General features: G+C 51.8%; 44 protein-coding genes and 1 riboswitch (2 of these 45 running past the window's edge). Of the genes, 23 read left to right on the forward strand and 21 right to left on the reverse strand.

Features of this window, described 5'->3' with window-relative positions; translation table 11 throughout:
- From ACYVJM_RS15515 to ACYVJM_RS15535, 5 genes are all read right to left on the reverse strand, one after another.
- Positions 1 to 1,174 carry the beginning of a SusC/RagA family TonB-linked outer membrane protein gene (locus ACYVJM_RS15515; protein WP_461149142.1) on the reverse strand. The gene continues 1,970 nt to the left of window position 1, outside the view, so the window shows 1,174 of its 3,144 coding nt (coding positions 1-1,174); the start codon lies at positions 1,172 to 1,174; its stop codon lies off the left edge, out of view.
- A 701-nt stretch (positions 1,175 to 1,875) separates the two neighbouring features.
- Positions 1,876 to 2,388, reverse strand: a complete 513-nt coding sequence (locus ACYVJM_RS15520) for a hypothetical protein (RefSeq protein ID WP_461149143.1) — start codon at positions 2,386 to 2,388, stop codon at positions 1,876 to 1,878.
- Positions 2,389 to 2,408: 20 nt separating this feature from the next.
- Positions 2,409 to 3,878, reverse strand: coding sequence for a SusD/RagB family nutrient-binding outer membrane lipoprotein (locus ACYVJM_RS15525; protein ID WP_461149144.1), 1,470 nt, complete (start codon positions 3,876 to 3,878; stop codon positions 2,409 to 2,411).
- Positions 3,879 to 3,891: 13 nt separating this feature from the next.
- A complete protein-coding gene (locus ACYVJM_RS15530; RefSeq protein WP_461149145.1) occupies positions 3,892 to 7,086 on the reverse strand; it encodes a SusC/RagA family TonB-linked outer membrane protein in 3,195 nt (1,064 codons plus the stop codon).
- A 204-nt stretch (positions 7,087 to 7,290) separates the two neighbouring features.
- On the reverse strand, positions 7,291 to 10,422 hold the full coding sequence (locus ACYVJM_RS15535) for a PAS domain-containing protein (protein WP_461149146.1): 3,132 nt from the start codon (positions 10,420 to 10,422) through the stop codon (positions 7,291 to 7,293).
- Positions 10,423 to 11,011: 589 nt separating this feature from the next.
- Between ACYVJM_RS15535 and ACYVJM_RS15540 the strand changes: the two genes are divergently transcribed.
- Positions 11,012 to 12,364: an amidohydrolase gene (locus ACYVJM_RS15540; protein WP_461149147.1), complete on the forward strand. Its 1,353-nt coding sequence runs from the start codon at positions 11,012 to 11,014 to the stop codon at positions 12,362 to 12,364.
- Between the two features lie 47 nt (positions 12,365 to 12,411).
- Here ACYVJM_RS15540 and ACYVJM_RS15545 read toward each other — a convergent pair whose 3' ends face one another.
- From ACYVJM_RS15545 to ACYVJM_RS15555, 3 genes are all read right to left on the reverse strand, one after another.
- Positions 12,412 to 13,203, reverse strand: a complete 792-nt coding sequence (locus ACYVJM_RS15545; RefSeq protein WP_461149148.1) for an SDR family oxidoreductase — start codon at positions 13,201 to 13,203, stop codon at positions 12,412 to 12,414.
- Between the two features lie 6 nt (positions 13,204 to 13,209).
- Positions 13,210 to 14,121 (reverse strand): S66 peptidase family protein, encoded by a 912-nt coding sequence (locus tag ACYVJM_RS15550; protein ID WP_461149149.1) that lies wholly within the window; start codon positions 14,119 to 14,121, stop codon positions 13,210 to 13,212.
- Between the two features lie 65 nt (positions 14,122 to 14,186).
- Positions 14,187 to 15,179, reverse strand: a complete 993-nt coding sequence (locus ACYVJM_RS15555) for an ion channel (protein WP_461149150.1) — start codon at positions 15,177 to 15,179, stop codon at positions 14,187 to 14,189.
- Between the two features lie 111 nt (positions 15,180 to 15,290).
- Between ACYVJM_RS15555 and ACYVJM_RS15560 the strand changes: the two genes are divergently transcribed.
- The 5 genes from ACYVJM_RS15560 (at position 15,291) to ACYVJM_RS15580 (ending at position 20,796) form a co-directional block, all read left to right on the forward strand.
- Positions 15,291 to 16,892 carry a Na+/H+ antiporter gene (locus ACYVJM_RS15560; RefSeq protein WP_461149151.1) on the forward strand — a complete coding sequence of 534 codons (1,602 nt, stop codon included), beginning with the start codon at positions 15,291 to 15,293 and terminating at the stop codon, positions 16,890 to 16,892.
- Between the two features lie 186 nt (positions 16,893 to 17,078).
- Positions 17,079 to 18,092, forward strand: coding sequence for a glycosyltransferase family 2 protein (locus ACYVJM_RS15565; RefSeq protein ID WP_461149152.1), 1,014 nt, complete (start codon positions 17,079 to 17,081; stop codon positions 18,090 to 18,092).
- Complete coding sequence (locus tag ACYVJM_RS15570) at positions 18,029 to 18,832, forward strand: polysaccharide deacetylase family protein (protein WP_461149153.1); 804 nt, start codon at positions 18,029 to 18,031, stop codon at positions 18,830 to 18,832. Before ACYVJM_RS15565 ends, ACYVJM_RS15570 begins: the two co-directional genes overlap by 64 nt.
- Positions 18,833 to 18,961: 129 nt before the next feature.
- Positions 18,962 to 20,035 carry a glycosyltransferase family 87 protein gene (locus ACYVJM_RS15575; protein ID WP_461149154.1) on the forward strand — a complete coding sequence of 358 codons (1,074 nt, stop codon included), beginning with the start codon at positions 18,962 to 18,964 and terminating at the stop codon, positions 20,033 to 20,035.
- A 59-nt stretch (positions 20,036 to 20,094) separates the two neighbouring features.
- On the forward strand, positions 20,095 to 20,796 hold the full coding sequence (locus ACYVJM_RS15580) for a class I SAM-dependent methyltransferase (RefSeq protein WP_461149155.1): 702 nt from the start codon (positions 20,095 to 20,097) through the stop codon (positions 20,794 to 20,796).
- 37 nt (positions 20,797 to 20,833) lie between these two features.
- Here the strand turns inward: ACYVJM_RS15580 and ACYVJM_RS15585 are convergent, their stop codons facing one another.
- Positions 20,834 to 21,160 (reverse strand): DciA family protein, encoded by a 327-nt coding sequence (locus ACYVJM_RS15585; protein WP_012924833.1) that lies wholly within the window; start codon positions 21,158 to 21,160, stop codon positions 20,834 to 20,836.
- Positions 21,161 to 21,347: 187 nt separating this feature from the next.
- A riboswitch (SAM riboswitch) is annotated at positions 21,348 to 21,451 on the forward strand.
- A gap of 219 nt (positions 21,452 to 21,670) precedes the next feature.
- On the opposite strand from ACYVJM_RS15585, the gene ACYVJM_RS15590 reads away from it, so the two are divergent.
- The 5 genes from ACYVJM_RS15590 (at position 21,671) to ACYVJM_RS15610 (ending at position 26,958) form a co-directional block, all read left to right on the forward strand.
- The gene (locus tag ACYVJM_RS15590) at positions 21,671 to 22,984 is read left to right on the forward strand and encodes an O-acetylhomoserine aminocarboxypropyltransferase/cysteine synthase family protein (protein WP_461149156.1); all 1,314 of its coding nucleotides are present in this window, start codon (positions 21,671 to 21,673) and stop codon (positions 22,982 to 22,984) included.
- 76 nt (positions 22,985 to 23,060) lie between these two features.
- The gene (gene metX, locus ACYVJM_RS15595) at positions 23,061 to 24,140 is read left to right on the forward strand and encodes a homoserine O-acetyltransferase MetX (protein ID WP_461149157.1); all 1,080 of its coding nucleotides are present in this window, start codon (positions 23,061 to 23,063) and stop codon (positions 24,138 to 24,140) included.
- A gap of 6 nt (positions 24,141 to 24,146) precedes the next feature.
- The gene (locus ACYVJM_RS15600; protein WP_461149158.1) at positions 24,147 to 24,740 is read left to right on the forward strand and encodes an SGNH/GDSL hydrolase family protein; all 594 of its coding nucleotides are present in this window, start codon (positions 24,147 to 24,149) and stop codon (positions 24,738 to 24,740) included.
- A 74-nt stretch (positions 24,741 to 24,814) separates the two neighbouring features.
- Positions 24,815 to 25,543, forward strand: coding sequence for an esterase family protein (locus ACYVJM_RS15605; RefSeq protein WP_461149159.1), 729 nt, complete (start codon positions 24,815 to 24,817; stop codon positions 25,541 to 25,543).
- A gap of 101 nt (positions 25,544 to 25,644) precedes the next feature.
- Positions 25,645 to 26,958 carry a hypothetical protein gene (locus tag ACYVJM_RS15610; RefSeq protein ID WP_461149160.1) on the forward strand — a complete coding sequence of 438 codons (1,314 nt, stop codon included), beginning with the start codon at positions 25,645 to 25,647 and terminating at the stop codon, positions 26,956 to 26,958.
- A 14-nt stretch (positions 26,959 to 26,972) separates the two neighbouring features.
- On the opposite strand, the gene ACYVJM_RS15615 is transcribed toward ACYVJM_RS15610, so the two are convergent.
- The 7 genes from ACYVJM_RS15615 to ACYVJM_RS15645 form a co-directional block, all read right to left on the reverse strand.
- Positions 26,973 to 28,427, reverse strand: a complete 1,455-nt coding sequence (locus ACYVJM_RS15615) for an META domain-containing protein (RefSeq protein WP_461149161.1) — start codon at positions 28,425 to 28,427, stop codon at positions 26,973 to 26,975.
- Positions 28,428 to 28,502: 75 nt separating this feature from the next.
- Complete coding sequence (locus ACYVJM_RS15620; protein WP_461149162.1) at positions 28,503 to 29,168, reverse strand: hypothetical protein; 666 nt, start codon at positions 29,166 to 29,168, stop codon at positions 28,503 to 28,505.
- Between the two features lie 75 nt (positions 29,169 to 29,243).
- The gene (locus ACYVJM_RS15625) at positions 29,244 to 30,428 is read right to left on the reverse strand and encodes a glycoside hydrolase family protein (protein ID WP_461149163.1); all 1,185 of its coding nucleotides are present in this window, start codon (positions 30,426 to 30,428) and stop codon (positions 29,244 to 29,246) included.
- Positions 30,429 to 30,623: 195 nt separating this feature from the next.
- Entirely contained in the window at positions 30,624 to 31,445 is an 822-nt protein-coding gene (locus ACYVJM_RS15630; RefSeq protein ID WP_461149164.1) for a 5'-methylthioadenosine/adenosylhomocysteine nucleosidase, read from the reverse strand.
- Between the two features lie 74 nt (positions 31,446 to 31,519).
- Positions 31,520 to 32,833, reverse strand: coding sequence for an NCS2 family permease (locus ACYVJM_RS15635; protein ID WP_461149165.1), 1,314 nt, complete (start codon positions 32,831 to 32,833; stop codon positions 31,520 to 31,522).
- Between the two features lie 63 nt (positions 32,834 to 32,896).
- Positions 32,897 to 33,628: a 6-phosphogluconolactonase gene (locus ACYVJM_RS15640; protein ID WP_461149166.1), complete on the reverse strand. Its 732-nt coding sequence runs from the start codon at positions 33,626 to 33,628 to the stop codon at positions 32,897 to 32,899.
- A gap of 99 nt (positions 33,629 to 33,727) precedes the next feature.
- Positions 33,728 to 35,113, reverse strand: coding sequence for an alkaline phosphatase D family protein (locus ACYVJM_RS15645; protein ID WP_461149167.1), 1,386 nt, complete (start codon positions 35,111 to 35,113; stop codon positions 33,728 to 33,730).
- A gap of 72 nt (positions 35,114 to 35,185) precedes the next feature.
- Between ACYVJM_RS15645 and lysA the strand changes: the two genes are divergently transcribed.
- Together lysA and ACYVJM_RS15655 are read left to right on the forward strand one after the other, a co-directional pair.
- Positions 35,186 to 36,460: a diaminopimelate decarboxylase gene (gene lysA, locus ACYVJM_RS15650; protein WP_461149168.1), complete on the forward strand. Its 1,275-nt coding sequence runs from the start codon at positions 35,186 to 35,188 to the stop codon at positions 36,458 to 36,460.
- A gap of 70 nt (positions 36,461 to 36,530) precedes the next feature.
- Entirely contained in the window at positions 36,531 to 37,244 is a 714-nt protein-coding gene (locus tag ACYVJM_RS15655; protein WP_461149169.1) for a YebC/PmpR family DNA-binding transcriptional regulator, read from the forward strand.
- Between the two features lie 104 nt (positions 37,245 to 37,348).
- Here ACYVJM_RS15655 and ACYVJM_RS15660 read toward each other — a convergent pair whose 3' ends face one another.
- The 3 genes from ACYVJM_RS15660 to ACYVJM_RS15670 all read right to left on the reverse strand — a co-directional run bounded on the left by ACYVJM_RS15660 (position 37,349) and on the right by ACYVJM_RS15670 (position 44,898).
- Positions 37,349 to 40,240, reverse strand: a complete 2,892-nt coding sequence (locus tag ACYVJM_RS15660) for a T9SS type B sorting domain-containing protein (protein WP_461149170.1) — start codon at positions 40,238 to 40,240, stop codon at positions 37,349 to 37,351.
- Positions 40,241 to 40,386: 146 nt separating this feature from the next.
- Complete coding sequence (locus ACYVJM_RS15665) at positions 40,387 to 43,281, reverse strand: T9SS type B sorting domain-containing protein (RefSeq protein WP_461149171.1); 2,895 nt, start codon at positions 43,279 to 43,281, stop codon at positions 40,387 to 40,389.
- 111 nt (positions 43,282 to 43,392) lie between these two features.
- A complete protein-coding gene (locus tag ACYVJM_RS15670; RefSeq protein WP_461149172.1) occupies positions 43,393 to 44,898 on the reverse strand; it encodes a circularly permuted type 2 ATP-grasp protein in 1,506 nt (501 codons plus the stop codon).
- 347 nt (positions 44,899 to 45,245) lie between these two features.
- Here ACYVJM_RS15670 and ACYVJM_RS15675 point away from each other — a divergent pair, with 347 nt between their 5' ends.
- Together ACYVJM_RS15675 and ACYVJM_RS15680 are read left to right on the forward strand one after the other, a co-directional pair.
- Positions 45,246 to 45,920 (forward strand): PepSY-like domain-containing protein, encoded by a 675-nt coding sequence (locus tag ACYVJM_RS15675; protein ID WP_461149173.1) that lies wholly within the window; start codon positions 45,246 to 45,248, stop codon positions 45,918 to 45,920.
- Between the two features lie 137 nt (positions 45,921 to 46,057).
- Positions 46,058 to 46,669 carry an outer membrane beta-barrel protein gene (locus ACYVJM_RS15680; RefSeq protein WP_461149174.1) on the forward strand — a complete coding sequence of 204 codons (612 nt, stop codon included), beginning with the start codon at positions 46,058 to 46,060 and terminating at the stop codon, positions 46,667 to 46,669.
- Between the two features lie 65 nt (positions 46,670 to 46,734).
- Here the strand turns inward: ACYVJM_RS15680 and ACYVJM_RS15685 are convergent, their stop codons facing one another.
- Both ACYVJM_RS15685 and ACYVJM_RS15690 read right to left on the reverse strand, forming a co-directional pair.
- A complete protein-coding gene (locus tag ACYVJM_RS15685) occupies positions 46,735 to 47,721 on the reverse strand; it encodes an aldo/keto reductase (RefSeq protein ID WP_461149175.1) in 987 nt (328 codons plus the stop codon).
- Positions 47,722 to 47,851: 130 nt separating this feature from the next.
- Positions 47,852 to 48,919 (reverse strand): Ldh family oxidoreductase, encoded by a 1,068-nt coding sequence (locus ACYVJM_RS15690; protein WP_461149176.1) that lies wholly within the window; start codon positions 48,917 to 48,919, stop codon positions 47,852 to 47,854.
- A gap of 105 nt (positions 48,920 to 49,024) precedes the next feature.
- On the opposite strand from ACYVJM_RS15690, the gene ACYVJM_RS15695 reads away from it, so the two are divergent.
- From ACYVJM_RS15695 to lepB, 8 genes are all read left to right on the forward strand, one after another.
- Positions 49,025 to 49,606 carry a hypothetical protein gene (locus tag ACYVJM_RS15695; RefSeq protein ID WP_461149177.1) on the forward strand — a complete coding sequence of 194 codons (582 nt, stop codon included), beginning with the start codon at positions 49,025 to 49,027 and terminating at the stop codon, positions 49,604 to 49,606.
- A 164-nt stretch (positions 49,607 to 49,770) separates the two neighbouring features.
- The gene (locus tag ACYVJM_RS15700) at positions 49,771 to 51,771 is read left to right on the forward strand and encodes an alpha-amylase family protein (protein ID WP_461149178.1); all 2,001 of its coding nucleotides are present in this window, start codon (positions 49,771 to 49,773) and stop codon (positions 51,769 to 51,771) included.
- Between the two features lie 87 nt (positions 51,772 to 51,858).
- Positions 51,859 to 52,881: an SPASM domain-containing protein gene (locus ACYVJM_RS15705; RefSeq protein WP_461149179.1), complete on the forward strand. Its 1,023-nt coding sequence runs from the start codon at positions 51,859 to 51,861 to the stop codon at positions 52,879 to 52,881.
- A gap of 157 nt (positions 52,882 to 53,038) precedes the next feature.
- Positions 53,039 to 53,821: a ParA family protein gene (locus ACYVJM_RS15710; RefSeq protein ID WP_041615784.1), complete on the forward strand. Its 783-nt coding sequence runs from the start codon at positions 53,039 to 53,041 to the stop codon at positions 53,819 to 53,821.
- Positions 53,822 to 53,923: 102 nt separating this feature from the next.
- Positions 53,924 to 54,838: a ParB/RepB/Spo0J family partition protein gene (locus tag ACYVJM_RS15715; RefSeq protein WP_097123977.1), complete on the forward strand. Its 915-nt coding sequence runs from the start codon at positions 53,924 to 53,926 to the stop codon at positions 54,836 to 54,838.
- Positions 54,839 to 54,852: 14 nt separating this feature from the next.
- On the forward strand, positions 54,853 to 55,782 hold the full coding sequence (locus tag ACYVJM_RS15720) for a DUF5683 domain-containing protein (protein ID WP_461149180.1): 930 nt from the start codon (positions 54,853 to 54,855) through the stop codon (positions 55,780 to 55,782).
- Positions 55,783 to 55,843: 61 nt separating this feature from the next.
- Positions 55,844 to 56,578 carry a 4-hydroxy-tetrahydrodipicolinate reductase gene (dapB, locus tag ACYVJM_RS15725; RefSeq protein ID WP_461149181.1) on the forward strand — a complete coding sequence of 245 codons (735 nt, stop codon included), beginning with the start codon at positions 55,844 to 55,846 and terminating at the stop codon, positions 56,576 to 56,578.
- A gap of 133 nt (positions 56,579 to 56,711) precedes the next feature.
- Positions 56,712 to 57,671, forward strand: partial view of a signal peptidase I gene (lepB, locus tag ACYVJM_RS15730; protein ID WP_461149182.1) — the 5' portion only. It continues 213 nt past the right edge of the window; 960 of the gene's 1,173 nt are visible here — the first part of the coding sequence; it begins with the start codon at positions 56,712 to 56,714; its stop codon lies off the right edge, out of view.

Here is a 57,671-nt window from a genome sequence, read left to right on the forward strand (position 1 = left end):
TCTGGACATACGTGCCTGTACCGCTTACCTTCAGGCCGTTTTTTAGTTTCGACTCACCGCCCAACTGAACGTTTGTCCGGTTGAACTTCGTGTTCTGAACGATACCATTCTGGAGGGTATTACCAATGGCAATGATGTAGTTGCGGGTAGCATCGCCCGAGGCAATGTTAACCGAGTTTTGCAGAATACTACCCTGGCGGTAGAAGTCGCGGACGTTGTTCGGGTACGCCTGGTAGGGCACTACCTGATTCTGTGTGTTGGTAACCGATGTGGGTCCACCTACAAACGGTGGCCCCCAGGAGTTGTTCGACGTGGGCGTGAACAAGTTGTTGGCACCCTGACCGTAGTCGTTCTGAAATTTCGGAATGCCATACACGTTCTGTACGTTATACGACGAATTGACGGTCACTTCCGTTTTGTTATTCTGGTTACGGCCCGACTTCGTGGTGATGACAATAGCACCCGCCGATGCCCGTGAACCGTACAGAACGGCAGCCGCCGGTCCTTTCAGTACGTTTACCGACTCAATGCTTTCCGGGTTGATGTCGGCAAGGCGGTTAGAAGGCTGCGTACCAAACAGCGTGTTTTGTGTAAGGTTTACGTCGTTGCTGAAGATGATTCCATCCACAACGATCAGGGGCTGATTACTACCATTGAAGGACGTAATACCCCGAATGTTGATGTTTGTTGATGCCCCTGGTACGCCACTTGAACCGGAGATGTTTACGCCTGCAACTTTACCCTGTAAGGCGTTGAGCAGATTAGGTTCTGAGCGCTGCGCCAGAATATTGCCACCTACTTCCTGCGTTGCATAGCCCAATGACCGCTTGTCTCGCTCGATACCCTGAGCCGTTACAACGATCTCATCAAGGCTTTGCGAACCCGCTACCAGCGTAACGTTGATGGTCGTTTTGTTGCCAACCGCAATTTCCTGACCGGTATAGCCAATAAAGCTGAACACGAGTCGCGCATTGGCTGGCACGCTGATTCGGTAGTTTCCGTCGGCGTCGGTAATGGCACCACGGGTCGTTCCTTTTACCTGTACGCTCACACCGGGTAGGGTGGAGCCGTCGTCTGATGAAGTGACGCGGCCACTCACGGCAATATCCTGCGCCAGTACCGGCAAACAGAATAGCAGAGAAAGCAGCCAGCTTCCCAATAAAATTTTCTGCATAAGAAAGAATAAGTTAAAACATACGGTCTAACCCCAAAAATGGGGATACAAAGTTAACCTATAGAACCTGAAATTTTTATATCACAATGAAAGGTTTTTTGTAATATTCTAATGGTGCAAATAGTCTAGTAATTGATAGAGTAAAAAAACAGGCTTTCCCTTAGGTAGCTCACCAAATCTTACTTTAAAGTGCCCGGGTTTACTTCGTTTAGTTAGGTTGCACAGAAATGAGAAGGGTCAATATTAATGTCAGGTCCGTAAATCTGTTCAGTAGATCTTTCTTCTCTGAAGTGTATTATTTAAGTGTATAAAAGCCTGGTAGATAGTGATTTAAACTAACTCTGACTAGTGGTTTGTGGTCAGGATCTATTGGCTATTTTATTATTTAAGTAATCAGTTTTTGCGTATAATTACTTGGTATGATGCTACGTTAAATATCAAATGCTACTTATAAAAAGGAGCAAATATGCCTAATATAATTTCCTATAACTGCCTAAAATTAATGGTTAATATTGAATTTATTATTCAGGGTTAGTATTTATGTAGTTGTTAATAATTGTATAATTTCAGGAATTACTTAATCGGTTTATGGCGGTGTAAGTAGTCTTTTGGCCGCATGTTGTCTGGCGTGCTAAAGAGAATTTATACTAAAAAAGCACCGGCCATGTAGCCGGTGCTTTTCAGGAAAAATTAATCAAGTATCAGGCACGAACCCGAACCCGGTATTCCATGGGAACGACCGTTGTGTTATCGTCCAGCGTAACCAGGAAGAAAAACTGCATATCACTATACGTTACAATACCACCTGTGGTCGTACTGGGCATGGCTGCCAGCTTTCGGAAGGCCAGATAGTTTGCAATGGTTGTTGTAAACGTAGCCGTTTTGCCGCTCACCGAAATCTTCGATGCCAGTGTATTCGCAGCTGTTTTAAACGAACTCTGGTTTAAGCTGGCGTTGATGGTCGAGGCACCTACCTGAGTTATTTCCTTAAACGACCGGGGACTGGCGTCGGGAAGTGTCATTGTAATGCTAATGTTGCCCCCGCCTGCAATGGATGTTTCACCAATCGGTATACGCTCGAAGTATTTGTAATTGGTAAATGTGATCGCATTGTCGGTTGCCTGGGCATCGCGGATTGAAACGATGTCATCTTTCGTACAGGCCGCTGTAACTAGCAATAGGAGAAAGCTGGCTATATAACTTAGTTTTTTCATGGTCTTTGTCGTAAAATGAGTTAATCAATATCCCACCATAACCGCTCATCCATCCGCGGACCAGGATTTGGCACGTTCGGATTGCGTTGCTGTTCGTTCGACGTGTACGGCAAACGGACCGGAATAACCCCCGGATTGTCGCCCTGTGCGTTGAGGGGTAAAGCGAGCTTTGGATAGCCGGTACGACGGATGTCATTCCAGGATTCGATGCCCATGCCAATGTTGGCGATCCACTTCTGGGTCAGAATCTGACGGAGTCGATTTTGGGTATCGCCGGATAGCGTCACAATTTGTGGGTTCTTTGTGAAGTAGTCATTAACATCGGCTGTTGCCACGCCTGCTTTCAGCATGGAGGCTCTGATCCCTTCCTGATATAAAGCTTGTGCATCACCGGCTACGCCCAGCGTAACGACCGCTTCGGCAAGAAGAAACGCCCGGTTAAAGTTGGTGATAACACGGGTGGGTGCCTCGCCACTCGTACCAATGAGGTAAACACCATAGCGCGATCGGTTGGCCACAACGCTGGGGGCGGCTGTGGTAGCCCCGTTATTGAATCCTACGTATCGGTTGGTGTTGGCTGCCAGCGTAAAGAAACGGCTGATGCGCGGATCATTATAGGCCGTTAGCGTATCCAGAAACCGCTGACTGGCCATCAGGTCGCCCGTCCGGTTAACGTAGTTGAATGAGTAGAGGGCATTCTGCTTCCCGTTATCCGTTCCAAATGCTACCTGAAAGTCCAGTGCGTTGTCATTGATCAATCCGGCGGGCGAAGCCAGGATTTCTGTAATGATCTGTTTGGCCTGAGCAGGTGCTTTGCGGCTCATTTGTACGGCAAGGCGCAGCATAAGTGTATTGCCAAGCCGCTTCCATCTCGACAGGTTGCCCTGGTAGGCTACATCGTCGGCACCGGGCAAAACCCCCGTGTTGGGTTTGTCCAGATCAGCCATACCTTCTTTAACGAGGTCGAACAGGCTTTGGATCTTTTTCTCCGAACTGCCGAGGTAAATATCCTGCTGGGCATCTACCCGGGGTGTCAGATTGGTTAAGCCCTGCAGCGCTTCGGAATAAGGTACATCACCCCAAACATCCGTAGCAATACTAAATCCGTACGCTTTCAGAATTTTAGCCATGCCGGCATAAGCGGGAGTCGTTTGCTGGGTTTGCTCAATGAGCCGCTGGGCGTTGGTGAGCATACCGGCGTAAATTTCTCCGTTCCACTGGTTATCGGAGGCACCGCGCAGGTTGAACACATCATAGGCGGCTACCTGGTTGGCAACCCCGGCCATGTGCTGCGTGAGTACCTCATTAATGCGGTTCAGATCGTTGGTAGAGGTGAGAGCCGCATCGTATTCAACCGTTGTCAGCAGTACCGAAGCAGGCACTACCGTTGGGTTGTTAGGCGTTGTATTGATATCGAAGAAGCTTTCGCGACAGCTGGCCATTACCGTTAGCAGCGACATCGCGATAAGCGCTTTATGAGTTGTTTTCATGAAGTGACAATGATTAGAAAGTAAATCTCAGATTCACGCCGTAGTTACGGGTATTGGGTGCGCTTTGTAATTCCAGACCACGAATGTTGCCTGCTCCCTGTGTATTTACTTCAGGGTCGATGGGCGAGCCGGGAGCGAAATACCACAAGTTACGGCCAACGACCGAGACAGATATTCCGCCAAACGGGGTCTTGCTGATCAGCGATGCGGGCAGGTCGTATCCCAACGTTGCTTCGCGCAGGCTGTAGCGCGTGGCACTGAACACGTTCAGGTCACTCTGCAAACCAAAAGCACGCCAGTAACTTTGTGCATCCACCTGGATGTTGTTCGGTATATACGACTTAGTGCCGTCGGCGTTGCTGATCTCAAATACACCCGGAATGATACGAGGGGCCTGCCGATTGACGCCCGTTACATCCAGCGTACCATTTGATTTATACGAGCCAGACGAGAACTCCACCAATTGTCCGCCCTGCTGGGTATCAAACAGGAAGCCCAGTGCAAGACCTTTGTACTTGAAAGTATTCTGAATGCTGCCGATCCAGAGTGGGGTCGGGTTGGAAATATTCTGGTTAGACACTTCCGGATTCCACAAGCCTGTGTTAGGGTTGATGATCCATTGACCGTCGGGATTTGTCGGTTTTTTGTTGCCCAGAATTACACCGTAAGGCTGGCCTTTTACGATGGAGGGAATGGAGCCGGTGAAAGCGCTTCCCGGAATGGAGAAGCTTTCGACACCCGGTGCAATGTCGACAACTTCGTTTACGTTGCGGGTGTAGTTTACGGTTACATCCCAGCGGAAATTTTTAACCCGAATCGGGGTTACCGTCAATAAGGCTTCGATACCCTTATTGGTCATTTTACCCACGTTCGTAGTCCGCGTTGTGTAGCCGGTCGAGGCTGCCATACCTACGTTTACGATCATGTCTGTACTGACCGAGTTATAGTAGGTAAGATCAATGCTAAAACGGTTATCAAACAGCCCGAGGTTCAATCCGCCTTCGTAGGAGGTCGTAAATTCAGGTTTCAGGTTATCGCCGGGTCCAATCCGGTTGCTGATCGAGAACGCGTTCTGACCGTTGATCGGGAAGGTGATGTTCGATACGTTGTTACCCCGGCTCGTGGTCACGTAAACCGACTGTAGCTGATAGGGGTCTGCATCTTTACCCACCGTGGCGGCACTACCCCGCACTTTGAGGTAGGAGAGGGTTGATGATTTGATTGGAAAGATATCCGAAAGAATCACGTTTGCCGATACGGCCGGATAAAAATAGGTATTGTTGCTGAGCGGTAAAGTCGACGATTTGTCGAAACGGCCCGTCAACTCCAGGAAGGCATAATTCCGGAACGAGAAGCTAGCCTGTCCGTAATACCCGGCCAGTCGACGCAGTGTGTTGCTTTCTCCCGTATTGTTTGAGAAAACCGTGGCATTGCTCAGGTTGTAGAAGTTGGGCAACGTCAGGTTTTGGCCGTTGGCTGTCACGTTCTGTGATTTGCGCTGGTTGACGTTGAACCCTAACCGGCCTTCAAGGTTAAGTCCCGGCAGGATATCGTTTTTCTGTCCTGTCAGAATCAGGTCGCTGTTCAGCTCCTGCCAGTAATAGATATCTTCGCCAACGCCACCCACCAGCAAACGGGCCGCACTAGGTGCAAAAATCTGCTTACGGCGGTCCGTATACGTATCGATACCAGCCCGGTAGAATAAATTGATGCCTTTAACCAGATCAACACCAATATTAATGTTGCCAATCAGACGATCGACGTTACTGGTTGTCCGGTTGTTTTCCAGTCCCCAGATTGGGTTTTCGTTCGAACCGGGTGTGCCTGCAAATACACTACGCCCATTAGCATCCTGAAAAGGAAGGTTTGGCAGGTCATAGCTGCGGGGTACGGCTACCAACTGTCCGAAGGCACTGCCGCCGTTACCTGTCAGGGAGTTGCTCTGGCCTGTATTGCTGTAATTGATCGATGCGCCAACGTGAAATTTGTTCGACAGTACTGTGTTGCCCCCAAAACTTACGTTGGTCCGGTTAAATTTCGAGTTCCGCACAATACCTTCCTGAGCGGTATTGGCTACCGAAAAGTTATAGTTACTGGTGCCGCTTGCTCCCCCAATGTTAACGGAGTTCGATAGAATCCGGCCCTGGTTGAAGAAGTTCCTGATGTTATCCGGATAAGCCCGGTAATTCGCATAGGCTTTGTAAGCCGGTAAGACGCCCCCCGGAAACAGCGCCGTCGAATCCAACTGACTTGGTGTCGTGGCGTTCCGGGTGAAAAAACCATTCTCCAGCCACGCTGGAGAACCATACGCAGGTCCCCATGAGGCTACACTATTGCTTTGGAAAATATTATTCAATCCCTGGCCGTAGTCGTTCTGAAAGTTCGGTAAGCCATATACGTTCTGAACGGTAAGCCCGGAGTTAACCGTAATTTCCGTTTTCTTCTTGGCATTCTTACCCGACTTTGTCGTAATCACGATAACGCCCGAAGCGGCTCGTGAACCATACAGTGCAGCCGCAGCAGGCCCCTTCAGCACGTTCAGCGACTCAATGTTTTCCGGGGCAATGTCCAGTGCCCGGTTTGAGGATTGTGGACCACCCAGTGTCCCATTCGGACCAAGGTTGGTTCGGTCTACACTGTTACTGATGGGAATACCATCGACTACGAAAAGTGGCTGATTGTTTCCGGTAAATGACTGAATACCCCGGATGTTGATGTTGGTTGAGGCACCGGCTTCCCCACTGGCTCCCGTTATCTGAACCCCCGATACTTTCCCCTGTAAGGCATTTAACACGTTAGGCTCACCCCGCTGCGAAATACGGTCGCCATTTACCTGCTGGGTGGCGTAGGACAAGGATCGCGTATCACGTTCAATGCCCAATGCTGTTACAACGACTTCACCAAGGTTGGTGGCATCGGCCTGCAAGACAACATTCAAGGCTGTCCGGTTGCCAACAGGGAGCTCCTGACTTTTATAGCCGATATAACTGAAAACTAATCGGCCATTTGCCGGTACGGTTACCCGGTAATTGCCCTGGGCATCCGTTGTTGCCCCGCGGCTAAGCCCTTTTACCTGCACACTCACACCGGGGAGTGTGGTGCCATCGTCTGATGAAGTGACACGGCCGCTTACTACTACCTCCTGCGCCATTGCAGTAAAATAAGATAATAGCAAGAGAAGCCAACTTCCTGATAGAAGTTTTCTCATGATAGTTTTGTAGATGAATTAGTTATAAGTAAACATTACTAGGTGCTAAAAGGAATTTATTATTTATAAAGTTCAAGAGTTTATGTGTAAATACATATTAACGTTAATTTATATGTATATACACATAAAATTGACTATTTCTACTATTATGCCCTATTTAAGTAATTATGTATATGTATTATATAGGAAGGTGATAGTGAGCCACTAGGCAGCTCGCTGTTGATAAAGCCGGAGCGTGATTGTAAACGTAGTACCAACGCCCTCTGTACTATCTACTTCAAGGAGGCCCTGTTGTAAGTTGATGTATTCCTGACAAATTGCTAAACCAAGACCGGTTCCTTTTACGTGACTCACATTGCCGGCTCTGAAAAACTTTCGGAACAGATGGGGCAAATCTTTTTTAGGGATGCCCAGGCCCTGGTCGCAGACAGTTATCGTAACGACCTGCTGAGCAAAACGGACGCCCAGCCTGGGGTTTTTAGCCGAAAACTTAAAGGCGTTGGATAGCAGATTCATGAACACATGCGTCATCAGCTTTCGATCGATGCGCACGGGTACCACATGGCCGGTTACCTCAAACTCTACAGATCGCTTGTCTTCACGACTGGCAAAATTTAACGAAATTACTTCCTCGATCAGCGCGACTATATCCGTTGACTCTAGCTGCGCCTTAACGTTGCCTTCTTCAATTTTACTAATGGTCAGTGTATCAGCAATCAATTCATCTAAAGCCATCACCTGCTTCGAAATCGTATCCGAATGCTTATTGATCAGCGGGGTAACCGAATACGGTTGGTGTTGATTGGCGTAATACCTGACTAATTCAATACTGGAGATAATAGACGCCAGCGGGGTCCGAAACTCATGCGAAGCTGTAGCAATGAACTGTGATTTCAAGGCATTTAAGGTCCGTTCCTTTCTTAGTGTTTCTTCCAGAATCTGCTCTTTTTCCATAGCCATTGTGATATCGGTAGCAACGCCGATACGGCGGGTAGGGATGCCTTCCTCGTTGTTTATGGTAAACCGGCGGGCACTAAGCCAGCGAATACTGCCATTGCGGTGGTAAACCCTGAATTGGAGGATATTATCTGTATTGGGTTCGTTAAAGGCCGCAAATAGAGCAGCCCGATCCTCTTCCACAACCATTTTTGTGAATGAAAGCGTGTCTGCATACAGTTCTTCTGCAGACACACCACTTAGTTTTTCATAGGCTGGGTTAACGTACAAAAATCTGAATTCCCTGATATCTGTTATCCAGAAAATCTGATCTACATTTTCGGCAATTTGCCGGAATCGCTGCTCACTTTCCTGGAGCGCCTGCTCGGCCTTTTTTCGTTCTGTGATGTCGGTCAGGGTACCGGTAGTGCCGGTTACTTCGTTCTGCTCATTGACGGTTATCTGCACAAACACGTCTACCCAGCGATAGCCGCCCTTTTTATGAATGCAACGAACTACATGCCTGCTGTTGGGTTGTTGCCGGGTAATGAGCGGCTCAAAGAGGGCATAAGTTCGGGCCTTATCTTCGGGCAGTAGATAATCAAGGAATATATTTCCTATCGATTCCTCTCTGCTAAAACCGGTAATCTCCTGCCAGGCCGGGTTCAGATAAGTCCAGATTCCCTCCGTATCCGTCTGAAAGACGACCTCCTTCATGGTATTAACTAACGTCCGATACCGACGTTCGCTTTCCTGAAGGGCATACTGCGATTGCCGCTGCGTTGTTCGATCCACAACTACCCCAACCATGCGCTGAACAGAATCGCAGTCATTATGAAGACGAAGACCGTCTACCACCAGAAAATGAATTGCCTTTGTGATGGGTAGAATAATACGGAATTCGAGATTAAACCGTTTCTTACCCCGTTTAACCTCCTCGATACACGCTTGCACATGGGCTAGATCGTCGGGGTGTATGAAGAGTATTGCTTCATTGATCCGTCGGAAACAAGGTTGATCAGGCAGATTGAAGTATGTATAAAAATCAGCTCCCAGTTCAAGCTCATCGGTAAGCAAGTTCCACTCCCATATGCCCAGTTTCCCCGCTTTTATGGCTAATTCGTTCCGTTGTTGGGCATGCAGCAGGGCCTCTTCAATTTTCTTGAGATAGGTAATGTCTGTGGTAATATCCACAAAGCCTATTAACGCATTCCGTTCGTCATAAAGGCCGCTTACCGTCGAGAGAACCGGAATTCGCTTACCGTCTTTCGTCAGGAGAAGATTTTCCCTTCGTAAGAAATTGTGCTTGCGTACGTAAGCAGTCACTAAACGTTCACCTGTCAGCGAAGGATCATCTACACCGGACTTGAGCTGATTAAGCTGAATCTGGTGGGAAACAGGTTCACGCAGAGCGCCCGGCGTGACGTTGCCGATTAGTTCATCGGCCCGATAACCGGTCAGGGTCTCCAGAGCTGGATTGACCAGTTGAATGATGCCACGCGTATCTGTTGCCGCTATGGCCTGACCGGCATAGGTCAGGATGGCCCGCTGGAGTGCCGACAACTGCTGAACCTGGGCTGTACGTTCCGCTACCCGTTGCTCCAGTTGCAGATTGGTTTGCCGAAGTTCTTCTTCAATATCTTTAAGGTGGGTAACATCCTGGATACTCAACAGAACATCTGTGCCCACCGGAAGCAGCGAAAAATTGCCCCAGAAAGGGCCGGGCTCTAATTCATCGCGTAAATTAAAGTACTGAGCTTTGCCATTTTGAACCACATCAACCAGTCTGTTGAACACGCTGTTTTTTACCAGATGCGGAAACAAGTGCAACAGTGAATTACACAACATTTCGTCCTCCCTAAACCCGGTGAGGAGGCAATTTGAGGGATTACTGATGAGGTAGCGGAAGTCAATGACGCAGCCATTCTGGTAAACAGGCCGCAGGAGAGCTAATGCAATTGGGCTATTGTGAATAACCGTATGCAAAAGCTGATTGCTATCAATTATGGCGGGAGGCTGTGGTATGGCAGTCAAGCTTAGGGGCGCTGCCTGCTCCGGACTGCTCAGTTCCTGAAGATTCACTACGATCTGGTTCCCCAGTCGGTTTAGTGTCAGGGAAAAACGTCGGTTTCCGTTTGGCTGATCGTATTGACATTCCTGCGAAACACCCGTCTGGAAAACTGTGAGCACCTTTTGGGCAAACTCCGTTTCGGTAATAAAAGGAAGATGATTACCGATAAGTTGCCGGGTAAACTCAATGGGCGTTCTTCCCAGTAACTCCGCAAATCGGGTATTAACCAGTTGGTAGTAGAAGCTGATCGTCTTACCTCTGCGTTTTGGTTTCAGAAAAGCGACTCCCTGTAAAGAGCTATCAAACCATAGCTGTAATATTTTTTTCATGTCAATAGTAGCAAATCGAACCTGGCTAATAACAAATGATCATTATCCGGGCTCTTCCGGCACCTTGACTTAGTTTAAGACTAGATAAGAGCTTGTCAAGGAAGGAGAAAAGTGACTTAATAGTCTGCTCTTGTTCTTCACTGTAAAAAAACATATACAAACTTAGTAGTAAGTTGAGTTAGTTGATGTATATTATGAAAATATGAAAAATATAAATAGAATATAATTCACTTTTATTTCAAAATTATTTACTTTATATTTTTAAAGGTTACAATATTATACTGTTTGACGCACCTAATTACTACTCAGAAGGCTATTTAGTTTGTTGGAATTGGTAAAAGCGTCGCTCTATTATTCAGTGACGGTCTTTCTGCCAGCTTGCTATCACAAGGTTTCCTGTGTAAGTCCGCTGCTATTTTGATGAATGTTGGTAAGACGATGAAGCTTTTAAAGGGCGATAAGCTACTTTTGTTAGAAAAGTTAGAGGCAATAAAATAAGGTCAAGCCAGCCTAAGCCAGTATATACTATTGGCTTGCTTCTGAAATACCTATTTTCTTACTAGTAAAACCCTATAATAAACTAACTTCTATGAGTCATCATCAACTTGGTGGTCGCCTTTTACTCCTGGCAGGTCTGGCTGCCCAAACGGCATTTGGGCAAACGGGGGCGCTTACTACCCGGATGGATAAAACGGCCGAAAGTCTTGAAAAAAAGGTAGTGGCCTGGCGCCGGGATTTTCACCAGCACCCTGAGCTAGGCAATCGTGAGTTTCAAACAGCGGCCAAAATTGCCGCCCATCTGCAATCATTAGGCATGGAGGTTAAAACGGGCGTCGGTAAAACCGGAGTTGTCGGTTTACTGAAAGGCGGAAAACCAGGCCCCGTCGTTGCCCTGCGCGCCGATATGGATGGGCTCCCTGTTACGGAACGCGTCGATTTGCCGTTTAAATCAGAAGCGCGCACGGAGTACAATGGCCAGCAAACGGGTATTATGCACGCCTGCGGACACGATAGCCATGTGGCGATGCTCATGGGAGCCGCCGAAGTGCTGGCATCGGTTAAAAACGATTTACGCGGTACAGTTAAGTTTATTTTCCAACCCGCCGAAGAAGGTGCCCCGGTCGGAGAGGAAGGGGGCGCTTACCTGATGATTAAGGAAGGCGTTCTCGAAAACCCTAAAGTCGATGCCATTTTTGGTCTGCACATCAATTCACAGACCGAAGTGGGTACCATCAAGTACCGCCCCGGTGCAACCATGGCCGCTGTTGATGAGTATGCGATCAAAATTAAGGGAAAGCAAACCCACGGAGCCGCTCCCTGGTCGGGGGTAGACCCCATCGTAACGGCCGCTCAGGTTGTGATGGGTCTGCAAACGATTGTGAGCCGTAACGTTACCCTTACCGACAATGCCGCCGTGGTGACGGTTGGGGCGCTTCATAGCGGTATACGGCAAAATATTATCCCCGAAGAGGCCAACATGATCGGTACGATCCGGACGTTCAGCCCCGAAGCGCAGCAACTGGTGCATCGGCGTGTCAATGATATTGCAACCAATATTGCCGAGAGCGCCGGGGCTAAAGCCGACGTAAAAATCAACGTCATGTATCCGGTTACGTACAATGATCCCAAACTGACCGACCAGATGGCCCCAACCCTGGAAGCCCTGGCCGGTAAAAACAATGTTCGACTAACACCCGCCCAAACAGGTGCCGAAGACTTCTCGTTCTTTCAGCAAAAAGTACCGGGATTTTTCTACTTCCTCGGGGGCATGACCAAAGGCAAGAAAATTGAGGAGGCTGCTCCGCACCACACGCCTGACTTTCAGATTGACGAAGCTTGTTTTGTGCTGGGAATGAAATCACTCTGCCACCTAACGGTCGATTACATGGAACACGCCAGCAAAGGCGTGGCCGTTAAAGAACTCACCGCGAGTGGAAAATAGTGAAGTAATGGAGTGGGTGGAGTGGCGAGCTTACTTCATCCACTCCACTATTTCCTTACTATCCTGGACAGCAATCCGGGGAAGAACCGCTTGAGGTAAATACCATAAATTTCTTTACCGCCAATATATAATTCCTCTCGCCCGCGTAACACCGCTCGCAGCAGTCGCCGGGCAAATTCAGGGGCGGGCATGCCTTTTTCCTGATTCTCATCCATTTTGCCGTGCGGCTGGCCATTAGCTCCGAGAGCATGTACCGAAATAGGTGTACGTATATAGCCGGGGCAGACCAGAGTGACCCGCAGACCCGCTTCAGCTGTTTCGGCGCGGAGCGAATCGAAAAACCCATGCAGGGCATGTTTGCTGGCACAATAACCGGATCGTTGTTTAGTGGCCAGTTTACCCGCAACGCTGCTGGTTACCACAAAATGACCGCTGCCCTGTGTTAGCATGAGCGGTAAAACCGCCTTGGTAAGGGCAATCATCCCGAAGAAGTTGACTTCCATAATGCGCTTATACGACAGGAAGTCGGTATCAGCCACCGAACTCCGCTGTGTAATGCCGGCGTTCTGAAAAACGTAATCGATCCGGCCGAACCGTTGCTGGACAGCGTCTGCAGCCGGAGCCATATCGTCTGGATGGCTCATGTCCAAGGGTAAAATGAGCAGATCGGATGCCGGTAGTCCGGTTTGTTGGGCTACCCGTTCCAGTTCCTCTTGTCGCCGGGCCGACAGGATTAATTTAACGCCTTCATGCCGGGCTACTTCCAGCGCAATAGCTTCACCAATGCCTGAAGAGGCACCGGTAATCCAGACAACAGCCTCAGAAAAGGGGATAGGCATAATAGCTTACAGGCTAAAATTCAGGACGGCTGATTCGGGTTGAACGACCAACTCAACCAGTTTGCCAATGGGAAGGGCCAGGTTATAATCGACATGTCCGGCCGGGAAGTCGAACAGAACAGGGTAGTGGTGAGTCGCTACCGTATCGGCAATAATTTCATAAGCCCCTTTGCCAAACGGCAGGGACAGATTGCCACGCATGTCTGTAAACTGGCCTACCACCAGGCCTGCCAGCTCGGCCAGCCGCCCGGACCGCTGAAACTGCCTCATCATACGGTCGAGCGAGAAAAGCGTTTCATCAATATCTTCAATGAAGAGAATTTTGCCGGCGTAGTTCAGGTCGGTGGGGGTGCCGAACGAATTGGTGAGCATAGTTAGATTGCCGCCCACCAGCGTTCCCGTAGCCAGTCCCTGTCGGTTGAGCGGGTGCGCTGGTGTTTCATAATAGGCTGGGTACTTGCCGAATAGCCACTGCCGCACCGATTCCAGCGATTCGGCCCGGTTCGGGTCGCCAAATTGCCGGGGCATCAGGCCATGCAGGCTAACCAGATCCTGGTTGGCCAGTAAACTGAGCAGTACCGTAACATCACTAAAGCCAACCAGCCATTTTGGACTGGCCGTTAACCCCGATAGATCAAGGCCATCGGCAATACGATAGCATCCGTAGCCACCTCGTGCCGCAAAGATGGCCCGTACAGAGGGATTATCGAAAAGCTGTTGCAGGTCGTTCCGGCGCAGGTCGTCCGAACCGGCAAAAGGGCCGTCGATGGCCTGTAAACTAGCGCCTTCAATAACATTGAGTTGCCAGTCTTCACGCAGAATGCGAAGCCCTTCGGCTAACTCCTCATACGGAAACCAACTGGCTGGTGCAACAACACCGACGGTATCGCCGGGGGAAAGAAAAGGAGGTAAAATCACGTTACGGTAGTTGATTTATCGTTAATGGTATTGATTGAGGCATTCGGAGGGTAGTGAAACCGGGGTTAGTTCAGCGGAGCTTCCTGAACATCGTCCAGTTTATTTAAATCCAGTTTCACCGGCATCCCTTCTGTTCCATCGAACATGGGCCGGAACTTATAGCCCCAGAGTACTTCGTTGAAGCGGTACGAGAAGCGGGTATGTACACTCTGGACAAAGGTATCGTCGAGGGCTTGCAAAGAAATCAGAAATTCGGCGTCTGTACGCTCCAACTCTTCCGGTGTGCAGCCGTATAACGGACTTTTCTCGGTAATGGGATGAACAATTGTCCAGTTGGTGGGAAAGAACGCTACTTTGCTCCGTTCCAGACTCAGACCGTAGTATTTTCGATACAGGGATCCGTCTATATTGGGTTCCAGCCGCGATAGGGACACGCTCACCTCCAGGTTAACAAGCTGGTTGCTTCTGGTATTTATGATTCGGAACATCCAGCCGTTAACATCCAGATAAGGTGCTAAAACGGCTTGTTTAGAAAAGCGGATGTGGGCTACCGAGCGCGAGAAGCGCCCGTAAAGCAGACCCGTTGCCAGCGCAAACGCCAGCAGGCCAATCATCGATTCGAAGGCTGCGATAGAACTGGTCAGGAAACTGTCTGGCGCAATATGGCCATAACCCACTGTAGTGAGCGTTTGTGAACTGAAAAAGAAGCATTTCCAGAAAGGGCCATATAAGACTTTCTCGTTGGCTGCTTTTAACATATCAGGGCCAGCCAGCATGTAGATTCCAGCAAAGAAGGTATTGGCCGTAATGTAGAAGACTCCGAGCCAGCCCATGAACTGTAGCCAGCCCATGGTAATGAGACGATTATATATGTTCAGCCGGTCCCAAAGGGTGCCGTTGATACGAACGATATTGAACGTACCATCCTGATTAACAAGTCGGGAACGGGAATCTGTTAACTTGGTACCGAAACCAAGGTCGTCTCGTCGTACTTCCTGTTCAACTAAATTGCTCTCTTTTCCTGTTTGGTTGAAAAGGCGTTGGTTTGCCGTATTCATTCTCGTTTATTAGCCGGCGTTTGTGATGAAAGGGGCTGGTAAACAAAGTTATTGCAAATTTGCCCTGCTCTTCATCGCTCAACCTGAATAATTCCTTACTCCACTCACGATATGCACCCAATTGAAACGATTACCGGTTTACTGGGCATTACAACCTTACTGGCTGTTGTTGCCCGGCGTTTACGAATCTCCTATCCCATTCTGTTAGTGCTTACGGGTTTGATGATTGGCTGGATACCCGGCCTGCCCCCCGTCATTTTATCTCCCGATGTCGTTTTCCTTATTTTCCTGCCTCCATTGCTGTATGCTGCTGCCTGGCAAATCGATAATGTTGAATTGAAGTTATACAGTCGTTCGGTATCGTTTCTGGCCGTTGGGCTGGTGTTGTTTACATCGACGGTAGTGGCGCTGGTTTCCGTCATGTTTATTCCGGGCTTTTCACTGGCGCAGGGCTATCTGCTGGGAGCCATTATCGCGCCCCCCGATGCCGTGGCAGCATCGTCGGTAACTAAAGGGCTGAATATTCCGAAACGGATCACGACCGTGCTGGAAGGGGAGAGTCTGGTGAACGATGCCAGCAGCCTGATTATCTACCGGTACGGACTGGTGGCGATCCTGACCAGCCAGTTCGTTTTGTGGAAGGCGGGCCTTCAGTTCATCGGCATTGCGCTGGCCAGTGGTGCTCTTGGCCTGGTTATTGGCTGGGTAATGCTTCGGGTCCATAAGGCCATTAGCCGGGATACCGTGACCAACACGGCCGTAACGCTGCTCATCCCGTATGGCTCTTACCTGATTGCCGAGCAATTTCATCTTTCCGGCGTGCTCGTTGTCGTAACGGTGGGGCTGTTTATTTCGGCCCGTAGCGGGCAGGTATTTACGTATGAAAGCCGGTTACAGACAAACTCGGTGTGGGCGGTTATGGTCTTTCTGCTAAACGGCCTGGTTTTTATTCTGATTGGTTTGCAGTTACCGACCATTGTGTCCGAATTAAACGGGTACACCTTAACGCAGGCACTTAACTACGCGCTGCTCATCAGCGCTGTGGCCATTGTGTGTCGGATCATCTGGGTTTTTCCGGGGGCTTATCTGCCACGCTGGTTCAGTGCCCGCATTCGGAAGCGTGAAGTCAAGCCTCGCTGGCAGCAGGTAGCAGTAGTAAGCTGGGCGGGTATGCGGGGCGTTGTATCGCTGGCCGGTGCGCTGGCGTTACCCCTGACACTGCCTGATGGCGAGCCCTTTCCCGGGCGCGATTTAATCCTGTTCATTACGTTCGGGGTTATCTTTTGCACATTGGTATTTCAGGGGCTTACCCTCCCTGTGTTGATTGATGAACTGGGCGTGAGGGAAAAGATTGACGAGAAAAAAGAAGAACGCAAGCTAAGACAGAAGATGGCTTTACAGGCAATTACCCACTTGGAAGCCAACCACTCGGCAGGATCTGTGCATGACGATGTGCTGAGCTATGTAAAGAACACCTACGAATTGCGCATCAACGAATTGAACGGGATGCTTCGGGCAACCAATGTCTCTGAGCGCCCGGCCGACCTGTACCAGCAGGCCATCCGGCTTCAGCTGGAACTCCTGACAATCGAACGAACTGTACTGGGCGAGCAACGGAAAGACAGTCAGTTGGACGACGATATTCTGCGCAAAATAGAGCAGGAGTTAGATTTAGAAGCAGCCCGCCTTTCGCTGGTACAACCTGACAAATGAAAATATTAATATAATCTTATATTGGAAATGTGCTAGTATATAGGCCTTTAAGATTTTTGGCTGGAGTAGATATTTATTTAGCATTAAAATTATGTGTCTGCTCTTTAGGAATTAAGTATAAATACTTAATTTGGTCGGAAATTTAAGGGAATCTGCCCGTAACAGACCTTAGCGATAGTGAATAACATGAGATTTTATTCCGGTATGATTAGTCTTGTCGTACCCGCTTTCAACGAAGAAGAGAACTTATCCGTACTGGTGCATCGGCTGATGGGCGTTATGAACCAGTATGAATCCTACGAAATTCTGATTGTCGACGACGGCAGTTCGGACCAGACCCGACATGTCCTTCGGCAATTAAGTCAGGCTTATCCTGTGGTGCGGTTCATCTCCTTCTCGCGTAATTTTGGCCATCAAATGGCGCTGCGGGCGGGCTACGACAACGCGCATGGCGAAGCTGTTATTTGCCTTGATGCAGACCTGCAGCATCCGCCCGAATTGATCCCAACACTGATCGAGAAGTGGCGCGAGGGCTATGAAGTTGTCTACACCGTTCGACAGGCTGATCCTAAGCTATCGTGGTTCAAACGGACAACCTCGAAATATTTTTACCAGTTGCTGCGCAATGTCTCCAACTTGAAAATTGAGGACGGCGCAGCCGATTTCCGGCTCCTCGACCGGAAAGTGGTCGACACACTTAAGCAGTTTAAAGAAAACGACCTGTTTTTACGCGGGGCTATTTCGTGGGTGGGTTTCCGGCAATGCCGCATTCTCTACGAACCAGCCGCCCGCTATGCCGGTCGGTCGAAATATTCATTCCGGAAAATGCTTCAGCTGGCGGCTATGGGCATCACGTCCTTCTCCACACGTCCGCTTTATTTATCTGTTCTGCTTGGGTTCACGATGTTCCTGATGGCCGGGCTATTCGGCGCAGAGACATTGTATGAACATTTTTTTACAGATGCTACGGTTTCCGGCTGGACAACGCTGGTGTTGCTGATGGTGCTGATCGGGGGCGTACAGTTCATTATGATTGGGATCATCGGCGTATATTTGGGCAAAACGTTCGTGGAGGTGAAAGGCCGCCCCGCCTATATTATTGGCGATACGAGCGAGATTGAGGAAAGTGTAACGACATGGCAAGCCCCGGCAAAAGACAAGGATCAACTTCAGGAAATATTTTATTCACCGTTGACGTAGAAGAATTCGACACGGCTGTTGAGTTTGGTCATAACATTCCGCTTGACGAGCAGATAGCCGTGTCAACAAAAGGGTTGCGCTTGCTGGCCGAACGATTCGACGCGCTCGGTACACCTGCCACGCTGTTTACAACGGCCAACTATGCGCTTCACGAGCCTGACCTGATCAGGCAGCTTGCCAATAAGCATGAAATCGCTTCGCACGGCTATTTTCACACCACCTTCGAGCCCGCCGATCTGCTAACGTCCCGGCTGGCGCTCGAAGAGCTGCTTAACCGGCCGGTAACCGGATTCCGACGGGCTCGAATGGGCTTTGTTGATCCGGTCGATGTGCAGCAGGCAGGTTATCAGTACAACTCATCGTTACATCCAACCTGGCTGCCCGGCCGGTATAATCACTGGGGGGAGCCGCGTCATCCGTTTCAGGAAGCGGGCGTCTGGCAAATTCCGGCATCGGTTACCCCGACGCTTCGGTTGCCCCTGTTTTGGCTGAGCCTGAAAAATTTTCCCTTCGCCTATTACAAACAGTTGTGCCGCCAAACCCTGCGGACAGATGGGTTTCTAAACCTGTATGTTCATCCGTGGGAGTTCACAGACTTGGCGGGTTATGAAAAAATTCCCGGCTATGTGCGCCGGCACTCACGGGATGAACTCCTCGACCGGGTCGAAAATCTGCTTCATTATTTGAAACAACACGGCGATTTTAGAACAATGGGCGATTTTGTACAGCGTCTTCAGTAAGTTATTTTCCAGCGTGTTGGTTACCCTATGATGTCATTTTTTAGAAGGCCACTCTTTCGTGAAGACCGATTTATTTTTGGCATCTATGGGCTACTCGCCCTGTTTGTAAGCATACGAACGCTTATCAACATGGACTCGAATAACTATCGGATTTTCTATTATTCGCTTGCTCATCTGATCGACGGAAAGAATTTATACCTGCTCTATCCGGCCGAATACAGCGATCACTACCATTATGCACCCACCTTTGCGGCCTTGTTTGCGCCCATTTTTGCGATGCCTTTTTCGGTAGGGCTGTTCTTATGGCACCTTCTGTTCACCGCCGTCTGGGTGTATGCCATTTACCGAATGCCCCTTACCCATTCGCAGCAAGTAGTTGCCTATTGGTTCAGTATGCAGGAGCTGATCACTTCCCTGGTCAACAGCCAAACCAACCCGCTCATTGCCGCGCTGTCGCTGTTTGCCTTCATCAGTTTCGAAAAACGACAGCTGTTTTGGGCTGCCTTCTTTATTATTGTCGGCTTCAACATCAAAATTTACAGTCTGGTAGCGGCTGCTTTGTTCCTGCTGTATCCGCAAAAGCTTCGGTTTCTGGCCTACATGGTCTTATGGGGAATTGTGCTCGGTCTGCTTCCGCTCCTGTTCACCTCGCCCGATCAGCTGGTTTGGCAGTATGAGAATTGGGTTACCCAGCTTATGCTAAAATCCGACTACGACAAATGGGCCAATACATCCATTCATAAATTGGTCCATCTGACCATCTCGCCCGATGTCAGCACAAGTACAATCATTGGTGTGGGCGTGGCGCTGTTTTGCACGGTTTACCGGCGCGCTCAGCAGTTTGGCGAGCGATGGTTCAAAATGCTTTTGCTGGCTTCTATTCTGATTTTTCAGGTTATTTTCAACCCCGTTGCCGAATCACCTACGTATATAATCGCCGTAACGGGCGTTATGATCTGGTGGTTCTACTGCCCGCAAACGTGGCTGGATCGGGCGCTTTTGCTAAGCTGTCTGGTACTGACCGTTCTATCGCCGAGTGATATTTTTCCTCGCTTCCTGCGTCAGCAACTGGTAACGCCCTACGCATTGAAAGCCCTGCCCTGTGTCCTCATCTGGTTTCGGCTCCTTTACCTCATGCACACCCTGAAACCAATGCCGTCCACACCGGCAACAGTACCCATCCAGACCGCTTCTCAAGCCTGATCTCAACGCACAATCAATTCCTGACGAGTATTATTCAGCCTACCTTAACTACTTCTTGAATGGCCTTAACATGGCTTGATTTCTGGCAACAGGAAAATGAATTCGATGAGTCGATGTCAACGAATTTCAATTATTTTCTGGAGCGCGTCGAAACGCATATTCCTTTATCGAAAACACATCGGGTGTTGGACATCGGCTCCGGGCCGGGTAACCTGGAAGATGCCTGGCACCACCGCGTGACTGAAATACATGGTCTGGATATATCCAAACGATACAACGAAATAGCCCGCACCCGGCACGTTGACTCGCCTAATGTGTTCTTTCATGATCTTGATCCCAACGATTATCTGAATTTCAGCCCGGTCGTCCATCGGCAATTCGATGTTATCATTGTGATGAGCGTTGTGCAGTATTACCGGAATATCGGCGAAGTAGAAGCGCTTCTGCAACTGATCAAGCGCGTAGCGGCTCCGGGAGCCCGTGCCCTGGTATGCGATCTGATGGTGGGGGAGAGCTTTTTAAGCGACGTTTGGGGTATTATGAAACGGTCGCTTTTACAAGGACAATTGATCGCTACGCTGAAACTACTTGTTCGCCTTCGCTTCTCGAACTACCATAGTGTGCGGAAAGAAAACGGATTTCTGATAATACCCGAGGCCGAGTGGCTGGCCGTATGTGAGCGGGTAGGCTTGAAGGCACAGTTTATCAACGAACCGATTACCCTGCAACAGGAGCGCCGGAGCTTACTGATCACCTTCTGACAAAATTGTACCGTAACGAGGCTGAATGCGCCTTTTCCTAAATAAAGACGACGTCGTCAATGACGTCTGTACCCATGTCTTTATTGACTAACTGAATAAGTTTCTGCTTGGCGTTGACGAGCTCATTACGCAGGGGGGCCGACGCAATTTCAATGTAAAGTTTGCGGTCGCGAACGTAGAGACGGTTCGTACGGGATGCAATCGTTGGACCCATCATACGACCCCAGAATGCTTCAAGATAGGTTTCGTTGAAACGGGTCTGCAACTGGTAGGCTTTCAATAACTGCCCGATAGCATCTTTTAAAGACGTGACTCCGGCCACTCGGGTGGCATTTTCACGGTTGTAACGATACGTTTGATTCATGCGGCAGGTGTCTTGCCTGCAAAAGTAAAACAATGATTTGACTTAATAGACGGAGAAATTAGTTACCGTGCTAAAAAAAACAGGTTGAGCAGAAAAAAGCCGAGCTGTTTGGATTCGCACGGTTTGGCTAGTATACTTGCGGCATCAAGTCATTGCAACGCGTCATTTACCATTCTCGGCGCGCATTGATTTATAAAGAAGCGGGGAGAGATCAGGCTCTGTGAACCGCTGGCAACCTACCACATGGCAAGGTGCTAACTCCTGCCTAAATACATTTAGGAACTATAAATCGGTACTAATCATGCTCTACCTTCAGCAGTGTATGCCTCCGGCCAAGTGGCCTTTTCGGGCATAACAGATTTCCCCACTCTCCGCTACGAAAACCGGGATGGTTTGTCGTATGCACTTATTCGCCAGCTAGTTAAGGGTTACTGTTGTTGGAAACAACGCCAGCACTACCAGCGTCGACTACGAAATCCAGTGCAATAAAACCGTTAACCATTCATAAACATGTCACAACTTCATTTCGATACACTCCAGCTACACGCTGGCCAGGAGGTCGACCCCACCACCAATGCGCGGGCGGTCCCCATTTATCAAACCACATCCTTTGTATTCAATGACTCGGCTCATGGGGCCGATCTGTTTGCGCTGAAAGCGTTTGGGAACATCTATACCCGGATCATGAACCCAACGTCCGATGTGTTCGAGAAGCGCGTGGCGGCTCTTGAAGGGGGCGTGGCAGCACTGGCGGTATCGTCAGGGCAGGCAGCCCAGTTCATTGCGCTAAGCAACATCCTGAGCGCGGGCGATAACTTTGTGACCACGTCATTCCTCTACGGTGGAACCTACAACCAGTTTAAGGTTTCCTTCAAACGGCTCGGCATCGAAGCCCGCTTTGCCGATGGCGATAAACCTGAGTCGTTCGCTAAGCTGATCGACGAAAATACCAAAGCAATTTACCTTGAAACGATTGGTAATCCAGGCTTCAACATCCCAGATTTTGACGCCTTTGCAGCCCTCGCTCAGGAACACGATTTGCCCCTGATCGTCGATAATACCTTTGGTGCCGGTGGATACCTGTTCCGCCCACTCGAACACGGTGCAGCCGTGGTTGTGGAGTCGGCTACGAAATGGATTGGCGGACATGGCACGAGTATCGGCGGAGTCATTGTCGATGGGGGTACCTACAACTGGGGAAATGGCAAGTTTCCGCAGTTCAGCGAACCCTCGGAAGGCTACCACGGCATGGTGTTCAGCGATGTGTTCGGGGTGGGTGGGCCATTTGGCAACATTCAGTTCATTATTCGTGCCCGCGTAGAAGGCCTGCGCGATTACGGTCCGGCCATTAGCCCTTTCAACTCATTCCTGCTGTTGCAGGGACTGGAAACGCTCTCGCTGCGCGTTGATCGTACCGTGCAGAATGCCCTGGCACTGGCCCAGTGGCTGGAGCAGCATGAGCAGGTAGAAGCGGTGAACTATCCGGGTCTGGAAAGCAGCCCTTACCATGAGTTGGCCAAAAAGTACCTCAAGCGCGGATTCGGGGGCGTTTTTTCCTTCAAAGTAAAGGGCGGGAATGATGCTGCCAATGAGTTTGTCAACAGCCTGAAACTGGTGAGCCACCTCGCCAACGTTGGCGACTCCAAAACGCTGATTATCCACCCGGCGGCTACTACGCACCAGCAGCTGAGCGAACTGGAGCAGGCCAGCGCAGGTGTTGAAGTGGGTGTGCTCCGGGTTTCGGCGGGCATCGAACACATTGATGATATTAAAGCTGACTTCGAGCAGGCTTTCGCCCGGATTGCCGAATCGGTTTTAGCCTAGTGTTTGGTTTGGTTTACGATGTGCCGTTGAGCCGTTGCCGGTAAATGGTACATCGTAAACCACAAATTTTTTTCGATTGGACCTTTCTTATTTCGATTACAAATATTCGTTCCCGCTCGAATCAGGGGAGAGCCTGCCGGGGTTTCGGCTGGCGTATACCACACGCGGCACACTCAACAGCGATCAGTCGAATGTTGTCTGGATCTGTCACGCCCTAACCGGGAATGCGGATGCCGGCGATTGGTGGGGCGGTATGGTTGGTTCGGGCAAGTACTACGATCCAGCCACTAATTTTGTTATCTGTGCTAATGTGATCGGTTCGTGCTACGGATCTACCGGACCCTTGTCGATAAACCCTCAAACGGGTCAACCTTTTTATCGTACGTTCCCGATGATTACCATCCGGGATATGGTGGCGGCTCTGGATTTGCTGCGGCAGGAACTGGGTATTGATAAAATTCACACCTGTATTGGCGGCTCGGTGGGGGGAGAGCAGGCGCTGGAATGGGCCATTCTACAACCCGGCCTGATCGAAAATCTGGTGATTATTGCCGCCAGTGCCATTGCGTCGCCCTGGTGTATTGCGTTCAATGAAGCCCAACGAATGGCTATCGAAGCCGACCCAACCTGGTCCGAACAGCGCGACGATGCCGGAGCCGCCGGGATGAAAGCGGCCAGGGCTATGGCCATGATTTCGTACCGAAATTACGATACCTATGGCTTTACGCAGGCACTCGACAATAATGAGCAGCTCGATGGCTACAAATCGGCCAGTTATCAGCGCTACCAGGGCGAAAAACTGGTGGAGCGCTTTAATGCCTTTACCTACTGGACGCTCTCCAAAGTAATGGATTCGCACAATGTTGGGCGGAACCGGGGCAGTATTCTCAACGCGCTGGCGCAGGTGAAATGCCATACGCTGGTGGTGGGAATTCGGTCTGATCTGCTTTTTCCACCCTCCGAGCAGCAGTTTCTGGCCCGGCATATTCCAGATGCCACCTACGAAGAAATCGATTCGTTATACGGCCACGACGGATTTTTAATTGAGTTCAGACCATTGGCGGGTATTATCCGTAAGTGGATGGCAAGTGCCGCTTCGGCTGGCGGGGCACCGGCAACCAACCCATCAACAAGTTTTAGTCAGCCGGTTAAATAACGCAGTATGATTTGGTACGAAGACGAGGTTCGACAACTCGAAAATAAACGAATAGCCCTCCCCACGCCCGCAAACAAAGTCGTTTTTTATGGCAGTTCATCCATTCGGCTCTGGACAACGCTGGCGCAGGATTTCCCTCAGCTAGACACGCTGAATCTAGGTTTCGGTGGTTCTACACTAGCGGCCTGTGCCTGGTTTTTTGAACGACTGGTAGTGCCGGCAACGCCTAAATCGGTGGTTTTCTACGCCGGAGACAATGACCTTGGCGATGGTCGGCATCCGGAAGAGGTAGATCTCTTTTTTGCGGCTTTTGCGGAAAAAATGACCCGTTTGCTTCCGGGAGTGCCGTTGGCTTTTCTGTCGGTTAAGCTTAGTCCGGCCCGCTGGAATATTGCCGATCAGATTCGAACGACGAACAAATTGATTCGACGGGAGTTAGAAAAAGTACCTGAATGGCAGTATGTTGACATGACAACGCCTTTGCTGGGACCGGATGGCAAACCCCGTTCAGAATTTTTTGAATCGGATGGACTGCACCTAACGCAGGCCGGTTATCGAACCTGGCAACAGGCATTGCAGCAACAGAGTCGGATTTTTTAACGATTTGTTTACCCGGCCAATGGATGAGGTTCGGGTTAACCGTTGCAAATTCACAGGTACTTAACGTTAGTGTTATGCACCGGGAATATCATAAGTGGTTTAGTCCGAATCTAAACCGTGATATGGAATTGTTGATTTTAGGGCACGCGGGTGCACGGGTACTGGTATTTCCAACCCGACGAGGCCGTTTTTACGAGTACGAATCCTTTGGAATGGCGGATACGCTGGCCGAAAAAATTGAGAACGGCTGGCTGCAACTCTACTGCGTAGACAGCGTTGACAATGAAAGTGTCTATAACCGGTCGGCGCATCCCCACGACCGCATTCGTCGGCATAACCAGTACGAACAGTACATCATTAACGAGGTGCTGCCGCTTTCCCGCCTGAAAAACCCGCAGCCGTTCCTGATTGCACATGGGTGTAGCCTTGGTGCCTACCACGCGCTCAATATCGCTTTCCGGCATCCCCACTGGTTCGCTAAAGTGGTTGCCTTTAGCGGACGGTATAATTTGTCTGAGCCGGTGGGCGAGTTTCGCGGGTTGTTTGACGATTACTATGACGAGGAGATCTACTTCCATAGCCCTAATCATTTTTTGCCCAATCTGGATGATAGCGTCCTGCTCGAATCCCTCCGTCGGCTTCAGATCGTGATGACCATCGGGGCCGAAGATCCCTTTCTGGGTAGCAACGTAACCCTAAGCTCAGCCCTTTATGATAAACAGATTCCCCATGAACTGTACATTTGGGATGGGCGGGCGCACCAGGTCAGCGATTGGCAGAAAATGGCGCAATTGTATTTATAGGTAGTTGCATTATGCAGATTCGAACCGCACATATACCAAATAAAACGGGCAATTTTGCTTATTGATCGGGCTGGGGTGTTCGGCTGGAAATTGAAAGCAACATGCGTCGTTATAGAATCACAATCTTTGTCGTTGCCCTGGTGGTAATCAATATCCTGGGGTTAAGTTTTACCGTTGTCAATAAGGGTAGCTATAAAAACTCACTATACTACCGGTTTACACGGCAGCGGTTTGCCTGGGTTGTGAGCGACCCTCGCCCTAAACAACCCATTCGGGCAGGGTGGGCAAGCGTAACGATCAGGCCCGAAGCGTCTGCCACAAACGCGCCTTCACCACGCCCGAAGTGGGATTCCGTTCAAACGCGCGCGCTGGTGCTCGATAATGGCACGACACGGGCGGTCATGATCACCGTCGATTTACAGATGATGCCGCCTACGGTCGCTCAGGCGCTGGAGCAAAAGCTACCCAGACTTGGCTTCCCGTGGAAAAACGTGTACCTGGGAGCCACCTGTTCGCAACCGGATTTAAGCGGCTGGGCAAGCGACTACATGGGTCAACGGGAATTTGGGCCCTACGATGAGCAGCGTACCCGGCAGTTGACAGAGGCCATTCTGAAAACGGTTACGCTGGCTCAAAAAAACAGTGCAACGGTAAAGATTGGGTATACGCAGGTTGATCCGAAAACTCTGCAGCAATTGTCTGCTACGAGCGGTCGGGCCGGGGCAGCACCTCTTCATCTGCTGCAACTTCGCAAACTGACGGGCGAATCGGCACTGATCTACTCCGGTTCTGTAAGCCCAATTCCCACGGGGAACAACACCAAACCAGCCGACGAGACCTCTTTTCTTCGCATGCTGACCCAGCAGCTCGACAAGCAAACTCACTGGTTTGGTATGCCTGTGGTCGGCTCCATTCAGGATGCCAATCTTTCAGGCCAGGTAAGGGGCAACAGCCCGGAGGCAGATAGTCTGGTTGTCCGGCTAACGACCCTGCTAGACCGCCAGCCACTTCGTACAGATAGTACGTTGATTGCGCAAACGGCCCCGCTTGTCCAGAATGACCCTCAAATTCGTGTCAGCCAGGGCTTTCGGCTGAAGCCCTGGCTGGCCAAAGCGCTTTACGGCGACTATCCCGCTGAACTGAAAGCGTTACGTATTGGGCAAACCGTTTTTGTGGGTTGCCCCGGTGGCATATCGGCTGAACTGGCTGGTGAGCTGCGTAACTTACCCGTAGCCGATAGCCGAAACCTGATCATAACCAGCTACAATGGCGGAAACCTTGGGCAGATCGTCCCTGACAAATATTATTACGCCGAAGACAGTCCCTACGCCATTGGTCAGACCAATCGCTTTGGTCCGCATACCGCCGAATTTTTTGCCGATATGACTCAAAGTCTGGTCAGTAGTTTGAAATAGCTGGCTCAACGATGTTACTTCCTGACAAACCGCATCACGGCAATATCACCCTTGATCAGTGTGAGTGTGTTGTCATTGACGGAATAGCGATTCACCGTTTTCAGGCTGTTTAAAAATGTCTGCTCGCCTTCGCCGGGGCACATCATGCGCGTCATGGCCATGGCATCGGTGAAACTGATTTTAGGCCCATCGACCATGAGTTTGCCATTGAATGAATTGCAACTGGTCGATCCATTGAGCCGTTGTTTAATCGTGTCGAAAGTAATAGACGGCTTTTTGTCGGGATACAATCCCTCAAACGCTATTCTCGGCCCGGATATGTAGTTCAGTTCCCAGACACCATCCAGTGACTGATTGACGTTGGACGACTGCATTTGACTGGAGGATAACGATAACTTTTCGGTCAAATATAAATAAGGCGGATGGAAGTGATGGGTAAAGATCTTTTCCTCACTTTCCGGATACTTCTTAAAATATTCGCTATCGCCCAGGAGAACGATGGTTGCCCCGGTTCTGACGTAGTCATTGCTGTTGAAGTAGGTCGGGGCTACATAGCCTTTCAGATTTTTCTGAACCGTTTTGGAGGCCAGTTTACCTAAATATTTCTGGTAGTTCTGCTGTGCTTTCAGCGCAGGTTTACTCAGGCTATTGTAGATGTAGTTAAGGACGATCCGTTGCGGCAGCTTCTGTTTTTTTATCATGGCGGGTGCTCCTTTAAACGGATTCGTCGTATTCACGTCGTTGATCGTCTGGATGGTAAACGGCACTTCGGGTACCCAGTCGGCGGCATTGACAACGTTGTAGGCCCAACCATTCTGTGTAGCGGCTTCGTATTCATACGCATAATACAGATTGCCCGGCTTAGGGCCTGCGCTGCAATATGTTTTGAACTGTATGTCGGCGGGAATACGCGACTGCTTTTGCAGGTTTCGCAGGTAGGATGTCAGTAAAAAAGCAATACCACCGCCCTGACTGTGGCCCATGATGATCACGTCTTTGATGCCCGCCCGGTAGCACGAGTCAATTTTTGGGAGGATGTCCTTTGCCAGAAATGCCGTACTCACCAGCCAGCCTACATGAACCGCAGCCTTAGGGCTGGACGCAAGTTCATACTGAAAGTTCTCGGTATCACTAATCTGTATCGATCCTTTGGCGGGCACCATAGCCGCGTAAAAATTGCTCAGCCAGCTTACACTGTTGGCCGTTGTTCCGCGGATGCTCAGCACCGCCACCGATTGCGGGCTGGTCCATAAATCCCACATGTTATCGAGCCCGACAACCGGGGAACGATAAACCCGTTTGAACTGCTGCGGAGTCGGAAAGGAATTGACATACGTAGAATCGCCAAACTGAGCCGATACTTTGAGGAGTTCGATGTACTCTGCTTTATCAAATCCCGGCTTGAGCTTCTGACCGAACAAGGCAAATGGTAACGCAGCTAAAATAAAAACGGCTATACTATTTTTCATAAGGGAGTGATTAATGAATGATGGAACTTGGATTAGTCAGACTATAAATCAATGGATACCCGGTGGAAGAACCCCCTAATTAACGCGTGACACGCGTATGGATGCCACCTGATTGTCCCAGCCAACCCGTCGCAGATCATTGATCGAGGTAGTGAAGATCTGCGAGCGTCCCTTCAGATTTGGCTTTCTGAATACCTGAACGGCGTAGCCGGGTGCTACTGTAAAGGAGGTAATATTTTCGGCAACGTTCATACCAAGAAACTTAAAGGAGCCGGGGCCGAACTGAACCATATTTCCGGTAAAATCGAGGTCATAAAACAGCCGAACGACAGGTCGATTGCCGGAGCCACCTCCGGGTCCGCCGGATTGGTTCATCTTAATGGCGCCCGAAATGATTTGATTATCCCAGCCTAAGGATGCCAGCATAGGATTACTGGTTGTAAATGTTTGTGAACGACCGTTACGGGACCGGGCCGTAACGGACCATCCACGAGGTATGTAAATGGACGATATGTTGCCGCTCAAAAACCCCAGTGAACCACTGGTGAAGTTACCCGGACTGAAGCTCCTCGACATACCCGTGTATTTTATATCACGATAAAAGATGACCTGATTGCCCTGAGGACCAGGATTCGGGTTTCCGTTGCCCCCCTGAACCTGGGCGAACGAAAGGCAAGGGGCAAACAGAACCCAGAGCATCGCAAACAGGATGCTGACTTTAGTACATAATGATGCGTACATACAGTAAGAGGTTTGTAGTAGAATGATTGTGAAATGATTCTTAACTGCCCTCTTAACTAAGTGTACACTAAAAGGTTAACCAACAGGTAAGCTGGCTTCCAGAACAACCGCCTGCGCCTGCCGTAAGGCGTTGGCGTACGGCTCAACCAACACTCGGCCTGGTGGGTCGGTCGACAGATCGGCGTCCCAAAGGCCGGAGTGATGCCAGTGATCTATATGATCCCAATCGGGGCGATCCACAATCGGGTACAGGCATGCGCCCACTAGCGGAATTCCTGCCTGTCTGACGGCCGCACATTCCCGGCCAATCATTTCAATCCAGAACGGACGGTCAATACCCGGATGACTGGTTTCTGTGAGGGCAATAGGACGTTCGTAGCGTCGATACGCTTTCGTGAGCAAATGCCGAAGGGGTACCCAGCGCGAGTCAGGTATATCGTCATTCCAGCCTAAAAAGGTATGTGTGCCCTCAATCCACTGGTTGTTGTAATAATAGTTGAATCCTAAAATGTCGACGTAGTCCATCGATCCACCCAATTCGGGGGTTAGTCGACCCGCCAGCATATCCACTGATTGAAACTGGTTTTCATCGGCAATGGCGGCATTAATAATCTGCTCCGGGGTCGCGTTCAGGGGCGGCACCATCTGGACCAGCGGTTCGGTTGTCAGGATACGGATGGTCGGGTCGATCTCGCGCATGGCGGCAACGCCCTCAATATAGGCCCGCATCAGGCCAACTTTTACTTCCCAGCCCTGATTGGTACAGTAGGGTGATGTTCCGGCCGCGTCGCCCCCGAGCCACGACATAAAGCTGACTTCATTGATGGGGGTGACAATCAGGGTGTCGTCCGGGTACAGGTCGCGGTAAAAGTGGACAAAGGCCCGGCACAGAGCAGTAAAACGCCGGGCAAACAGGGGGTGTAAAGGCGTTAGGTCGTCGGGGTAACCGAAGTGGCATAAATCCCAGATTTGCTGAATGCCCTGCCGGTGGCCTTCTGCCAGCATGTCGGCGACTACGCTCCAATCGTATTGATACGGCCGTTTTTCAACAAGACTCCACTGTATACCTTCCCGAACCGTACGGATGTTCAATGAATGCAGAAGCGCATAGTCTTCATTGAGCAATTGAAGGTGGCCCGAGGCCCGAAGCAAGTCGACCCGATGGCCAAAGCAGTTTAACTGGTCAGAGCATTCATAACCGCCCCACCAGAATGACTGGAACGGATTTAGCGATGAAGAATGTGTTGAGTTGAGTAGCAATGATTTAAACGTTGATGTACTCAAAGGTGATAAAAAACAACTCACACATCAAAAGAAGGCGTTTTTTCTGAGGTAACGGCGATGCTGGCGCAAGCATTGGCTCGTGCCATTTTATAAAGTCAGTATTCACTGACGCAGGCGAATGCTTGCTTTATCAAAAGGCGCGGGTATTCACCCGCGCCAGTCCATACCGCCTTACAACGCCTTGACAATCGCAATCACGAGTTTAGCCGAGTTTCGGGCGGCTGTCGGGTAAAATTTATCGTAGGCAATGTGCGCTTCGGCATCGGCACGGTCGCTCAGGCTACGGATGATGAGGTGCGGCACCTGAAGCTGGTAACAGACCTGCGCAATAGCAGCCCCTTCCATTTCGGTCGCGTCGGCTCCGAAGTCGGCGCGGAGACTGCTCACTTTAGTAGGGGAAGCCACAAACACATCTCCTGTTACAACGGTGCCCGTCATCACCTTTACCGGCCGGTCTGAAACCCCACCCGATGCCAGTGGAATACCCTCCAGTGAGACGGTCTTGACAATACGTTCGGCTAACCGCATCAGGGTGGTATCGGCGGGAAAAAAGGCCGGGTTGAACTGTTTGGTAATGGCATTCCGGGTTTGCCGGGTCGGTGTGTTTTTGTCGGTAATAGCTCCGTAATCGTGGTGGGCCGTTTGTCCGGCAATCACAATGTCGCCCGGTTGAAGGTCGGGGTTTGTGCCGCCCGCAATGCCCGTGAACAGGATGCGCTGTGGCCGAAAATGATCCAGCATCAGGGCCGTGGTCATGGCGGCATTTACTTTGCCAATCCCCGTTTCAGCCACTACAACTCGCTGATTGCCGATTTTGCCGGTGGTAAACACAACGCCATCCACAACCACTGTTTTGGGTTTGGTCAGCGTTTCTTTGACCAGGGCGACTTCGGCCCCAAATGCGCCGAGCAGACCGGTTATCGGGCGCGGTTTATAACGCTGGGCGAAGGCAACTTGGGCGATAAGGAGAAGGAATAGCGTTGCTTTTTTCATGTCAGGATAAGTTGTAGATAATTGTAAAATCGGGTTCTCAGACCCGACTTCACAGGAATATCGGCGAAAATGTGCTAATGCCCGCTTGTTAATGCCAGCACGCAGAATACATCGACTATCCAGAGGGCGAGCGATACGTCGCGGCTTTTACCAACGGCGACTTTAATGACTGTCCAGGACAGAAACCCCCAGATGAGCCCTTGTGTGATGGAATAACTGAAGGGAATCAAAACCAACGCCAGAAAAGCGGGGAGCGCATCGTCGAGTTGACCCCACTCAATGCGCGTAATGGGCTTCATCATGAACGCACCCACCAGCACCAGAGCCGGAGCTGTGGCAATGGCCGGTATGATCGAGAGCAGGGGCGACAGAAACAGAAACGGTAAAAAACAGCAACCGGCCACCACCGCCGTGAGGCCCGTTCGCCCGCCCTGCGCAATCCCCACCGCCGACTCGATATAGGCTGTGCCCGGACTGGTACCAAATACTCCCGCCAACGTGGTGGCTACGGCATCGGTCATCAGCGAGCGGTTCAGGTTACGCGGTTGGCCGTCTTCGTCCTGCAAGCCACCCGCTTCGGCAACACCCACGAACGTGGAGAGACTGTCGAACAGGTCGGTGAAGGCAAAGGCAAAAATAACCGGCCATAAGGACCACGACAGCGAGCCTATCAGGTCCAGCTTACCCAGCAATGAAAAGTCGGGAGCGGCCACGATACCCTGAAAATTGACCAGTGTTTTCTGCCCGAAATTAATGGCCGAGGCATCGCCCCAGTACCGCCCAATGGGCCAGGCCGCCAGCGTTGTCAGGATGATGCCAATGATGATGCCGCCCGGCACGTCCCGAATCACCAGGACGCTCATGAGCAGCAGGCCAAAGACAAACGTAAGAACAATGGGGTCGTTGAAGTGAGCGATACCCACTAATGTTGCCGGATTCGCTACAATAAACTTGGCGTTCTCGAAGCCGATGAGCGTAATGAAAAGTCCGATTCCGGCCGAAACCGCATAACGCAAGGGTTGCGGAATGGCCCGCACAATGGCCGATCGGACGTTAAAAACAGACAGCAGCAGGAACAGAACCCCCGCCCAGAATACAGCCCCCAGCGCTACTTCGGGCCGTATGCCCATGCCTTTCACCGCTGTAAAGGTAAAGAAGGCGTTCATGCCCATGCCCGGTGCGACGACTATAGGGTTTCGAGCGTACAGCCCCATCATCAGGCTGCAAAAGAACGACAGCAAAATGGTCGCCGTCAGGACACCGCTAAAGGGCAACCCGGCCTGACTCAGAATTGCCGGGTTGACCACAATGATGTACATAGTTGCCAGAAACGTGGAGATTCCAGCCAGAATTTCAGTGCGACGAGGGGAGGTAGTCGTAGTTGACAAAGGTGCTGTCGTTTATCGTTGATCCGCTAACAACCCACAAACTACAACCCGAACGCCATAAACTCAAACCGTACCCAGTAAACTCCCGGCCGCTTCATCGACCCAAACCAGTACATTGGAATGCGTTTGTACAATGCTGGCCGGGACTTGTTCGGTTACCGGCCCTTGTAGCGCTTCCTGTAAAACAGGCGCTTTCTTCTCGCCACTCACCAGCAAAATAACCTCCTTGGCGTCGGTCAGATGGCGCAAGCCAAGGGTGATTCCCTGGCTCAGGCTTGTTTCGGTCTCGAAATATTTCTGACCAACCGTTTTGGTGCTTTCTGCCAACTCCACCACGTGGCATCCTAGTGTAAAGGGCGTTCCCGGCTCGTTGAGGGCAATGTGGCCGTTCATGCCCATGCCCACCAGCAACACATCCAGGCCACCCCGCTCAGCAATAACGGTGTCGATGCGGGCGCATTCGGCAAATAGATCACTCGCTTTGGCGTCGAAAACGTGTACCTGATCCAGCCGCAGGTTGAGCGGGTTGAAGAGGTCGCGGAACACGTAAAACGAACAGCTGCCGAAGTCGTCCGGCCCGAAACCTACCCATTCGTCGAGTCCGACAAACGTGCACTGGCTAACATCGACGCGACCCTCCTTTACCAGACCGACAAACCGGTGATAGGTTTCAATCGGGGTATCGCCCGAGGCCAGACAGAGCGTTGCCGTGGGTTTCTGATTGATGATAGCTGCAAGGTGTTCGGCGGTGTGCTGCGAAAGAGTAGGGTGGTCGGGGAATTTGTTAATAGTCATTGGGTTTTTGTCATGCTGACGAAGGAAGCATCTTCGGTAGCTGGAAAAAATATCGCGCTCGAAGATGCTTCCTTCGTCAGCATGACAAAATAAAATAATCTATTTCAACTCACTCGCCCGTACGTCTTTTGTCCAGCGTTCGGTGCCCTTCTGGTCGTAGACTTTGATGTTCAGTACCCGATCTTTGGCAGGTCCGCTAACGCTCAGAATACCGAAATTACGGTCGGTAACCAGCGTACCGTCTACGTAAGTTGGTAGTTTTAACTCGTCGGCCAGGGGTTTTGCCGGGCCGGAGGTGAGGGGCGAGATGGTCAGGTCGTACAACGGATAGGTGCCGGGGCGATCCAGTTTATGAAGAATGGAATGGTGGCGATCGCCGGTGAGGAACAGCACCCCCGGAATCTTGGCATCGCTAATGGCTTTGAATAGGCGGTCGCGTTCGGTTCCGTAAATGGCGTAGTTCTCGAAGGACTTTGTCGGATTGACGATCTGCCCGCCCGTTACGATAAACTTGAACGTCGCCTTGCTGAACGTCAGCGCATCTAGTAACCATTGAATCTGCTTCTCCGAAAAATAGGCTTTCCCCGGTCCATCGGGCATTTTATCGGGCGCCCGGAACGTGCGGTCATCGAGCATAAAAAACTGGCAGTCGTTCCATTCAAAAGTACCGGCGCAGCTTTCGGGAAATATGAAATTCGGGTTGGCCCAGAAGAGCTTGAACGCATCGAGCGTCACTTCTTTTAGCCAGTAGGAGCGGTCGGAATCGTCGGGACCGTAATCATGGTCGTCCCAGATAGCGTAATTGTGCGTTGCGGCCAGCAGCGGCTGCATTTCGGGGAGCGAGCGCGTGTGTGTATACCGGCGCAATACCCCGCTTCGGCTGTTCCAGTCTACCTCGCGGGTGTAGGTATTGTCGCCCGTCCAGAGCATAAAGTCGGGTTTCTGGGCGGCCAGCGCTGTAAATATCTCGTAGCCACCGCCGTAGGGCGTGCCGGGTCGGTCGACATTAGGTTCGTTGACGTAAGTGCAACTTCCGACGCCGAAGCGAAACATCGGAGGGTCGGTCCGCCATTGCCACAGGCTTTGGGTTTGGAACTTGGTCGGGTAGGGCAGGCTCACCTTCTGGCCCTCTATTAACACGTCGTACGCGTACGTCTTTCCGGGGTCCACCTGATCGGCGAGCAGGTGGGCTGTAAAAGCCGTTTGCCGGTTGGTGTACACTTCGTTGGTCAGGTGCGTCGTGGCTGATGTCGATGCCGGAGTATCCCCCGCTGACGGGCTATCAACTTCGTGGTAGCGAATCTGGACACGGGCGGGTTGTTTGGTTTGCACCCAGAGTTTTACCTCGCGCATCTCGGAATAACCGACCATTGGCCCCGACTGAAGCAGGCCGGACGCGGTCGCCGATTTTTGTCCATTTCGCCCGGTGACGGCCTGCTTTTTTGCTGTCGACTGGCCAAAAAGAGCAGCCGGTCCAAAAAGCATAAGGACTAAGAGAAACTGAATTTTGTACATGGGGGAAAGATGGCGTAATTTTGCGGTTCGTTCAATGAAGTCATGCAACTAAATAACCGTACGTACCAGATTCAGGGTGTCAATGTACTGGAAATAGCCGATGAATTCGGCCTTCCTTTATACGTCTATGATGCCGACAAAATTATCGAAAAAATTGGCTTGCTCCGGTCTTCATTTGCCGGTGTCAACCTAAAGATAAAATACGCGGCCAAGGCGCTGACGAATATCTCCATTCTGAAGCTGATGCGGCAGCAGGGCGTTGAAATGGATTCGGTATCGGTTAATGAAGCTCGCATGGGCATGATGGCGGGGTTTGAGCCACGGCAGATCATGTTTACACCAAGCGGGGTGTCGTTCGATGAAATCCGCGAAGCCGTTTCGCTCGGCTTACAGTTAAACGTCGATAGTCTGTCCTTATTGGAGTGGGTTGGTCAAACCTACGGCACTCAAGTGCCCATCAGCATCCGCATCAACCCGCACATCAGCGAAGGCGGCAACATCAAGATTTCGACCGGTCATGCTGACTCGAAGTTTGGTATTTCCATCCTCCAGCGCGATCAGATTCGTGCTGTGGTGGAGCAGTACCAGATTCCGGTAGCAGGCCTGCACATTCATACGGGTTCCGACTTTAAGAATGCCGGTGCGTTTCTGCGCGGGGCCGAGGTCCTGTTCGACCTGGCCGGCGATTACCCGAATCTGTCGTTCATTGATTTTGGCAGCGGCTTCAAAGTGGCGTATAAAGAAGGCGACCATATTACCGATGTCGAAGAGCTCGGTCGTCAGGTGTCGGCCGCTTTCCAGAACTTCTGTAAGAACTACGGCCGTGACCTCGAACTCTGGTTCGAACCGGGTAAATTTCTGGTGAGCGAAAGCGGACATCTGCTGGTAAAAACCAACATTGTCAAAGAAAATCCGACGCGTACGTTCGTGGCGGTCGATTCGGGCCTGAATCACCTCATTCGCCCGATGATGTACGACGCGTACCACGACATCAAAAACATCTCGAATCCACAGGTTTCGGGGGAAAAGGTTGCTGAAAAGACTTATAACGTCGTGGGCTACATCTGCGAAACGGATACGTTCGCTACGGATCGCACTTTGCCGGAAGTAAAACCCGGTGACGTGTTGTCTTTCGAGAATGCTGGTGCGTATGGTTTCAGCATGGCCTCCAATTACAACGCTCGTTTCCGACCGGCCGAAGTACTGGTTTATGAAGGAACACCGTACCTGATCCGTCAGCGCGAAACGTTTGAGGATCTGGTTCGCGGGCAGGTAGATTTGTCAATTTTTAATCAACAGGAAATACTAAATGCATAATGTATAATGGCTAATGCCGATTCGCATAAGGTCATTCTACAGTGTACATTTTACATTATTCATTACAGCAATGGGACGCGCATTTGAATACCGGAAAGCCCGGAAAATGAAACGGTGGGGGCAGATGGCTAAGACCTTCACCCGTATTGGTAAAGATATTGTGATGGCCGTGAAAAGCGGTGGACCCGACCCCGATAGTAACGGGCGGCTGCGAGCTATCATTCAGAATGCCAAGGCGGCCAACATGCCGAAAGAAAATGTGGACCGGGCCATTAAAAAAGCCTCGTCGAAAGATCAGGAGGACTACAAAGAAATCGTATACGAAGCCTACGCGCCACACGGCATTGCGCTGGTGATCGAGACGGCTACGGACAACCATAACCGCACGGTAGCCAACGTGCGCAGTTACCTCAATAAGCTCGGTGGTAGCTTAGGCACGCAGGGAATGCTCGACTTTATGTTCGACCGTAAATCGGTGCTCCGGATTACGGCCGAAGGCATCGATCAGGAAGAGCTTGAACTCGAACTGATCGACGTGGGGGGCGACGAGGTTGAATTTGACGAAGAAGCCAACCAGTATGTTATCTACGGCGAGTTTACTGCGTTCGGAAGCATTCAGAAGTTTCTCGAAGAAAAAGGCTACGAAATCAAACAGGCCGAATTCGAACGTATCCCGAACGACTATAAAGAGCTAACCGATGAAGAAGCCGCCGATGTGGAAAAGCTCATCGAACGAATTGAAGAGGACGACGATGTTCAGATGGTGTATCATAATATGAAATAGCAAAAGGCCGGTTTAACCGGCCTTTTGCTATTTCATCGTACCTGGTTCCGATTTGAGGCCGTGCCACGGTTGCAACCGTGGCACGGCCTCAAACTTTAGTTCATCTATCTCGATCCACTTCCTTCTCGGATGATCTGGACCCAGCTTTTGAGGATCTGAGGGGGGGCGTTGCGCTCCAGCTGCGCATAGTGCACCGTGGCCTGGTAGTAGTACAGACCCGTCGGCAGCTCCGCCCCGTCGCTGCTCCGCCCGTCCCAGCTCAGGGTCGGACCGCTGCCCTCATAAAGCCTGGCCCCCCACCGGTTGTAGACCACAAACTCGATCCGCTCCACAAACCGCGGACACGCCAGAGGCACAAACACATCGTTCTTGCCATCCCCGTTGGGGGTGAACACGTTGGGCAGGGCCAGATACGGACAGGCCTCGTTGCAGACCACATTCGAGGGGCGGCTCTCCAGCCCCCGCTGGCTCACCGCCGTCACGTAGTAACAGCCCGCCACGGTCGTCAGGCTGCTGTGGGCAAAGCTGGTGGTGGGGGCCGCCACGCTGCTCAGGGCCCGCAAACTGTCGGGCCGGTAGCGGGCGTAGTAGATCTTGTAGGTGGCAATGTTGGCGTCGCAGTTGGGGCCGCTGCCGGGCGTCCAGCGGAGCTGGTTGGTGAAGCTGGTCACATTGCAGAAGCTCTCGGGGCTCAGACTGGCGCAGTTCAGCGAGTCCAGCCGCAGGGTGGGCGGGCAGGGCCGGGTGGTGTCGGTGGGGGTGGCACAGATGACCTGACTGTAGTTGATGAGCACCCCCAGGCGGGCCAGCTGGGTGTCGGTGTACTGGCCCCGGGTCATCACCCGGTAGCAGTAGCTGGAGTCGGCCGAGAGGACCCGGCTGGTGTTGCCATCGGCGGTGAAGGCGTCCGTCCCGTCGTCGGAGAAGGTGTAGGGCTGGGTCTGGACGGTGACTTCGCGGATCTTGTTGAAGGGGCCGTTGGGGCCGGTACGGCTGCGATACACATCGTGGACGCGGGCGTCGTTGGACCAGGGGGTGCTGGTCTGCCAGCTGAGGGTGACCTGCCGGTTGGCGGGGGTGGCCGCCAGGCGCACGGAGGCCGCGGGCTCGGTGATGTCGAGTCGGGTGAGCTGCTGGGTGTTGGCATCGGTGTAGAAGAACTCGATGCGGTAGCGGTAGGGGTTGGCGGAGGTGTTGAGGGGGTTGGCCGTGGTGCCCCGGTCAACGAAGGAGGTGTCGTTGGCGGAGGGGCTGAGGGTGGAGTTGATGGTGGCCAGGGGGGTGAAGTTGGTTCCGCTCAGGCCGGTGGCGCGCTGGATACGGTACTGGTAGGGTCCGCCCAGGTCGCCGGGGTTGAGTCCGATGGGTCTCGTCCACTTGAGGGTGATCTGTCCGGTGACCTCGCGGGTGGAGTCGACCGTCACCTGGGTGATCACCGGAGCCAGCAGGGGCAGTGTCAGACACGCCTGATTGGAGGCCAGTGAGACGCCCCCATTACTACCCCCATTGACGTCGGGGTACACCGCCAGGAGTCGGTAAGCGTAGGAGACGCCCCGGCGCAGGGAGGAGGTATCCGTGAAAGTGGTCGCGGTAACGGGCACGTCGGCAATTTTGGTGTAGCCGGGGGGTACGCCGGTGGTACAGGGGGGGATGGGCCGGTCATCGCAGCCCTCTTTGCGGTAGATGGCAATATAGGTGCCGGGGTTACCGCAGGCATAAGGGCTCCAGGTGAGCTGGATGGCTCTGCCGTTGGCCGTAGCGGTGGGCCGGGCGGTGAGGTTCTTGATGGATGGCCCCACAATCTGGATGCGGAAGGTCTGGAAGGAGACCAGCGCGGGGGTGGGCCGCTGGGGCACATCGGTGACCTTGAAGGTCACATCGTAGGGTGCCTGACGAATCTGGTTGCAGCTGGTCTGCCAGGAGAAGGTAGCCGTGGCGGGCTGGTTCTGGATGATGTCGCCGTTGATGAGTCGGGCGTAAGCGGGGGGGATGAGTTCGCTGGCGGGCAGGGGCTGGCGGTCGGCGCCGATGTTGAAGACGCCCCCAAAGCCGGCGATGACGACGCGTTGTCCGTCGGGGTCGGTGGCCGTGACGGGCTGCGTGATGAGGGCACCGGCCTCTACGCACAGGTCCGGTATCGGCTGGATGATCGGGCGCAGGTTTCTATTGTCGACGACAATGATCTGCATGTCTCGGGTGATCTCTCCAATAAGTACACCGTTACGCCATTCTTCAATGATAAACGCAAAGTTGAACTGGCCGATCTCACCCGGCGAATCCCAGCATAATTCGCCCGTTTTCGGGTTAATGGAGAAACTGGGCGGGGTGCCTCCGTCCTCCCGGACGGTACTAAATCGGGTGGGGTCCTGATAGGACGGAATCGCTCGCCCTACGCATCCATTATCCGTTAAACTGGTTTGGGGTACACTCAGTCGATAAGCCAGACTATCGCCATCGGCGTCGAAGGCGGCCGGGTTATGGCAGAATTTCTGGCCTACCCGACCCGAGTCGAGCGGTGGGTTGAGCATGACCGGGGTGGAGTTGGTCAGCAGGGCCGCATTGATGTAAATCGTCGTCGAGACGAAGAAACGGATCTGGTCGGAGGTAGCCGCTGGCGGAAGGTTTTTGGTGTCAGCATTCCGGTTGGGTACGGTTACGCCAATGGTATAGGTTCCCGGTCCGGGATACGTATGGATAACGGTATAACTGTTAACCGATGAAGTGCGTCCGTTGATGTATACACGGCCGCTTCGACGAACATCAGCTGTGGTCCCATCGCCAAAGCAGAAGGTATAGTTTTCAGCCTGGTCAGCGGCTGGTTTCCCTTTTACTTCGTCGAAGTAAGCGGTAAAGGTGATCTTGTATGTTAGCGACGTCTGAGAAACCCGTTTGGTCGTAATTTCACCCGCTCGTACGTGAGTAGCCTGGCTGACTGTCGGGCACAGCACCGCACCAAAAAATAGACCTAAAAAACCAAGTATATAGAGGAACCGCATAGAATTAACGCATTTTTAGTACAACGCTGTCGCGTGTCAAAAATGTATTGATATGAAGCGGTAAGATAAGGGAAAAACAAAAAAGGAGAAAGGAGCATTGTCTCTTGCTGCCTCTTTCTCCTTATTTGACCCTTCTTTTAGGATAATTACTTAATACTGCCGTCCTCGCGGATGATCTGGACCCAGCTTTTGAGGATCTGAGGGGGGGCGTTGCGCTCCAGCTGCGCATAGTGCACCGTGGCCTGGTAGTAGTACAGACCCGTCGGCAGCTCCGCCCCGTCGCTGCTCCGCCCGTCCCAGCTCAGGGTCGGACCGCTGCCCTCATAAAGCCTGGCCCCCCACCGGTTGTAGACCACAAACTCGATCCGCTCCACAAACCGCGGACACGCCAGAGGCACAAACACATCGTTCTTGCCATCCCCGTTGGGGGTGAACACGTTGGGCAGGGCCAGATACGGACAGGCCTCGTTGCAGACCACATTCGAGGGGCGGCTCTCCAGCCCCCGCTGGCTCACCGCCGTCACGTAGTAACAGCCCGCCACGGTCGTCAGGCTGCTGTGGGCAAAGCTGGTGGTGGGGGCCGCCACGCTGCTCAGGGCCCGCAAACTGTCGGGCCGGTAGCGGGCGTAGTAGATCTTGTAGGTGGCAATGTTGGCGTCGCAGTTGGGGCCGCTGCCGGGCGTCCAGCGGAGCTGGTTGGTGAAGCTGGTCACATTGCAGAAGCTCTCGGGGCTCAGACTGGCGCAGTTCAGCGAGTCCAGCCGCAGGGTGGGCGGGCAGGGCCGGGTGGTGTCGGTGGGGGTGGCACAGATGACCTGACTGTAGTTGATGAGCACCCCCAGGCGGGCCAGCTGGGTGTCGGTGTACTGGCCCCGGGTCATCACCCGGTAGCAGTAGCTGGAGTCGGCCGAGAGGACCCGGCTGGTGTTGCCATCGGCGGTGAAGGCGTCCGTCCCGTCGTCGGAGAAGGTGTAGGGCTGGGTCTGGACGGTGACTTCGCGGATCTTGTTGAAGGGGCCGTTGGGGCCGGTACGGCTGCGATACACATCGTGGACGCGGGCGTCGTTGGACCAGGGGGTGCTGGTCTGCCAGCTGAGGGTGACCTGCCGGTTGGCGGGGGTGGCCGCCAGGCGCACGGAGGCCGCGGGCTCGGTGATGTCGAGTCGGGTGAGCTGCTGGGTGTTGGCATCGGTGTAGAAGAACTCGATGCGGTAGCGGTAGGGGTTGGCGGAGGTGTTGAGGGGGTTGGCCGTGGTGCCCCGGTCAACGAAGGAGGTGTCGTTGGCGGAGGGGCTGAGGGTGGAGTTGATGGTGGCCAGGGGGGTGAAGTTGGTTCCGCTCAGGCCGGTGGCGCGCTGGATACGGTACTGGTAGGGTCCGCCCAGGTCGCCGGGGTTGAGTCCGATGGGTCTCGTCCACTTGAGGGTGATCTGTCCGGTGACCTCGCGGGTGGAGTCGACCGTCACCTGGGTGATCACCGGAGCCAGCAGGGGCAGTGTCAGACACGCCTGATTGGAGGCCAGTGAGACGCCCCCATTACTACCCCCATTGACGTCGGGGTACACCGCCAGGAGTCGGTAAGCGTAGGAGACGCCCCGGCGCAGGGAGGAGGTATCCGTGAAAGTGGTCGCGGTAACGGGCACGTCGGCAATTTTGGTGTAGCCGGGGGGTACGCCGGTGGTACAGGGGGGGATGGGCCGGTCATCGCAGCCCTCTTTGCGGTAGATGGCAATATAGGTGCCGGGGTTACCGCAGGCGTAAGGGCTCCAGGTGAGCTGGATGGCTCTGCCGTTGGCCGTAGCGGTGGGCCGGGCGGTGAGGTTCTTGATGGATGGCCCCACAATCTGGATGCGGAAGGTCTGGAAGGAGACCAGCGCGGGGGTGGGCCGCTGGGGCACATCGGTGACCTTGAAGGTCACATCGTAGGGTGACTGACGAATCTGGTTGCAGCTGGTCTGCCAGGAGAAGGTAGCCGTGGCGGGCTGGTTCTGGATGATGTCGCCGTTGATGAGTCGGGCGTAAGCGGGGGGGATGAGTTCGCTGGCGGGCAGGGGCTGGCGGTCGGCGCCGATGTTGAAGACGCCCCCAAAGCCGGCGATGACGACGCGTTGTCCGTCGGGGTCGGTGGCCGTGACGGGCTGCGTGATGAGGGCACCGGCTTCTACGCACAGGTCCGGTATCGGCTGAAGTAAGGGGCGCTTGTTCGGACTGTCGACGACAATGATCTGCATGTCTCGGGTGATCTCTCCAATAAGTACGCCGTTACGCCACTCCTCAACAATAAACGCAAAATTATACTGTCCCACCTGTCCCGGCGAATCCCAGCAAAGCTCGCCGGTTCGGGCATCGATGGAGAAGGTAGGGGGTGTTCCCCCGCCCTCCCGGACGGTACTGAATCGGGTAGGGTCCTGGTAGGTTGAAATCGGTCGTCCCTGACAACCAGCCTCTGTGGGGGATGTTTGGGGTACACTCAATCGATAAGCCAGACTATCGCCATCGGCGTCGAAGGCGGCCGGGTTATGACAGAATTTCTGGCCTACCCGACCCGAGTCGAGCGGTGGGTTGAGCATGACCGGGGTGGAGTTGGTCAGCAGGGCCGCATTGATGTAAATCGTCGTCGAAACGAAAAATGGAATCTGGTCAGATAGGGCCGCTGGTGGAAGGTTGATTGTATTTTTATTCCGGTTGACGACCGTAATGCCAATCGAGTAGGTTCCCGGTCCGGGATACGTATGGACAATAGTATAGCTATTGATCGACGAGGTGCGGCCGTTAATGAGTACGCGGCTGCTGCGTTCAACGGTCGAGGTAGTGCCATCGCCAAAGCACATGGTGTAGCTGTCTGCTGCATCGGCTGCTGCTCTGCCGGCCGGCGTTTCGTCGTAATACGCCGTAAACGTGATCTTGTAGGTAAGGGAGGTTTGCGAAATGCGTTTGGTGGTGATTTCACCCGCCCGAACATGGGATGCCTGACTCGTTACAGGCTTCAGAATAACGCAAAAAAAAAGTAGGATGAAGTTGAGTAAGTAGATAGGCCGCATGGATTCCAGCTGTTTCAGCTAAAACGCTTCCGGCCGGAAAAGAGTATAAAAAAAGTGAAGTTGGTGGAGTGGGGCAAATAACTCATTTCACCACTCCACCAACTTCACTCACTAATACAATACCCAGGTATCCTTACCGCCACCGCCCTGTGAGGAGTTAACTACAAGGGAGCCTTTGCGCAGGGCTACACGGGTGAGGCCACCGGGAATAACATTGACCCCATCGCCATAAAGAATATACGGGCGCAGATCTACATGTCGGCCTTCGGCATGGTCGCCAACAATGCAGGGCACGCGCGACAGCGAAATGGTTGGCTGGGCGATGTAATTACGAGGGTTCTCCTTAATCTTCTGCCGGAATAACTCGTGTTCTTCCGGCGTTGCTTTCGGACCAATAAGCATACCATAACCGCCCGCTTCGTTGGCTTCCTTAACCACCAGTTTCTCAATATTGTCCATGACGTAGGCACAGTCTTCGTCTTCGCGGCAGATGTACGTCTTCACATTGGGAATGATGGCTTCTTCGCCCATGTAGTACTTGATGATGCGGGGTACATAAGCGTATATCACCTTATCGTCGGCAACGCCGGTACCGGGCGCATTGGCCAGGGCAACGCGCCCTTTTTTGTAGACTTCAAAAATACCCGGTACACCAATCATCGAATCCGGATTAAAGGCCTTTGGGTCCAGGAAGGTATCATCAATACGGCGGTAAATCACGTCGACGATCTGAAAACCTTTGGTGGTACGCATTTTAACGTAACCACCCGATACCACCAGATCGCGGGCTTCGACCAGTTCAACGCCCATCTGCTGTGCCAGATACGAATGCTCGAAATAAGCCGAATTGTAAATGCCGGGTGTTAAGACAACTACCGTTGGATTGGGCCGATCGGCAATGTACTGCAACATCTGCAGCAGCCGCGTCGGGTAATCCGAAACCGGCCGAACCCCCGTTTGGGCCAGCACATCGGGGAAGGTCTGTTTATTAAGCTCTCGGTTTTCGAGCATGTACGATACCCCCGACGGGCAGCGGAGGTTATCTTCAAGGACCATCATGGTACCGTCTTCGCCCCGAATCAGGTCGGTACCGGTAATGTGGCACCAGATGCCTTTTGGCGGTTTTACACCCAGACAGCCCGGTAAAAACGACTTGCTGGATTCGATAAGGTCGCGGGGAACAACGCCGTCGTTCAGAATATTCTGATCGTTGTAAACGTCGTCCAGGAACATATTAATGGCTTTGATGCGCTGGATGAGTCCCGCTTCGAGCCGGTCCCACTCGGCCGATTCGATGATACGGGGGATAATGTCGATGGGCATGATCCGCTCGGTGCCTTCACCTTCCGAGTACACATTAAAGGTAATGCCCATGCTCATGAGTGCCCGTTCGGCTGCATGCTGTCGCCCGATGAGATCCTCGCGGGTAAGCTGCTCAACGCGTTGCTGGAAGGGAGCGTAGCCAGCCCGTACCTGCATCTCACTGGCGAACATCTCATCAAAAAAGTTTTCAGTCTGATAATCGCTGAACGAAAAATTCGCATTGGCCTGACTTTGGGACTGGGTCTTGCCATTGAGTGTCTGCGATTGTGATTGACGGGCGTTTTGTTTTTTCATGGAACAATATATTGTAACGATGCATAATTGCCAAACAGAACCCACTTGGCCGCTGGAATGTACAAATAAAGGATTGTAAAAGTAAAGTTCTGGATTTCATTATTTGCCTTTGAGTACAAATTCCGTCCGTCTAACCTATCGAAAGGGGGCGATTTTTAACTTCTGTAAAGCTGCTTTAGGCACAGCATCACTATGGGTAACGCCTGTTAGCTTCGTCTGATTAAAATTCGTTTCGGGTTGCAACGGTAAACCCGCGAAGGCCGTATAGTGAGAAATGCCGAAAAACGAGCTCGGATTTCGTTTAGTTTCTCATTGTACTTTTTTAACAAAACCAGCCTAGAGCTTTTATGAAAAAGTTGCTTGTGTTTAGTTTTATAGCCGCCCTTGTGGCGTGCCTGAATGCGTGTACCAAAAATGTAGTCGACCCTACATCGGCTACTGCTTCTGCTCGTACAGCTGGTGTAACCAGCACATCGGCTACCAAGCCTGCGAATCTGACTGCTGTAGATATCGCCACGCTGCCGACGGCCATCACAACATACATTACAGCTACCTACGCGGGGGCAACCGTTAAGGAAGCATTTAAAGATAACCAGGGCAATTACGTAGTCGCTATTACCGTAAGCAGCTCGATCAAGTTATTATTATTCAATGCCAGCGGTACGTTTGTGAAAGCCATTGACGGCAAACGGGGCCACGCTCCGGGCGATTCCGCGCATCATGTACGGGGCGATTCGCTTCGGCATATGCATGGTGATTCAACGCACCATGCACCCGGCGATACGCTCCATCACCCTCGTCCGGGAAAAGGAGTGAGCCTGACAACGGTAGCGGCATCGAGTCTGCCAGCGGCCATTACAGCGTATATCAACACAAACTACGCCGGGGCCACAATTAACAAAGCCGCACAGGAGTCAACGACCAGCAATTACATTGTCTACATAACCACCGCCGATACCAAGCGGGTTGTGCTGGTCTTTGGCTCGGATGGTACGTTTAAGAGAGCCGTAAAAGGTAAGTAATTGATTGTTTGTGAGTGATTTAACGAAAATAGGCCCGCGTCGACGCGGGCCTATTTTCGTTAAATCTTATTAAAGGATACGAGCCAGAACGGGACCGTACGTACTATTGTGTTTTATTAACAACTTAATCAATGTTTATGAAAGCATTCGTATGTACTTGCCTGATCCTGTTGACAAGCTTAACCATAGCAAGTGCCCAAACTGAGAAAGGACGCTGGACCGTTGGAGCCACTGTTGGCAATTTTACGTATAGTAAGAAAGACGTGTATAGTTCATTTTCTGCCAGCTTAACCCCATCGGTGGGTTATTTCGCGGTCAACAATCTGGAGGTCGGTACAGGTGTACCTTTTAGTTTAAGTACAAGTAAATACGTTAATCAAAACGGAAATATCAGGAATAGTGGTACCTCTATTGGGCTGTCTCCTTACGTACGCTATTACGTTGGAAGTGCAAAACTGAAACCTTTTGTTGGTCTGGCGTATGGCTATTCCTGGACACGTATACGCAATCGTGATTCGGGGCAGGACACGAAGGGAAATGGTTTTACGTCTACGCTTACCCCAACGATTGGCGTCGCTTACTTTATCAATCGCTCTGTTGCGTTGAACGCCAGTTTGAACTACATCTCGCAGCGTTATAAGTCAGCATATATTAATTATAACAGCGGTGGTACTCAGATAGAGATTCCTGTATCAACGACCAACTACATGAGTCTGGGCATTGGCTTCCAGATTTTTCTGGGTCAGTAGCCATTGTTACATGTACGGTGTGGTGGCGGGTTCTCAATCCCGCCACCACACCGTACATGTATTGATTACCACAGGTAATGAACCGGATTTTTGATGTGCTCGTCGTAGATTTTTTTTACAGCTGCCAGTTGCTCCGTCGAAGGGGCGGGGCGGTCAATGGCTTGCAAATTAGATGTTAGATGTTCGGGCTTCGAGGCACCGGGAATGATGCAGCTCACGGCATCGAAAGTCAGTATCCAGCGGAGGGCATTAGGTGCCAGATTGGTATCGCCCGGAAAGACGGCCCGTAACTCATTGACGGCCGCCAGTCCCGTTTCGTAATCCACCCCCGAAAACGTTTCACCTTTGTCGAAAGCGGCCCCCTGCCGGTTGAAGTTCCGGTGGTCGTCGGCCGAAAAAGTGGTGTCGGTGCTGAACTTGCCCGTCAGCAAACCGCTGGCCAGCGGCACCCGGACAATGACGCCAACATCGCGCCGGAGTGCCTCGGTGAAGAAGAGTTCGGCCGGTCGCTGCCGGAACATATTGAAGATAATCTGCACCGTAGTTACGTTGGGAAATTCAATGGCTTTCAGGCCTTCTTCCACTTTCTCGACACTAACGCCCAGATTCCGGATTTTCCCTTCGTCTTTCAAGCGGTCGAACAACTCAAAGATTTCGGGCCGGTAGAAAACCTCGGTTGGCGGGCAGTGTAATTGAATCAGATCCAGCGTTTCCAATCCCATATTTTGCAGGCTGTCTTCCACAAACTGACGTAGCGCAGCGGGTTGGTAGGCCTCGCTCGTGTGCGGCTGCAGACGACGGCCGCATTTGGTGGCCACGTAAATCTGTTCGGACCGGGAGCGAACCAGCCGCCCAACGGCTTTTTCGCTTTCTCCATCGCCATATACATCGGCGGTGTCGATAAAGTTAATGCCGGCATCGACGGCTTCGTTGAGAATACGGTCGGCATTTTCGTGGCTGAACGGATCGCCCCATTTGCCGCCAACCTGCCAGGTTCCAAGGCTGATTTCGGAAACGCTAAAGCCAGTCTTCCCGAGTTTTCTGTAATTCATAAGTAAATAAATAGAGTTGGTTTAGGTTTATTGAACACGGAGGTACGGAAAACACAGAGGTTAACGAATCAAAGTTCGGTTGTCTATGCTCTGTGTTCTCCGTACCTCCGTGTTCAATACGTTTGTCCTTTTACAATTTTACGCCGAATCGTTCGCCTAATTCTTCCAGACTTTTTAGGACCGGCTCTACAACGGGAATGCCGTTGGCCAATCGTTCGGCTTCCATCATGCGTTCGGGATCGCCGGGAATGAGTACCTGCTTTCCTTCTACAGCTTTGGCTTGCCGGAATCGCTGAATCCAGGTATCCATGTGCGTTTTAAACTCGTCGGCGGGCCGGAAGGCGTCGATGCGCATGGCCCCGAAAAAATGTCCGGTTCCCACGCCCACGCCTTCATTGGACTGCATAAACCCGGCAGTCGCGAACGGCGGAACCCAGGGGCCGTAGTTAGCCCCCGAGAGCACGCCCGAGAAGATATCGACAATAGCACCCAGGCCGTAGCCTTTATGCGAGCCGTGTTCGCGGTCGGTACCGAGCGGCAGGAGCGCCCCGCCATTTCGAACGGCATTGGCATCGGTAGTGGGTTGACCTTCGGCATTCTGCGCCCAACCTTCGGGAATGTCCTGCCCTTTGCGTTGCAGAATTTCGAGTTTACCGTAGGCGACCGCCGTTGAGGCAAAATCGGCCAGGAATGTTGGTTCGGTAGCGGCCGGAATTGCCACGGCGATAGGATTGGTTCCCAGGAGTTTATCTAACGAAAACGTAGGCGCTACAAGTGGAGCCGCGTGCGTCATGGCCTGGCCAATCATATCATGTTCCGTTGCCAGCAGGGCATGATACCCGGCAATGCCGAAGTGGTTGGAGTTGCGCACCGCTACCCAGCCGGTTCCCGCCACTCGGGCCTTGTCAATGGCGACCTGCATAGCCCAGGGACCAACGACCAGCCCCAGGCCACGATCGCCGTCGATGACTGCTGTTGACGGGGTTTCATGAACCACACGAATGTGCGGGGTTGGATTGATACGGCCCAGGTCGTACAGGCGGACGTACCCTGGTAAACGAGCAACCCCGTGCGAATCGACACCTCGTAAGTCGGCATTAACGAGCACATCAGTGGCTAAACGGGCATCGGTTTCTGAGCAGCCAAGGGCTATGAATATTTGTTCGGTGAACGTTCGGAGTTGGTTAGCGGTAATCATGCCCGCAAATTAGCCAACACTTTGCGAATGGGTTAAATTTTTCTAAAAAACCAGTCCGCTATCCGTTTTTTCCTGTTATTGATAACAAGTTCAACTAGTCGCTTTATGAAATTTAACTTTCGCTGGTTCTTTAGTCTGGTTTTTGTTTTTATCGGCAGCTGTGCCATCGCCCAACCTCAGGACACGCTCACGACAGAGCAGCTCCTGCAACGCAAAGGCACGGCGTTCGCTGCCCTGATCCGTCCAACCCGCTATCTGGCTCTCGACGTAAACCATGTGATTGGCGGCTTTCGGCGCTACCGTTTTTTTGTCGGGGATGAACTGCACTTCAAAGCCGGTAATGAAAAATACCGGGAACAGTTGTACGATGTGACGGACAGTACATTCAGCGTGCTGATGGCTAATCAGGTCATGAACCGGGATGAACCGGTAACTTTCCGGTTCGACGATGTACAGATGGTTTACCTGAATCGGCGTATTCCCTTTATCACGGCCGCGGGCACGCTTTTTCCCATTGCTGGGGGCGTATATTTATTGGCCGATATTGTCAACAACCGGGGCTTTTACAGCAATACATTACCCGTTGTAGGAACACTGGTGCTAAGCGGGCTCTTATTTCACACCATCAGCAATCCACACATTCGCATCAACAAAAATCATCGGCTTAAAGTACTGCGAACGTATTGATGCCATACCGTATCGCTGGGGAAGGCAGCCTTGTTAACAGGCGTAATCATAGCCTTTTAAATGGCAATTCTAAATGAGAAATGTGGGTAACGCGGTTATTTCTGTGTCCTTTTGACACAAAAAGACAGTGTTTGGTTTTCTAAAAACCGTTTTACATTTGCTTTATGCCAACCTCAATGGAAACGTTACAAACAGACTGGTACCAGCACTACGCTACCCACACGGAAGCCTATCAATCGGGACGTTCGTCGTTCATTATGCATTTACTGCCCCAAACGGCGGTACAGTTTTCTGTGTATCAAACGCTGGAGATCCTGCATAAGCGACTAGGCAACGAAACCCTGCGCCGGGCGCTGGATCCGGCCGAGACGATTGACAGCCCGGCCCGGATTTATACTGATGGCAGCTGGCTGAAGCGCAGCAATATGGTCGGAATAAATGTCCGCACCCTGGGCTCTTTCTGGAAAATTATCAGCTATGTAATGACCGTACCGGCCAGTCATGACAGTATTCATTTACTGCCAATCTGGGAGCCGGGCGTGGTTGGAAGTTTGTACGGGATGGTAAGTTGGCAAATCAACCCGGAGTTCTTTGATGTTGAACTGGCCCGTTTCGTGCCCGCGCTCGATACTGTTGAGAAGCAACTAAAAGTGGTAACGAATCTCCTTCATGCCATGGGACGGACGGTTGGTATGGACGTTATTCCCCACACCGATCGTTTCTCCGAAATGGTGCTCACGCTGCCTGCCCTGTTTGAGTGGGTGCAGCGCGACGAAAAAGGAGGCAAACCAGACACGTTACTGGATCATTCGAGTCTGGTATACCGATACGCTGAGGAAGCGATCTGGCAATTTCTGAAGTTTATGGGGGCCGCTGATGGAACACCCCTGACCTTTACCAAAGAGGTCTTCTTTTCGACGGACCAGCAAGGGGGCTCTGCCACCCTGAGCGATCAGCAACGGCAGCGGATCTTGTTCGGATTGCCCAATGATTACAATGGACGCCTGAACCGGCGGCTTGCCCTGATCCGGCATCTTGTTTCACTGGGGCTGGAGACACTGCCCATGACTATGGCACCGCCTTATCGCGGGCTTCATATTGACCCCAATGACTTTGTCGTAGACGATTTTGGGCAGATTTGGTACCAGTATGCGTTCGATCAGCCTCAGGAAATGTCGCGGGTGTTTGGCCCCCTGGCGCGGTATCGATTCTATGAATCCAGGGATAATAATCGGGATTGGGAACTTGATTTCAACCGACCCAACTTGCCTGCCTGGAACTACATCTGTCGGAACGTACGCGATTGCCAGCAGAAGTATAATTTTGATTTCATGCGGGGCGATATGGCGCATGTGCAGCTTCGGCCCGAAGGCGTTCCTGCCGAACCCGATGCCTTTTATGATCCGTTACGAGCCATAAAAAAGTACGTACAGCAAAGTGTACCCTACTATGCGTTTTTCGCCGAGACTTTTCTGGCTCCGCCGGATACCATGGGCTATGGTAATGAACTCGACCATCTGGAAGCCATCGAAGCCGATTCGACCCTTGGCGATCTACAGTCGATGGTCGTTGGCTCGCCGACGTTCAAAAAACACTTTGCCGACTATGTCGACTACCTGAAAACACGACGGTTTGCGCCGAATTTCACGGTTATGACCGCCGATAAAGACGACCCGCGTTTCGATGCGTTTTACCGTGCCGGAAATCTGTTTCGGTATTTTACGGCCCTCTTCCTGACCGACATGCCGAGTTATGTAGGACTGGGTTTTGAAGTAAGAAATCAGCACGATCAGCGGGGCGAAAACGAAGAATATTCGAAACTCTACGTCTTTCAGATAGAAGACGACCGCCAGCCGGATAAGGTGACGCACGGGCCGTTCATCTGGGGGCAAAATGCCGAACAGTTTACCGCCATTAGCCGGATGCGCGCCTTTGCAGAAAGTGTCTGGCCGGAAATAGCGGGAAAAGAAACGCGTTGGCTGGTAGGTCCCAACGATGGAAAGGACTACATCGTCTGGACGCTTGGCGAGTCCACGCGGGGCGAGTCCAAAGGTTACGTTTTTGCGGCTAGTATGAAAGGCGCGTTGCCCAAAGCAGGGCCGGGATTAACAGCTGGGGAGGTTATTTTTGAGGAAGAAGGGTGCCAGGTGTATAGGCTGGTCTAAAAAACTATCCTCACTGACCCAACCAAGGGGATTTCGATTGATTTGAAAAAGGTGTTCCGGTAAACGGCAGAACCGTACCTTTACGGCATGAATCGCAACGTACTCGACGGCCTGAACTTCGCTTCCAAACTGACACCCAAACGCATAGCCAATGCGCTGAAAGTGGTGTATAGTTATTATGAGTCACGGCGAACGGGCAAAGCTACGCACCGTGGCCTCCCCATGTCGGTGTCTTTCGAGCCAACGACCTCCTGTAATCTGCGCTGCCCGGAATGCCCCAGCGGCTTACGGTCCTTCACCCGCCCGACCGGTATGCTGGGCGAAGACCTCTATAAACGTACCATCGACGAACTCCACGAAACACTTCTTTACTTAATCTTCTACTTTCAGGGTGAGCCCTACCTGCATCCGCAGTTTCTGGAGCTGGTTCGTTACGCAACCGAACGAAACATCTATACAGCCACCAGCACCAATGCCCATTACCTGACGGATGCCAACGCCCGCAAAACTGTGGAGTCGGGCCTGGACCGGCTGATCATTTCGATCGACGGCACCACGCAGGAAGTATATGAGCAGTATCGGGTAGGGGGGAAGCTCGAAAAAGTGCTGGAAGGGACAAAGAATATCATCCGTTGGAAAAAGGAGTTGAAATCACGGACACCGCATGTGGTTTTTCAGTTTCTGGTCGTCAAACCCAACGAACACCAGATTGCCGAAGTAAATAAATTAGCGCGCGAACTGGGTGTCGATGAAGTGGGCCTGAAAACGGCTCAGATTTACGACTACGAGCAGGGGTCCGATCTGATACCGACCATCGATCAGTACAGCCGCTACGCTCCGCAGGCAGACGGCACCTATCGGATCAAAAATGGCTTTGGCGACCACTGCTGGAAGATGTGGCACTCCTGCGTCATCACCTGGGATGGACTTGTGGTACCCTGCTGCTTCGACAAAGATGCACATCATCGGCTCGGCGATCTCCAGACCCAATCCTTCGCCGACCTCTGGCAGGGGCCGTCTTATACCGACTTCCGGCAAACCCTGCTGCGTTCCCGCTCCGAAATAGAGATGTGCCGCAATTGCACCGAAGGAACGAAGGTCTGGGCATAGTGAAAGAGCGAAATAATGAAAGAGTGAAAGTGAGTGTACAGGCTACTCTTTCAGTCTTTCGCTCTTTCGCTCTTTGGTTTTTGTGGAACATTCCGTGAAACAGTTCTTGCATTCGTGGAAACTATCCGGCATCTTTGGGTCTGCAACGCACAGACCCATGGGTAAAGTCATTGCTATCGCCAACCAAAAAGGTGGCGTCGGTAAAACTACAACAACAATCAACTTGGCCGCCAGCTTGGCCGCCCTCGAATTTCAGACGCTCATTGTTGACGCTGACCCCCAGGCGAATTCTACGTCCGGGTTAGGTTACAATCCGAAAGAAATTGAGAACAGCATTTACGAATGTATGGTTGAGGGCGTTCGCCCTCAGGACGCTATAATTCAGACGGATTTTCCGAACCTGGATTTGCTGCCATCGCACATCGACCTCGTTGGGGCCGAAATAGAGATGATTAACCTCCAGAACCGGGAGGATAAGATGAAAACGACGCTCGATAGTATACGGGACGATTACGATTTCATTATCATCGACTGTTCGCCCTCCCTTGGCCTGATTACGATTAACAGCCTCACTGCTGCTGATTCGGTTATTATTCCGGTTCAGTGTGAGTATTTCGCGCTCGAAGGATTGGGTAAGCTGCTCAACACCATCAAAATCATTCAGTCGCGACTCAACACGCATCTGGCCATCGAAGGGATTCTGCTGACGATGTACGATTTGCGGGTTCGACTGTCGAATCAGGTGGTGGGTGAAGTAACGAGCCATTTCCAGCAAATGGTTTTCAGCACCATCATCCCCCGTAACATCCGGCTGAGCGAATCGCCCAGCTTTGGCGTACCTGCCCTGGCGCAGGACGCCGACAGCAAAGGAGCCGTCAGTTACCTGAACCTGGCCCGAGAAATTCTGATAAAGAACGGCATGATGCCGCAGGAAGCTTAAATCAAGTATGTATGATGTATGGTGTATGAGATAGGATGACATGATCCGACACGTTTGTCCTGTATCATACACCATACATCATACATCATACATACTTGTCTTATGGACAACACCAAAGCACCGAGTAAGAAGATGATAGGATTGGGCCGTGGCTTGGGCGCCTTGTTGCACGATAGCGAATCGGTTAGCAGACAGACGAAACCGTCGCCGTTTGAGTCGATTAGTACAATGACTGAAATCAGCGTCACGCTGATCGAAACAAATCCTTTTCAGCCCCGTACCCGTTTTGATGAAGAAGCGCTACAGGAGTTAGCCGACTCCATTCGGACGCAAGGCATTATTCAGCCGATCACCGTTCGGCAGCTGGGTAAAGAGCGTTACCAGCTTATTGCCGGTGAACGGCGTTTGCAGGCGTCTAAAATAGCGGGCCTGACCCACATTCCGGCCTATGTTCGAACAGCCAATGACCAGCAGATGCTGGAAATGGCCCTGATTGAGAACATTCAGCGCGAGAACCTGAACGCCATAGAAATTGCCCTCAGCTACCAGCGGCTCATTACCGAATGCAGTCTGAAGCAGGAAGAGCTGGGTGAACGTGTCGGAAAAAACCGGACTACGGTCAATAACTACATCCGGTTATTAAAATTACCCCCCGTTATTCAGGCATCGCTGCGGGATAACAAGATTTCGATGGGGCACGCAAGAGCCATCATCAATATCGAAAACCCCGACGCGCAAATCCGGCTGTTTACAAGAGCCGTTGATGAAGAATGGTCGGTTCGGAAAGTAGAGGAGGCTGTACGGAACCTGTCCGATGAGAGCCAGGAAACGGTAAGTACCCGTCGTGTTACCCTGCCCAAACAGGAAATGCGCAGCCTCCAGTTTAAGTTATCATCGTTGTTTGGTACCCGCGTATCCATAAAAGCCGACGAAAAGCATAAGGGCGAAATAAAGATCCCATTTACCTCGCAGGAAGAGCTAACCAAAATTCTGGAAGTACTGAACTCGCAGAGTTAAACTCAGATGTAACCGTGTTAAATTACCTTAAACCGGTGAATGAGTGGCCCAACGAAAAGGGATATGGTCGTTTTGTGAGTATGAAATTTTTCAGCTTACTTACAGTCTGCCTGTTCAGTGTATCCATTGCAACATCCTTCGCCCAACGGCCGGCTATCACGCCTGCTCCAACCCCGGCGGCTACTGATTCAACCCGGCAAATCCGGTCCGCAGCCGACACGATTCCAACCACAATCCGACGTAATGGGGTTCCGATTCAGGTTGGCCGGTCTATACTGACGGCGGACGATTCTGCGTCGCTGGATACCCCGGATACCGTTCGTGTATCAGCGCAGCAGGAAGCGAAAATCCACAAGATTATTCCCAAGAAGGCCACCATTCGCTCACTGATGCTGCCTGGTCTCGGTCAGGCGTATAACCGTCAGTATTATAAGATACCATTTATTTATGCCGGTTTTGGCGTAATGGGCTATCTCTTTGTTAAATATCGGGGGCTGGCCAAAGAGGCTGAAGTCGGCTATCGACGGCTCCTTTACGGCGATAAAGCAACGGACGCACTGTTTAACATAGGGAATGGTTTTTTTGCCAGTCTTAAGCCAGAGCTCTATGCGAACCTTCAGGGTCCCGTTACGTATACTGAGGGTATACGGTACAAAGTAGACGAAGTAACAATTGGCGTCAGCCCGTTTAATGACGGCAAAGTTATTTTTAAGACATCGGCCAATGCCAAGAATGCCTACGATACCTTCCGTCGTTACCGCGATTTGAACCTCCTGCTGTCCGGTCTTTTGTGGGCCATTAACATTGTCGAAGCCAACGTAGCCGCTCATTTAAAGACATTTGATTTAACCGACGACATTTCGATGAACGTCGAGCCCAATGTGCTTCCCGCCCCCGGCATCGGTTTTGTTCCGGCGGTTCGGGTGGCGCTTACGTTTAAATAAATTGCGAATTGATGGGGTGTTGGGTTCTTAGACCCGACGCCCCTTTTAACCAGACACTAAAGTGAATATTCTTCTGCTGGGCTACGGCAAAATGGGAAAGACTATCGAGCAGATCGCGCTCGAACGGGGTCACCAGATTGCGGGCCGTATTGATGCCGATAACTATGCCGATTTGTCGAACCTCGAACCCGACGATGTGGATGTTGTCATTGAATTCAGCTCGCCCGAATCGGCGGCCGAAAACATAACCTACTGCCTGGAGCGGAACTGGCCGGTCGTATGCGGTACTACGGGCTGGCTCAATCGTCGACCAGCCATCGAAGCGCTATGCGAGCAGACAAAAGGCGCTTTTTTCTATGCATCCAACTACAGCATTGGCGTCAATCTGTTTTTTCGGTTGAACAAAGTGCTGGCACAGTTTATGCGGAACTACCCGTCTTATCATGTGTCGATGACGGAGATTCACCATACCGAAAAGAAGGATGCGCCCAGCGGAACCGCCATCACACTGGCCGAAGGCGTTATGGCGCAGCTGCCCGGCAAACAGCGCTGGGTAAGTAACGAAGCCGGAAAAGAACCATTGCCGGTTGGGGAGGATGCCATTGAGATCGAATCACTTCGCGAAGGAACCGTGCCCGGCACACATACCGTTCGTTACGAATCTGACGTTGATCGTATCGAAATCAAGCATGTGGCCCATAGCCGTCAGGGGTTTGCTCTTGGGGCGGTTATAGCCGCCGAATGGCTCATTGGACGTGAAGGCCTGTTCGGAATGGATGACTTACTGGGCAATTAAACCGGATGAATGATGAACGGCTATATAAAACCAGTTCATCTTCGTAATTTCGTATTCAGTCACGGTATTTCGATAACCTGTTTGAACTTTACCGCCCTACGGGTGACCCTGTCATAATTTATCATTAGTTTACATGTCTGAAGTAAGAACGAAGGCCGAAACAAGACCGGCTAAAGCTAGAAAATCGCCCATTCGTGAGTGGTTCGATTCCGTCCTGTTCGCCGTTGTGGCGGCTACGCTTATTCGGTGGTTGTTTATGGAAGCGTTTACGATTCCAACTCCATCGATGGAAAACAGCCTGATGGTGGGCGATTTTCTGTTTGTGAGTAAGCTGCATTACGGCACCCGGACACCCCGTACGCCCTTGCAGGTGCCGTTAACGCACCAGAAAATATGGGGTACCAATATCCCTTCTTACAGCACCGCCATTCAGTTACCGTCGTACCGGCTGCCGGGCTTTACGCACGTCAAGAACGGTGACGTGGTGGTTTTCAACGTACCGCCCAAATACCTGAATGACAACATTGACTATCCAGTCGATCTGAAAACCAATTACATCAAACGGTGCATTGGCATTCCCGGCGATGTGCTTGAGGTTCGGCAACGGGCCGTGTTTGTGAACGGCAAACCCTTTCCGACCCCACCCCGTGCCGAACAGAAGTACTTTGTAAAAACGACCGAAGTCCTTGACGCGACGTTTTTTCGCAAGTATGAGATTGTTAATGACTACCGTGATCCGAGCCAGCCAACCGAAAACTGGAAGCCCCTGGAGCAATACAACGACTCGACGAAAACATCCACAATGGTTGGCTACAGCGTCAACACGACAGAAGATGTCATTGCAAAATTTAAGAGCTTCGACTTTGTAAAAGGTATCGAGCCTATGACCGAAAAGCCTGGCGAAATGGCCCCTATGATTTACGGGACGCCGACTTTCAAATGGAACCATGATAATTTCGGCCCGATCACGATTCCGAAAAAGGGTGCAACGATTCAGATCAACGCGCAGACGATTGCTCTCTACGGACCGGTCATTGAGCTGTATGAAGGAAACGAAAAAGTAGAAGTAGCGCCCGAAGCCATTAAAATCGGT

The sequence above is a fragment of the Spirosoma pulveris genome, from assembly GCF_054781875.1.

Coding starts and splice junctions, on each gene's coding strand:
- ACYVJM_RS15545 (WP_461149148.1), bottom strand. CDS start 13,203: ATGCCTATCCCCTTTTCTGAGGCTGTTGTCTGGATTACCGGTGCCTCT.
- ACYVJM_RS15620 (WP_461149162.1), bottom strand. CDS start 29,168: ATGTACGCATCATTATGTACTAAAGTCAGCATCCTGTTTGCGATGCTC.
- ACYVJM_RS15565 (WP_461149152.1), top strand. CDS start 17,079: ATGAGATTTTATTCCGGTATGATTAGTCTTGTCGTACCCGCTTTCAAC.
- ACYVJM_RS15675 (WP_461149173.1), top strand. CDS start 45,246: ATGAAAAAGTTGCTTGTGTTTAGTTTTATAGCCGCCCTTGTGGCGTGC.
- ACYVJM_RS15560 (WP_461149151.1), top strand. CDS start 15,291: ATGCACCCAATTGAAACGATTACCGGTTTACTGGGCATTACAACCTTA.
- ACYVJM_RS15610 (WP_461149160.1), top strand. CDS start 25,645: ATGCGTCGTTATAGAATCACAATCTTTGTCGTTGCCCTGGTGGTAATC.
- ACYVJM_RS15535 (WP_461149146.1), bottom strand. CDS start 10,422: ATGAAAAAAATATTACAGCTATGGTTTGATAGCTCTTTACAGGGAGTC.
- ACYVJM_RS15630 (WP_461149164.1), bottom strand. CDS start 31,445: ATGAAAAAAGCAACGCTATTCCTTCTCCTTATCGCCCAAGTTGCCTTC.
- ACYVJM_RS15670 (WP_461149172.1), bottom strand. CDS start 44,898: ATGAAAAAACAAAACGCCCGTCAATCACAATCGCAGACACTCAATGGC.
- ACYVJM_RS15530 (WP_461149145.1), bottom strand. CDS start 7,086: ATGAGAAAACTTCTATCAGGAAGTTGGCTTCTCTTGCTATTATCTTAT.
- ACYVJM_RS15575 (WP_461149154.1), top strand. CDS start 18,962: ATGGACTCGAATAACTATCGGATTTTCTATTATTCGCTTGCTCATCTG.
- ACYVJM_RS15555 (WP_461149150.1), bottom strand. CDS start 15,179: ATGAATACGGCAAACCAACGCCTTTTCAACCAAACAGGAAAAGAGAGC.
- ACYVJM_RS15640 (WP_461149166.1), bottom strand. CDS start 33,628: ATGACTATTAACAAATTCCCCGACCACCCTACTCTTTCGCAGCACACC.
- ACYVJM_RS15695 (WP_461149177.1), top strand. CDS start 49,025: ATGAAATTTAACTTTCGCTGGTTCTTTAGTCTGGTTTTTGTTTTTATC.
- ACYVJM_RS15520 (WP_461149143.1), bottom strand. CDS start 2,388: ATGAAAAAACTAAGTTATATAGCCAGCTTTCTCCTATTGCTAGTTACA.
- ACYVJM_RS15660 (WP_461149170.1), bottom strand. CDS start 40,240: ATGCGGTTCCTCTATATACTTGGTTTTTTAGGTCTATTTTTTGGTGCG.
- ACYVJM_RS15680 (WP_461149174.1), top strand. CDS start 46,058: ATGAAAGCATTCGTATGTACTTGCCTGATCCTGTTGACAAGCTTAACC.
- lysA (WP_461149168.1), top strand. CDS start 35,186: ATGCAACTAAATAACCGTACGTACCAGATTCAGGGTGTCAATGTACTG.
- ACYVJM_RS15685 (WP_461149175.1), bottom strand. CDS start 47,721: ATGAATTACAGAAAACTCGGGAAGACTGGCTTTAGCGTTTCCGAAATC.
- ACYVJM_RS15645 (WP_461149167.1), bottom strand. CDS start 35,113: ATGCTTTTTGGACCGGCTGCTCTTTTTGGCCAGTCGACAGCAAAAAAG.
- ACYVJM_RS15715 (WP_097123977.1), top strand. CDS start 53,924: ATGGACAACACCAAAGCACCGAGTAAGAAGATGATAGGATTGGGCCGT.
- ACYVJM_RS15665 (WP_461149171.1), bottom strand. CDS start 43,281: ATGCGGCCTATCTACTTACTCAACTTCATCCTACTTTTTTTTTGCGTT.
- ACYVJM_RS15700 (WP_461149178.1), top strand. CDS start 49,771: ATGCCAACCTCAATGGAAACGTTACAAACAGACTGGTACCAGCACTAC.
- ACYVJM_RS15580 (WP_461149155.1), top strand. CDS start 20,095: ATGGCCTTAACATGGCTTGATTTCTGGCAACAGGAAAATGAATTCGAT.
- ACYVJM_RS15605 (WP_461149159.1), top strand. CDS start 24,815: ATGCACCGGGAATATCATAAGTGGTTTAGTCCGAATCTAAACCGTGAT.
- ACYVJM_RS15585 (WP_012924833.1), bottom strand. CDS start 21,160: ATGAATCAAACGTATCGTTACAACCGTGAAAATGCCACCCGAGTGGCC.
- ACYVJM_RS15655 (WP_461149169.1), top strand. CDS start 36,531: ATGGGACGCGCATTTGAATACCGGAAAGCCCGGAAAATGAAACGGTGG.
- ACYVJM_RS15710 (WP_041615784.1), top strand. CDS start 53,039: ATGGGTAAAGTCATTGCTATCGCCAACCAAAAAGGTGGCGTCGGTAAA.
- ACYVJM_RS15690 (WP_461149176.1), bottom strand. CDS start 48,919: ATGATTACCGCTAACCAACTCCGAACGTTCACCGAACAAATATTCATA.
- ACYVJM_RS15540 (WP_461149147.1), top strand. CDS start 11,012: ATGAGTCATCATCAACTTGGTGGTCGCCTTTTACTCCTGGCAGGTCTG.
- ACYVJM_RS15705 (WP_461149179.1), top strand. CDS start 51,859: ATGAATCGCAACGTACTCGACGGCCTGAACTTCGCTTCCAAACTGACA.
- ACYVJM_RS15525 (WP_461149144.1), bottom strand. CDS start 3,878: ATGAAAACAACTCATAAAGCGCTTATCGCGATGTCGCTGCTAACGGTA.
- ACYVJM_RS15600 (WP_461149158.1), top strand. CDS start 24,147: ATGATTTGGTACGAAGACGAGGTTCGACAACTCGAAAATAAACGAATA.
- ACYVJM_RS15590 (WP_461149156.1), top strand. CDS start 21,671: ATGTCACAACTTCATTTCGATACACTCCAGCTACACGCTGGCCAGGAG.
- ACYVJM_RS15615 (WP_461149161.1), bottom strand. CDS start 28,427: ATGAAAAATAGTATAGCCGTTTTTATTTTAGCTGCGTTACCATTTGCC.
- ACYVJM_RS15570 (WP_461149153.1), top strand. CDS start 18,029: ATGGCAAGCCCCGGCAAAAGACAAGGATCAACTTCAGGAAATATTTTA.